Here is a 56813-nt window from a genome sequence, read left to right as displayed (position 1 = left end):
TGTGATCCGGCACGCCCGGACCGGTGTCGATGACGTTGATTTCGACCTCGCCGGGACGCAGGTGCATGTCGATGAAGACCTTTTCGGGCGTGCCGCACACGCGAATGGCGTTGGAGACCAGATTCACGAACACCTGCGTGAGCCGGCCCGGATCACCGACGATCTCCACATCCCGCGCCTCGACCCGCACGCCGAAATCCCGCCCGACCTGACGCAGCAGGTTGCCGATGTTCATGAAGTGCATCTCGACGCTCTGCACCAGTTCGCCGCGCGAGAGTTGCAGCAGGTCGTTGACCAGGCGGGTCATGTTCTCGGTAACGCGCTGGGCGTCGGCGATCACCTGCGAGCCGCCGGCTTCGCGGTCGGCGCGGCGCAGGTAGCCCAGCAGGGCGGTCAGGGGCGTGCGCAGCTCGTGGCTGGTTTCGGCCAGGAAGGTTTTCTGGAGGTTCAGGGCCTCTTCGAGTTGCTTGGCCTGCACTTCCAGGCGCTGGCTCTGGCGTTCTGCGACGCCCTTGAGGCGCTCGACTTCCAGCAGGCGGGCTTGCAATCGGGCGTTGAGCTCGCGCACCTCGCGTTCGGCACGTTCGCGCGAGTCGCGGGCGTCGGCTTCGACCAGGGCGCGGCGCACGCTGGGCGCCAGGCGTTCCAGACGCTGCTTGAGGATGTAGTCGGTGACGCCCTGACGCAGGGTGTCCACCGCGACCTCCTCGCCCATGGCCCCCGTCACGATGATGAAGGGCAGGTTGGGGTAGCGGGCATGCGCGGCCTTGAAAGCACTCAGGCCGTCGTAGCCCGGCAGCGAGAAGTCGCTTAGGATCAGGTGTGGCGGAACGTCCAGCGCAGCCAGGAAGCCCGCCTCGTCCTCCACGCGGATAATGTCCACCGGCCAGGGCAGGTCGCTGAGGTTCATCAGCACCAGTTCGTGATCCAGCTCGCTGTCTTCAAGGTGCAGGAGGGTGATGGCCTCGCCTTCGGCGGGCAGGCTGGGCAGCACGCCGGACTGTGGCACGTTGGGCTGCGGCGCGGTGGGGGGAATCGGGATAGGGGCGGAATCTGTCATTCAAGGGGCTCCGGGCTGTGCAGGGGAAGGGTCACGGAGAACACCGAGCCTTCACCCAGCACAGATTGCGCGTCCACGCTGCCGCCGTGGCGCGTGACGATGCGGCGCACGTTGGCCAGGCCGATGCCGGTGCCGTCGAATTCATCGGAACGGTGCAGGCGCTGGAACACGCCGAACAGTTTATCGGCATATTTGGGGTCAAAGCCCACCCCGTCGTCCCGTACGCGCACGGTGACGCGGCCGTCATGGACTTCTGAGGTGACGCGGACGTGCGCGGCGGGGCGGGTGCGGGTGTACTTGATGGCGTTGGAGAGCAGGTTCTGGAACACCAGATCAAGCAGGTTGGCGTCCCCGTCGATGGTGGGCATCTCGCAGAGCTCGAAGCTGATCTGGCGGCCCTGGCGGTCGGGTTCCAGGTGTTCCCAGGCGTTCTGAATCACCGCCCGGAGGTCGACCGGCGCGGCTTTCATCTGGGCGCGGCCCATGCGCGAGAACTCCAGCAGGCTGTCGATCAGGGTATTCATGCGCGCGGCGGCCTCGGTGATGACGTTCAGGTAACGGGTGCCCTTGGATCCCAGAGTGTCGGCGCTTTCCTTGCGCAGCAGGTCCCCGAAGCCCACCACGTGCCGCAGCGGCGTGCGCAGGTCGTGGCTGACCGAGTAACTGAAGGCCTCCAGTTCCCTGTTGGCTTCCTCGAGGGCCATGGTGCGCCGCTGCACGCGCTCTTCGAGGGACTGGTTCAGTTTCAGCAGTTCCGCTTCGGCCTCCAGCGCCTGGGCGCGCAGGTCGTCGTTGTCCAGCGACTCGGCCAGGCGCTTGGCGACCTCCATGACCAGTTCGTGGTCGCGGTCGTGCAGTTCATGGCGGTAGGCCAGGCCCAGCACGCCCAGCAGGGTGCCGTCCAGGCCAATCAGGGGCGTGGCCACCGCGCCGGAGGCCGCCACCACGTGCAGGAGGGGGTGGGCCTGGATATCCTGCGTCTCCTCGGTGCGCATGACCTGCTGCACAGCGGCGTGCAGGGCCGTCTGAATGTGCGGCAGGCTCCAGTTGGGATCCTGCTGCACCGAGGCCAGCAGCCTGGCGTGTGGGGCCGTCCAGATGGCTCCCGCCACCGCCATACGCTGCGTCACGAGTTCCAGCACCGCCTGGTATTTCGCGGCACGTTTGGCCAGCGGGTCGTTGACGCGGGCGGTGAGGGCGGTGGAGATGTCGGCCAGCAGGCGAGCGCTCATCTCGGCGTACACGCTGTCGTCGACATCGGTGCTGGTGCCCACCCACTCGATCACCTGGCCCTGCGCGTCGCGCACCGGCAGGCCGCGCGTCACGAAGGTGCGGTACAGGCCGTCCGCGCCCAGCAGGCGGTGCTCGGCCTCGAAGGGCTGCACGCGCCGCACCGCCTGCAACCAGCGCTGCTGGTAGTCAGCGCGGTCGTCGGGGTGCACCGTGGGCAAGAAGGTGCCGCGTTCCTCGCCCACGTACTCTTCCCAGCGGCGGTTGAAGTAGGTGAGCTCGCCTTCCGGGTCGGCCAGCCACACGATCTGCGGCATGCCTTCCAGCACGCCCCGGTAACGCGCCTCGTTACGCTGCGAGAGCCGCTCGGCGACCAGGCGGTCGTGAATGTCGGTGGCGCTGGCGACCCACTCCTGGGCCTGGCCGGCGTCGTCCAGCAGCGGCGCGACCCGCACCTCGAACCAGCGTTCACGGACGGTGGCCGGGGCGCTCAGGCCAGCCGGCCCGACCTGCAGGCGCAACTCGGCCTGAGAGCGGGTGCGCAGGGTGTAGGCGTCCTGCCACATCTGATCGTAGGCGGCCAGGTCGTGCGGGTGCACGCGCTCGCGCACGGTGGCAGTTCCCAGGCGCCGGCGGTGCGCGGCGTTGGTGTAGGTGACCTGCCCGCCGGGGTCACTGACCCACAGGATGTGCGGAATGGCGTCCAGCACCGCCCGCGAGCGGCGTTCCTCGGCCTGCAGGGCCTGCTCGGACTGCACGCGCTCGCTCACGTCGCGCACCACTTCCAGCAGCCCGAACACCTCGCCTTTCTGGTCGCGCACCTCGGAACGCTGCGCTTCGCCCTGAAACAGCGATTGGTCGCGCCGGCGATAGGGAGTGGTCAGCGACTGGAAGGTCAGGGTGCTGTCCAGGCGGCGGTCGGCGTGCAGGCTGGAAAGGGCCTGGCCCTCCAGTTCACCGCGCGGGTAACGGAATTGCCGGTTCATGGCGCGGTTGACCATCAGGATGTGACCGTCACGATCGGTGAAGGCGGCGGCGTCCTGCATGGACTGGAAGATCGCCTCGAATTCGGCGCGCGCCCGTTCCTGCTTGACCTGAAGTTCGCTGAGGTTCTGGTTGACCAGCTCGGCGCGTTCGCGGGCGTACACCTGCGACTGCATCAGGCGGTAGGCCAGCGCCGCGAGGAACATGCCAGCCAGCAGAATCAGGTAAGGCACCAGTCCGAAAATGTCGCGCCCGAAGCTGCCCGGCGCCGCGTACTGCACCACCCAGCCCTGACCCGCCAGCTCCAGCCGATCGGTCTGCCTGAATTCGGCGTGGCCGTCGGCGCGGCTGACCAGCGGCACGCCGCCCAGTCGCACGCTGGATGAGATGCCCTGCACCCGGAAGGCGGACGTCAGGCGATCGAGGAACAGGTCGGCCCGCACCGCCAGGTACAGGTAGCCGGTGAGCTGCCCGGTGGCAGCTGCGTCGCCCACGTCCTCGCGCCACACCGGCAGCACCACCAGGAAGCCCTGGTACGGGCGGCCCAGGGCGTCTTTCTGCACCAGCTCCACCGGTTTGGACACCTGATACGCCCCGCGCCGCCTGGCTTCATCGAAGGCGGCGCGGCGGCTGGGCTCCACGTACATGTCGTACCCCTGCGCCGCCCGGTTCGCGGCGTCCAGCGGAGCGATCAGGACGATAGGGGCGCGCATCCTCTGGCTGGTAGTCTCCGGGAAGACGTTGTACCCGCGCAGCCCCAGCGAGCTGACCAGGGTTTCGAGCGTGCTTTCCTGCCCGGCGGGCAACCAGGCGTTGTAGCCCAGCGCCAGCACGTCCGGGTAACGCTCGGTGAGCTTGAGTTCCTGCGTGAAGCGCGCAAAATTCTGCGGCGTAACGTCGGTGGGGTTGGCCATCCAGAAGGCGCGGCTGGCTTGCAGCAGCTTGTCGAAGTCGGACACGCGGCCCTGCAGGGCGGTGGTGTAGGCGGTCGCCTCGCGCTCGAAGCGCACGCGCTGCTGCTCATGCGTGAATTGCCCCACCACGGCGGCCAGCAGCACCGACAGCAGCAGCACCAGCGCCATCACCAGCAGCGGAATCAGGCGGCCCCAGCTGCGCAGCAGGGGCGGCAGGCGCTGCGGCAAGATGGCCGGCTTCACGGCTGCGCTCCGCCCAGAGCCCGCAAGAACACCTGAGCGGGAACGTCCACACGCGTCCAGGCCTGAAAGGCCAGCCGCGCCTGGTGCGCCAGCATGCCCAGCCCGTTGTGGGCACTGAGGCCCGCCGCGCGCGCTTCACGCAGCAGCCGCGTTTCGGCGGGGCGATACACCATGTCGTACACACCGGCCTGCGGGGAGCAGCGAAAGTCGAAGTCGGGCAGCGGCGTTCCCTGCGGGTCGTCGAGGCCGGCGCTGGTGCAGTTGATGATCAGGCTGATCTGCGACCAGGGCACCTCGGCCAGGGTAGCGGCCCGCACCTGGAAGTCCTGCACCTGGAAATCGGCCTGCGGGACGAACCAGGCGGCGGCCAGCTCCTCGGCCCTGGCCCGGCTGCGGTTCACCACGTAGACGTCCCGCTCCAGGCTGATCAGGGCGGTGTAGACCGCCGCGCGGGCCGCGCCGCCCGCGCCCAGCACGACCACCGGGCCACCCGGAGAGGCAAATCCGGCGTCGAGCAGGGCCGCCAGCAGTCCGGGCGCGTCGGTGTTCTCGCCGTGCAGTTCGCTGCCCCGGCGCACCACGGTGTTCACCGCGCCGATCTGACGTGCCGCGTCACTCAGCGAATCCAGCAGCGGCAAGGCGCTCTCCTTGTGAGGCAGGCTCAGGTTGGCCCCCAGGGCGGCCGGGTCGCGCCGCAGGGTGGCCAGCCGCGCGGGCAGCTCCGGCGCGGGAATGCGCTCGGCGACGTACTCGCCGCGCAGTCCGGCCCACCCAAAAGCGGCCCGGTGCATGACCGGAGAGAGGGAATGCGCGGCAGGATCGGCAAACAGAAAGGCACGGTGAGGGACAAGGGCGGGCGAACTCACGCTGTCAGTCTAACGGCCCCAGCCCCCTTTTTTTCTGCGTCTGCCTTTACCGACGTTAGAGCGTTCGGCAAAAGAATGGAGGGGGTTTTTTTCGAGCGAAGCGAGTAAATGGAGATCAGCAGGACGCACGGGCACAGCCTCGCAGGGGAGAATAGGTGGGGGCCCTTCTCCAGCCGTCATTCGGAGCAGTGCTCTACCTTCATGCGGGCGGCGTGTCCGGTGCGCCGAGCCTTCGCGCGCTGAGCCTTCATGTTCCCTGATGCCGCGGCTCAGAGGGCAATTTCCTCATTCCTGAGCGCCGGCAGAGGCTATGCTGGCGCGGTGAACTGGCGGCCTTTCCTCCTGAGTGTGCTGGCATCCACGGCCCTGACCTTCACGTCCGGGGCCGCTGAGGCCGCGCGACTGGCGCTGGGGTTCGGGCCGCTGCTGCCGCCGCAGGTTCTGGGTGTCCCGGCCTGCCCGCCGCCCGGGAACCCGCTGGAACGCGCAGTGTGGCAGCAGACGCAGCGCCAGCCCGACCTGTCGTGCGGCAACGCGTTCGTGGCGTACCAGCGCACCCCGCGCACGCCTGAAGTCCCGGACGCCTTCATGCAGATCGCGGCGCAGGTGCGGGAAGCGCGGCGCGAGGTGCTGCTGACCAGCATGGAGTGGCACAGCGGACCGGGCAACCCCGGATATATCTTCGCCCAGGGGGTGCGCGACCTGTACGCCAAGGTCGCGGCCACCCCGCAGAACTACCCGCAGGGCATGACCGTGCGCGTGATTCTGGGCGGCTTTCCGGATCTGAAGCGCGAGGACGGCGGCACTTACGCGCTGGAACTGGTGCGTGACCTGCGGCAGTTGCAGGTGCCGCTGGCCGATGCGCGGCTGGGCTGGCAGGTCACGGTCATGAATTACTCGGTGATTCCGCACAGCCACGTGAAACTGCACGTGATCGACGGTCAGGACGTGGGCGTGGCGGGGTTCAACTTCACCAACTGGCACCTGCCGAGCAGTGAACCGGGCGGGCGCGACCTGCACGACCTGGGAATCCGCATCCGTGGCCCGCTGGCGCAGCAGGGCGTGGCCATCTTCGACGACCTGTGGCGCTTCTCCAGGCAGGTGCGCTGCCCGGCGAACGTGGCAGCCAGCGAAGTGTCACGCGTGTGCTTCCTGAGGCCGCCCGATCCGGTCAGCCACCCGGACGCCGCGCAGCAGGCGCTCACGGCGGGGCCAGTGACGGGGTCAGTAGCAGGGGGGGCGCGGGCTTTCCTGCTGTACCGCCGGGCGGGCGGCGTGGACGAGGCCGACCGGGCACAGCTGGCCCTGATCGACGCGGCCAGGCAGGAAATAGACCTGATGCAGGCGGACTTCAGCCCCGCGCTGAACTGCTGGGCGGCCTACCTGGGGCCGGACAATTGCGGAAGCGAAACGTTCCCGCCCTACCTGGCGGCGCTGCTGCGGGCCATGGAACGCGGCGTGCGGGTGCGCGTCCTGACCGTCAATTACGGTTTCGGGGCGGGGGCTAACCGCAGCGGCATCGCCCTGATGCGCTACGAGGCCAGAAGGCGCGGTCTGGATCAGCTGTTCGAGGCCCGCTACGTCAACTTCAACATGCACACCAAGGCCCTGAGCGTGGATCACGGCATGGTGGCGGTGGGCAGCATGAATTTCCACTTCAGCTCGTGGGGGCCGGCCGGACTGAACGAGGCCTTCGTGGCGACCTCGGACGCGCAGGCTGTCCGCGAGCAGGAAGAGAGTTTCAATGCCGTGTGGGCGCGGCAGAGTCAGGCCGTGGCGCCGCCCGGCTGGCTCCGGTTCGTGCGTCCGCTGGAGCACAACCCGCCGGCCCTGCCCAAGCAGGAACAGGAACGTGGGCCGCGCCGCAGCAACGGGCAGCCGGGCCTTTAGACTGGAGCCATGGTCGAGAAACTTTACCTGGCGAAACCACGCGGATTCTGCGCGGGCGTCGTCATGGCCATTCAGGCGGTGGAGCGGGCCGCGGCGCAGGAACCCCGCCCGGTCACGGTGTACCACTCCATCGTTCATAACCACACCGTGGTCGAGCGGCTGGAGCGGGGCGGCAACGTTCACTTCGTGGAGGATCTGAACGCCATCGAGCATTTGCCGGAGGGTGGCGACACGGTGGTCTTCAGCGCGCACGGTATCAGCCCTGCCGTGCGCGAACGGGCCCGCGCCCTGGGCCTGGCCACCATCGACGCCACCTGTCCGCTGGTGACCAAAGTCCACACCGAGGCCAAGAAATACGCGCGCGAGGGCTTCACCATCCTGCTGATCGGCGACAGTGCGCGCCATCAGGAGGTGATCGGCACGCAGGGCGAGGCCCCCGACAACACCATTCTGGTCGGCGTGCTGGGCAAGTCCGGGGCGGGCCTGAACGACCCGCACACCGTGCAGGTGCCAGACCCCGAAAAACTGGTGGTGCTGACCCAGACGACCCTCAGCGTGGACGACACCCGGCGCACCATCGACATCCTGAAAGGGCGTTTCCCGGCGCTGGTGGTGCCGCCCAGCGAAGACCTGTGCTACGCCACCAAAAACCGCCAGGACGCCGTGAAAAACATTGCGCCGCAGGTGGAGGTTTTTCTGGTGCTGACCAGCACCCACTCCAGCAACGGCATGCGCCTGCTGGAACTCGCGGCGGAAACCTGCGGACGCGCCTACCGGCTGGAAACGGCCGCCGACCTGAAGGACATCGACCTCGGCGGCGTTCGCAGCATCGGGATTACCAGTGCGGCCAGCACACCTGACGATCTGGTGCAGGAAGTCGTGGGACACTTCCAGGCCCTGAACCCCGCCCTGCAGATCATTGAAGAGGGAGAGTGGGAGAACATCGAGTTCCGTGAACCGAAGAAAATCCTGCCTACCCAGGACTTGCCCCGCACCATGCAGTGAACCGCCGGAGCTGTATCCCTCTGAAAACCTGACAGCACAAAGAAAAACCCCCGACGTGACATCGGGGGTTTTGACTGGCGGCCCTGGAACATTGGCGGGGCCGGTCTGGTTTACCTCATCAGCCAGTCGAAGGCGGTCTTCATCAGGATGCTGCGGCTCTGGGGGCTGAGGCCCTCGATGCCGAAGCCCATGTTGACGGTGCGGTAGCGTCCGGCATCGTTCAGGACGATAGCTCCGGCATTGTCGCCAGCACTCTGGGCCTGCACGCGGGTGCGGTTCTGTGCCTGGGCCTGGGTGTTGCCGCCCAGAATCTGGTTCAGCAGCGAGCCGACCACGTTAGAAGCCAGGTCGACCACCTGCCCACGCTGATCCTGAACTTTCTTGGCGGCCCGCTGCTTGTTCGGGTCGACACGGATGCTCTGGGCAGTGATGGTGCCGGCGGTGGCGTTGGCCGCGCCCCAGCTGGCGACGGTCTGCCCGCCACTCAGGTCGGCGATCACGTCTGGATACATCTGATTGCCGGCGCTGCCCTGGGCATTCAGGGTGTATTTGGTGTTGCCGAAGGCCCCGCCAGTCACGAACACGGGCGTGCCGCTGCTGTCGGCAATGAAACGGGTTTTCAGGAAGTTCTGGTAGAAGCTGCTGCCCCCAATGTCGTAGCCGATGTCCTGCCCGGTCACCAGCAGTTTCCCGCCACCCTGGAGGTACTGCGCCAGGGTGTTCTGGTCAGCGGCGGTAATGGTGCCCTGGTAGTTCTCGCCGGTGGCCCACACGACCACCTGGGCACGGCGCAGCTCGCTGAGTGGCACGGCACCTTGCGTCTGCACATTCCATACCAGGGCGCTGGAGGCATTGGCCTTGATGGCGTCGCGCAGGAAGGTCGTCACGTCGGCGCCCTGGCCCATGTCGTCGTCGACCAGCAGTACGCTGGGTTTCTGGCCGCTGGGCTGCACGGGGGCGGGAGCAGGAGCAGGCGTCGGGGCAGGAGCGGGTGCAGCCGCGCCTTTCACGAAGCAGCCCTTGACAGCGCCGGGGGACGGGTCGTTGCCGCCCCATTCGGCGACGGTGCACTTGAAGGTCGGCGAGGCGTCGTTGGTGCCGAAGACATACTTGCCGGCCGTACCGAAGGCCACTTGTTTGTTGGCGACGTTGGTGCAGGTGCCGCCCTCCACGGCGCACAGGGTGTAGCCGCTGGGAGCCGTCGGGGTCGCCGCAGGCGGAGTAGGCGTCGGGGTGGGCTTGGGAGCCGGAGCTGGCGTGGGTGTCGGGGCCGGCGTCGGTTTGGGAGCTGGGGCCGGTGTGGGGGTCGGCGTCGGCGCGGGGGTCGGTTTGGGTGCCGGAGCTGGTGCAGGAGTCGGGGCCGGTGTTGGTGCTGGCGTGGGTTTAGGTGCGGGGGTGGGAGCCGGAGCCGGAGCCGGCGTGGGCGTCGGGGTAGGTTTAGGCGCGGGGGCCGAGGTCGTCAGGCCCAGTTTGCCCAGTGCGCCAGGGATGCTGATCAGGCCGTAACCCACATTGTTGTTCTTGCTGCCGGCGTTGCTGGCACTGGTGTACAGCGCGTTCTTGATGGCGTCCACGCTGGTGCCCGGTTTGGCGGAAAGCAGCACCGCCACCGCGCCCGCCGTGATCGGGCTGGCCTGGCTGCTGCCGCTCTTGGAGCCGTAGGCACCGTTGGGGAAAGTGCTGGTGATGTCCACGCCCGGCGCGGCGATATCGGGTTTCACGAATACGCCGTTGATTTTGCCCTGCCACGCGACGGGGCCACGGCTGCTGAAGCTGGCGACCTGGCCGTCTTGCCCGACCGCTCCCACGCCGATGGCGTCCGGCAGGTTGCCGGGGCTGCCGGTGGAACCCGACGCCGGGCCGAAGTTGCCGATGGCGAACACCGGAACCACGCCGGCTTTCAGCATGTTCTGCACCGGCACGATGAACTCGTCGTAGGTGCCGGGAATACCGAGGCTCATGTTCACGACGTCCGCGCCGTCGTCGGTGTCGGCGTTGTTGTCGGGGTCGAGCACCCACTGCATACCCGCGATGACCTGCGCGAACGTCCCTTCGTTGTTCGGCAGCACCAGGGCGCTGATGACCTTGGCGCTGGGCGCCACGCCAGTCTTGTTGCCGACCAGCAGGCCGGCAGTGTGCGTGCCGTGGTCGGTGGTGTCGTGCGGCTGGCTGTTCACCCGGTCACCGTCGCCGTTGAATTCCGCGTAGGCAGCCAGTTTGCCGGCCAGGTCCGGGTGGTTGATGTTAATGCCGCTGTCCAGGTGCCCGATGCGGACGTTCTGGCCTTTGAAGCCGGCGGCCCAGGCCTGCGGCGCCCCGATCTTGTCCAGGAACCACGGCGTGCCGGCGGGCGCACTCGCCGTGCTGAGGGCCACCGCGCGGGGCACCTGCACCTTGAAGTTCTCGAACACCTCCGAGACGAAGGGCAGCAGCGACACTGCGCGGGCCTGCACGGGCGTCATGGGCAGGTAGATGCTCTGATCGAGCCACAGTTCGGTGGTCTTCTTGCTGTTGATGGCCTGCTTGAGGAATCCGGCCGACGGCCCGAGTTTGGCGATCTGGCTGTTCAGCTGACCACGCAGGTTCTTGTAGAGGGCACGGCCCTTGGTCGTGTTCGAGACGTTAAAGCGAACAATCACCCCGACCGGCGTCTGGTCGCCCGCCTTGGCGCGTTGCAACAGGGTCGGAGAGAGCGTTCCGGCACTGGCCTGGCTGGCCGTACCAAGGGCAAGGGCGACGCCGAGCGTCGTCAGGAAGGCGTAACTTCGTTTCATGCTGCTTAGCCTACAGAGCGCCACTTGACGCCCCCTGAAGGAAGCATGAGGACATCTTGATGAGAGGTCAGGTGAACATCAGCCCACTCGACGCCCTCGAAGAACAGTATGAAAACGCCGGTCTGGCGCTGCCACAGCGCCCATAAGAGCTGCCCAGATGGATAACCGAGAAAACATGCGGCATGTTCTATCGCCTACGGCAGTCCTCTTCACTTTTCCTGCTCCTCAGCGCTGGTAGGAGATCATCAGGTCACCGTCGTTGGGAATACCCTTGATCATGCTCATGCGCTTGTATCCGATAACGACCTGGCCGCTGGTCAGGTGGTACAGCCAGAGCTGGCCGCTCACGCCGTTCTGGGTGCTGGCGTTATACGCCTTCATGTTCCAGATGAAGGCCTGTTTGATGTCCAGCGTGCGGTCCGGGGCCGAACTGGGAGTGATGCTGACGGGCTTGATGGTAAAGCCCTCGGGAATCCTTACCTCGCCGGTACGCAGGTCGAAACTCAGGCCGCGCAGGACACTGAGGGCCGGGGAATCCAGAAAAGTGACGCGGCTGGCGTCCCGCGTGACCGGCAGTTTCACGGTTTTGCCCGTGGGGATCAGCAGCGGCTGGAAGGCCAAATACTTGCCGAATTCCGCCTTGCTGATGCCCAGGCGTTCGTCGTAAACGGGCATGCCGCCCCGGGCGATCACCGCCAGCACCGCCTGCAAGGCTTCGCGGCTGCCGCCCACCTCCAGCACCCTGTTCTGCAAGTCCACGGCGGTCAGGCGCGACCCGAGCTGCATGATCTGCACGACCTGGCCGGTGCCCGGCAGCAGGCCGGCCAGACGCGTGGCGGTTGTGGCGGGCAGGCTGGCCGGTACGCCAGGGGTGGTGCTGGGCACCGCCGCCCCCTGCGTGAGGGCCAGGCTGCCCAGCACCACGCCGCTCAACGCCGCGATTCTGGGCAGGGTAACCCAGGGAGCGCGGCGTAGCGGCAAGCAGGGGAACAGCATAAACAGCAAGAGCATAGGCGGGAAAGGTGAGAAATTCCCGCCTGAAGACTCACGGACGCTGAGTCTACGGTCAGGCGGGAATCAGTTAAGGCGGGGGCGGTTCAAAACCGCTGTGCAGATGCGCAGGTCAGGTGGTCAGGCTTTGCCGACACTGCCCAGCACGCCCATCTTGTGCTCGACGATCTGGCTCATCACTTCGCGGGCCGGCCCGAAGATCTTGCGCGGGTCGAATTCCTTGGGTGTGTTCTTCAGCACTTCGCGGATGCCCACGGTGCTGGCCAGCCTCAGGTCAGTGTCCACGTTCACCTTGGCGATGCCGTGCTGGCAGGCTTCGCGCAGGTCGTCGTCGGCGATGCCCACAGCGTCCCCGATCTCGCCGCCCGACTCGCGGAAACGGCGGGTGATTTCGGCAGGCACGCCGCTGCTGCCGTGCGCGACCAGCGGAATGGTGGTCAGTTCACCGATACGGGCAATGCGGGCCTGGTCGATGTAGGGGCGGCCCTTGCCCTTGTACGCGCCGTGGCTGGTGCCGATGGCAATCGCCAGGTAGTCGGTGCCGGTCTGCTCGATAAACTGCACGGCTTCCTCGGGGTCGGTCAGGAAGGCGTCTTTCTCGTCCACGACGATGTGTTCCTCGATGCCGCCCAGGCGGCCGAGCTCGGCCTCCACGCTGATGCCCATGATGTGCGCGGCTTCTACGACACGCCTGGTCTCGGCGATGTTTTCCTCGAAGGGATGGTGCGAGGCGTCGATCATCACGCTGGTAAAGCCCATCTTGATGGCCTTCAGGCAGGATTCGTAGCTGCTGCCGTGATCGAGGTGCAGGGCGACGGGCACGGTCGCGCGGGTCGCCAGGTCCTTGACGATATTCGCCAGATCCTGTCCGCCGTACTTGATGGCCCCTTCGCTCATCTGCACGATGACGGGGCTGCGGAGTTTCTCGGCGGTGTGGATGATCGCCTGGGTGATCTCCATGTTGTTGGTGTTGAACGCGCCAACCCCGTACTTGCCTGCGCGGGCGGGAACGAGGATGTCCTTACCGGTTACGAGCATGTGTGCCTCCTTTAAGCCTTCCCACTTTAACGTGTGAATGGAGGGATTTGGCGAAAGCTCTGAAGGCGGCGTCCGCTTAATGGGACAGGGCCGCTTCCGTTCCCGGCGGGCCTTTGTTCGCGCTGGGCGGCCAGAACACCACGCGCCCGAGTTTCAGCGGGGATTCGGGACGGGGGTGGGCCGCCTGGGCTGATGTTTTCCTGGCGGGGCGCTTTATGCTGCGGGTATGAGGGTCGCCGTTGCGGATGTGGGCACGAGTTCCAGTCACCTGTTGATTGCACAGACAGAAGGAGAAAATGGTTACCGCGTTCTGGACGCGCTGAAGGACGCCACGCGCCTGGGCGAGTGCCTCGCGCCGGACGGCACGCTGACGGCGGAAGGTGAAGACCGGCTGGCGTCGGCACTGACACGTTTCCGGGAACTGGCGCTGGGCGCGGGCGCGGCGGAAGTGCGGGTGTACGCCACCAGCGCCCTGCGCGAAGCGCCCAATGGCGCGGCGGTGGCTGAGCGCATGCGGGAGCGCACCGGCATCTACCCCACCATCATCAGCGGTGAACGTGAAGGCGAACTGACTTACCTGGGTGTGGCCAGCAGCGTGGACATGGGGGATGACAACGTGCTGCTCGACCTGGGGGGCGGCAGCCTGGAATTTGTGCGCGGGAACGCCACCCATCCGGAAGCGGTGCAGAGCCTGCCGCTGGGCAGCATTCGCATGACGGGGGCGTTCGTGCCGGACGGCGTGGGCAAGGCCGCGCAGATCAAGGCCCTGCGCCAGGAGGTCAGGCGGCAGCTCGCCCCGCACCAGCCGACTTTTCAGGCGCGTCCTGGCACGCGTTTTATTCTGTCGAGCGGCACGGCGCAGGCGGCGGCCATAGCCATCGCCGCCTCGCGCGGTCAGGTGAGCAGCGTGAACGGAACGCAGTTCACCCTGACCGAACTGGCGAACCTGCTGGGGCGCGTGACGGGCACGAAACCAGCGGCGCGGCACAAGTTCCCCGGCCTGGAACGCCGCCTGGACACCATCGTGGCGGGCCTGACGGTGCTGCACGCGGCGCTGGACATGCTGAGTGCGGGCGTGGTGACGGTCAGCGAGGGCGCGCTGCGAGAAGGCATGCTGCTGGAGGAACTGTCGCGCTTCAGCTCCTTTAAAAGTGGCCTGAGTGCGCGGCAGCGCAGCGTGCTGGCCACCGCCGAGCGGTTCGGCGTGAACCCGGTACACGGGCAACAGGTGGCGCAACTGTCGCGCGACCTGCTGGGGGCTTTACAGGAGGCCGGTGAGGACTTCCCGGAGGACGCCCGCAGCCTGCTGACGGCGGCGGCGGCCCTGCACGAGACGGGCCTGATCGTGGCGCAGAGCAGTCACCACAAGCACAGCGCCTACCTGATTCGCCACGCGGGGCTGCGCGGCTTCAGTCCGCGTGAAATTGAGCTGATCGCGCAGATTGCCCGCTACCACCGCAAGAGTCCCCCCCGACCATCGCACCCCGAGTTCATGGCGCTGCTGCCCGCCGACCAGAGGCTGGTGTCGCGCCTGGCCGCTATTCTGCGCGTGGCCGACGGCTTGGACCGCTCTCACTCCGGCAACGCGTCGGTGGAGTCGTTGACCCGCAGCAAGAACGGCTGGGCGCTGCACGTTCAGGGAGCTTCCCCGCTGGACGTCACGGGCCTCCAGCAGAAAGCCGACCTGTGGGAGAAAGAGTTCGGGGCACTGACCCTGAAAGTGATGACCTGAAAGAAAGCCCGGGGAAAAATATCTGGGTTACGTACTCTTTCAGCATCGAGAAGTCTGGACTCGCGGTGGCGGCCCTGCGCCGGAGGCCGAGGCGTCATCGCTTATCATTTCTGGCGTGATGAGCCGTGACCTTCCCATTGGCGTGTTCGATTCTGGCGTGGGGGGGTTAAGTATTCTGGCCGACCTGCGCCGCGCCATGCCGCACGAGGCTTTCGTCTACCTGGCGGACACGGCGCACGTCCCCTACGGCGCAAGGAGTGACGCTGAAATTCGTGACCTGACGGACCGGGCGGTGACGGCGCTGCACGGGCTGGGCGTCAAAGCGGTGGTGAACGCGTGCAACACGTCGTCGGCGTTCAGCCTGGCGCACCTGCGGGCCCGGTTCAACATGCCCATCATCGGGCTGGTGCCAGCGGTCAAACCGGCGGTGCAGGCCACGCGAACGGGTGTGGTGGGGGTGCTGGCGACCCCCGGCACCATGCGCGGCACCCTGCTGAACGACGTGATCAGGGAATTCGCGGATCCGGCGGGGGTGCAGGTGCTCAAGGCCGTGAGCCCCGAGCTGGTGCCGCTGGTGGAGGCGGGCAAAGCGGACGGCCCGGAGGCGCGGGCGGTGCTGCGCGAGGTGCTGACGCCCCTGCGGGAAGCCGGAGCCGATCAACTGGTGCTGGGCTGCACGCATTATCCCTTTCTGAAGGGCAGCATCGAGGCCGAGTTCGGCGGGGCGTTTGGGCTGGTCGACAGCGGCGCGGCGGTGGCCCGGCACACCCGCAACGTGCTGGGAGGCGGTGAGCTGTTGACCTCGGGGACTGAACCGGGTGAGGTGCGGTACTTCGTCACGGGTGAAGTCGAGCGGTACGCGGGCGTGATGGCCTCGCTGCTGGGTGAAAAAGTGCAGAATGAGGCGCACCTCACCGCAGCGCACCGTGCACCGCTGAGAATCGAGCATATCGACACATGACCCCATCAACGAAAACCCCCGTCCGTCAGGACAGAGATGCCCTGACGCCGCGCGCCGTTCACGTGGTGCGTGGCGTGAACCCGCACGCGCCCGGCAGCGCCCACCTGAAGATGGGCCGCACCGAGATCCTGGCGACCGTCACGCTGGAAGACAAACCCGCTCCGCACATGCGCGGCTCGAAGGAGGGCTGGTTGACGGCCGAGTACGCCATGCTGCCGCGCGCCACCAGCGACCGTCAGGCGCGGGAACGCAACCTTCAGAACGGGCGGCGCCACGAGATTCAGCGCCTGCTGGGCCGTGCCCTGCGTGCCAGCATGGACTTGCGGCACTTCCGCAATCAGACGCTGTACGTGGACTGCGACGTGCTGGTGGCCGACGGGGGGACGCGGGTGGCGAGCGTCCTGGCAGGCCACGCGGCTCTGCATGATTTTTGTGACCGCCTGATTCACAGCGGCAAACTCAGCGAGTGGCCGGTGGTACACAATGTCGGGGCGATCAGCGTGGGTCTCGTCGGCGAGGAGTTGCGCGTCGACCTGGATTACGCCGAGGACAAGGTGGCGCGGGCCGACCTGAACGTGATTGCCACCAGCGACGGGAAGCTGATCGAGGTGCAGGGCGGCGCGGAACTGGGGCCGATCACCGTGGACGAGTACACGCGCCTGCTGAATGCCGGAGTCACGGCGGTCGGGGATGTGATGCAGGAATTGTCGCGGCAACTGGCCGTGATTCAGGGCATCTGAAGCGAGTTCACGCAGAACCCTTCAGCAAATGTGACCTGGGACATGGTTTAGACTGAGGGCATGACCCGGCGTCCGCTGCTGGCCCTGGCCCTCCTGCGTCTGGCGCTTGGCGCGGTGTTCGCCGCGCACGGCTTTCAGGCCATTTTCGTGCAGGGCCTGTCCAGTGTCACGGGCCAGTTTCAGGCGTGGAACGTGCCTTTGCCGCTGCTGACGGCTCCGCTGGTCGCCACGCTGCAACTGGCCGGCGGCCTGCTGCTGTGCCTGGGGCTGGGCACACGCCCCATTGCCGCGCTGCTGAGCGGGGTGATGGCCCTCACTCTTTACTTCACTCCCTGGAACCGGATTCTTTCCGGCGGCAACGGCACGGCAGAGGCTCTGCTGCTGGGTGTGGGGGCGCTGGCCCTGGCACTGGGCGGCCCCGGCGAACCCGCTTTCGATCAGCTCACGCGGCGGGAAGGGCAAGGGGCTGGGCCACCCGCCCCACGCCCAGCCAGGCCAGGAGCCAAAGCAGCCAGTCAGAAGATGAAGTCCTGATCAGTGCACCATCCAGTTCCTGATCGAAAGCGTCAAATGTCGTTCCTTCAGCGTGCATTCCAGATCCCTTGTTCCTGTTAGGGTGACTCGGTTGTGGGCACACCAGCAAAGTGAGCCTGGATGGAGCTGGGCAGCGTGAAGTAAATCTCTCGGCTTCGAGGAAAAGAGGTTGAAACGGGATCAGAGGCGGGTGGACGCCAGGGTGGAATCGGGGTGGCCCAGGGTCACAATGGCGACCATGCCTGGCCCCCCGGGGCATTTGATCAGGGTGACGTCGCCGCCGTGCGCACGGGCGTAGCGCCGCACCAGCGAAAGCCCCAGCCCTTGCCCCTGCACCAGGCCGCGCGGGCCGCGTTCAAAGGGCATGAAGACCCGTTCCTGAAGGGACACAGGAACGCCCTCGCCGAAATCCCGCACCCGGATGCGCGGCTGACCGTCATGCATGTCCAGGGTGACTTCCACCGGGCCGAAGGTGTACTTCAGGGCGTTCTCGACCAGGTTCTCCACCATCTGCCGGACACGGTCGATGTCCACCAGCCAGGTCAGGGGGGTATCGGGCAGGTGCACGCGCACGCGGGTGTTGCCGGAACCGGCGCCGTGCAGGGCGCTGCGCAGGTCACGGCAGGCCAGTTTCAGGGTCACGTCCAGGTACAGATCATTCAGGCGGCTCAGGTCGGCGCGGCTGGCGATCTGAGCGGCGCTCTCCTCGATCTGCGTCAGGAGTTGCTGGCGTTCCTCGGGGCATTCGACCTGGCGCAGCAGGTCACTGAGCAGCAGGAGTTTCTGAAGGGGACGGCGCAGTTCGTGGCTGGCCATGCTGAGGGCCTCGCGCTGACGGGCGTCACGGCGCAGCTGCCGTTCCCGTTCGGCCCGCCACAGCCACAGGGCGCGGCCAATCAGGGCCATGCTGAGAAAACCCGTCAGGACGGCGGTGCCCAGCAGCGCCAGGCGCATGACCCCCAGGGCCTGCACGTTGCGGCTGGCGACGGAACTCAGGTAACTGTTGGTCTGGGCGTTGAGCAAGCTGGCTTCCTGCGCCGCCTGGCCCACACTCTGAAGGGTATTGGTGCCCATGAGTTGATTGATGTGGTTCAGCCTGGCATCCCCGAAAGTCTCGATCTCCCGCAGAGCCACGAATTGCCCCGGCGTGCGCGTACTGGACAGCGCCCGCTGGTACGCTTCGCGGCGGTCTTGAGGGCTGGCCTGGTGATCCATCAGGGCGATGCGGTACGCCTGAATGTCCTGCACCAGGCCCTGATAGGAGTAAAAGCCCTGGCGACCGCGCCCGACCTGAATGGCGTGAAAGGCGGGCAGGGCACTCAGGGTCAGCAGCGAGAAACTGAGCAGCAGCGGCAGGGCAGCCAGGCCCACCTCGCGCAGCAGCACACCCCTGGGAACGGTGCGCAACAGGTGAAGCTGGTGAAGCCAGTGGGTCAGCCCGCGCGGCGCAGAAGATGGAGGGGCAGCAATTGGAGGGGTCGGGGCAGGCGGTGTTGGGGAGCGCGGCGAGGAAGGCGTCATGGTCAATGGCCGGGCACCGGCGTCATCCGGTTCACGAACCACACCCAGTAATCGCCCTTCTGTTCAAAGCGGGGCGTGTTGGAGGGCAGCACGATGGTCAGGGGGCCTTTTTCCAGGATGCTGATGGGTTTGCCATCGGCGGTGTGCGCCAGGATGATGGGGGCGGTCATGTAGTCGTGCGCGGCAATGGTGGCCACGTAACCGTTGCTGCCGTACACGCGCATGTCCTGGCCCAGCGTGTGCATGGCGGACGCCAGGGTACGCAGCAGCACGCCCTGATAAGTGAAGGTGCGGCCAAGCTGGGCATGCCGGGTGGTGAGGGTCGCGGTCGGCAGCGCCAGCAGTTGCGTGCGCGTCACGCTCATTTTCACGTGACCAAACTCCAGGGTCAGGAGACGTTTTTCACCCGGCAAGGGTGGCAGCAGGCGGTACGATCCGAGCCTCAGTCCAGCCGCCGCCGCCACAGACCCACCTGAAGTGGAGGCGGCCGGTTTAGCGGCCGCGCCCTGAGGTGGGTTCACGGCCTGTGCTCCCTTCGCCTGGTGAGCTGTCTCGTCTGAAGCCCTGGGGGAATGTTCGGGAACATGCGTCGGGGCAGCTTTCGGGCGAGGGCGTTCAGGCGACGCTACGGGCGCAGGCTCGTGACGCGCGGCCAGACTGGATCCAGCCAGGCCGGTACAGAGCCAAGTACACAGCCACAGCACACCCATCAGGGGCCCACGCCGCCATGCTGGGAGAAACACCGCCAAGGCTGGCCGCATAGGCAACAGCCAGCGCAGCGCAGGAGAACTTTGCGCGTCGTGACATCGAGGGTTGTGAGGGTCGAAGCGCAGCTTCACGTCACCTGCATACTAACGCCGGCGGCTGGGCGGGGAGCCATGCGCTTTCCGGCGTGAAGCCGTGATGAGAGGAAAGTCATGACCGTCGGGTCACTGCATCAGGCCCGCGTCAAGCAGGTCAGGCACTATGAAGGCATGCGTAAACTGATTTCCCTGGCCCTCCTGACTGCCCTGATCGGTTCTGCCAGCGCTGCCCCGCGCATCACGGCGCAGAGCATTATCGTGAACCCCCTGCCCACCAACGTGAACGTGAACGTCTGGACGGATCGTGACAACAGCGGCAACGCTGTCCCCAACTACGCCCCCGGCGAGCAGATTCACCTGTATGTCCGCGCTGACCGTGACGCTTACGTGTACCTGTTCAACGTCGATCCGCAGGGCCAGGTGGACATGATCCTGCCCAACGGCTACGCGGGCGGCAGCAACTTCGTCAAAGCCAATGTCACGAAGGTCTTCCCGCAGCCCGGCGCGGCCTTTACCTTCGACATTGCCGCCCCTTACGGCCTGAACAAGGTTCTGGCCCTGGCCAGCACGGCGCCACTGAACCTCAATGACATCGCCACCTTCAGCAACCAGCAGAACAGCTTCGCCACCGTGAACGTGCAGGGGCAGCAGCAACTGGCCCAGGCGCTGAGCATCGTGGTGAACCCGGTGCCGCAGAACACCTGGAGCTCGGACACCGCTTACTACAATGTCGTTGCGTATAACGGCGTGGCTTACGACAACAGCTACGTGCAACCCGCGCCGGTGTACTCGGCCCCGGTTCGCCCGGCCCCCGTACAACCTGCTCCTGTGCGTCCTGCGCCGGTGTACTCGGATCAGTGGACAACGGTGCCCCGCTGGAACACATACTACGGCAACCAGTACAGCCTGCAGACAGTGCATGAACAGTACGCCAGCCAGCTGCGCGCTCAGGGTTACCGCCTGGTGACCATCCGCGAGTACAGCGGTGGGCTGCGCAGCGAGTGGACGCGCGGTTACGGCAACTACAGCCGCGCCGTGCTGGACGTGCGTAACCAGAACGGTCAGGTGGCCGTGAACATCACCCAACGCTAAAGCCCGAACGCCAGAAGCTGGATGCCCCTGCAACAGGGCATCCAGCTTTTCTTTGGGTGTCTCCAGGCCTTCGGGGGAAGAGAATGTGAAATCTGCTCAGGTGTTGGCGAGGGGCGCGTAAGCCTCCGCGCCCACGGTCAGGGGACTGGGCGCTTTTTCCGCCTGCAAGGCGGCAGCTCCGGCCAGCGCAATCATCGCGCCGTTGTCGGTATTCAGGCCCTTGCCAGGAAACACGACGTTCAGTCCCGTCTGCTGGAAGGCCTCACGCAAGGCGGCGTTGGCGGCCACCCCGCCGGACACCACCACCGTGCGCCGCCCCAGTGCCCCGGCGGCCCGCCCGGTGGTCTTGACCAGGAATTTCACGGCGGCCTGCTGGAAACTAGCCGCCAGGTTTTCCGGCGTGGCTCCGCCCCGGTGCGCCAGCAGGGCAGCAGTTTTCAGGCCGCTGAAGCTGAAGTCGAAGCCCTGCTGGCCTTGCAGCGGCTCCTTGAAGGGCACGCTGCCGGGGTCGCCGCGCTGGGCCGCCTCGCTGATGGCCGGCCCGCCCGGATACCCCAGCCCGGCGAGGCGCGCGATCTTGTCGAAGGCTTCCCCGGCGGCGTCGTCGCGGGTGGCGCCGACCAGGTCGTACCTGCCGGGGGCCGGCACGTCGAACAGGTGCGTGTGCCCCCCCGACACGACCAGCGCCAGGTAAGGCGTTTGCAGCAGGGCCTCAGAAGCCGCCGCGAAGATGTGCCCTTCGAGGTGGTGCGCCGAGTAGAAAGGCACGTCCAGCGCCTGCGCCAGGCCCTTGCTGTACATCAGGCCCACCAGCAGCGCCCCCACCAGGCCCGGCCCGGATGTGGCCGCCACCGCGTGCAGGTCGGTCAGGGCCAGCCCAGCTTCCTTCAGGGCCTCCTGAAGAATGTCGTCGATGCGTTCCACGTGCTCACGGCTGGCCAGTTCCGGCATCACACCGCCGTACTGTGCGTGAACGGTCTGCGACCAGACGCGGTTGGCCAGCACCCGCACCTGCCCGTCCGGGGCCAGCTCGACGATGCCGACGCCCGTATCGTCACATGAGGTATCGATGCCCAGAATGCGGCGCGCTTCAGTCACGCCCCCGAACATAGCGCCTTTCCCGCCGCAGGTTCAGTGGCCACACGAGTGATCCCAGGGTTTTTACCGGGCAGCTTTTTTACTGGGTGGTGAATTTGACTTCCGGCAACGAGATGTTCATGCTGGCGAAATTGTTGATCAATCCTCTGGGTTGCAGCACCCGGGCGCGAACGGTGGCGAACGCCTTGAAGGTGTGTGTGCCTGCCGGATACGACACCGGCACACTCACGGACAGGCGCTCACCGACCTTCCAGGCGATCGGCCGCAGGTTCTGCTCATAACAGGTGTCCAGCTGGCGCGGTTCCAGGCCACCCCTGCCTTTGCCGGGGTATTCGGTGAAGTTCACGGCGAAGGGACGCGGGCAGGTATTTTCCAGCAGCAGGTCGTAAGGCCCAGCATTGATGAGGGTAACGTCCATGGTGTTACCCTGCAGGGTCATCTGCGGGTAGATCTGGTTGCTGGGAGGGCGCAGCGCCGGGGGCGTGCAGGCCGCCAGGGCGAGGGGCAAAGCAGGCAAAAGGGGCAGCAGCTTTCGCATGCCCCGAGCCTAGCCGAGTTGAATGTGAGCCGTCCCAGAGCGCCACTCACTTTTCCTGGTGCAGGGGAAAGGCGGCGGCGTCCTTGGGCGGCAGGCTCAGGTGCAGATAACCCCGGCTGATGCTGACTTTGGCGTCCTGATCACTGAACAGCGACCGGGTGACGGCCAGGTCGGCGGCGCTGAGGCCCATGTTCTTGAGGGGCAGGGAGAAGGTGCGGCGCGCCTTGCCGTTATGCCACGCGGCCAGCACGGTCTGCCCTGCCCCGGCGCGGGTCAGGAGCAACAGATCGTCCGCGTAGACCGCCGGCACCGCCAGCAGCTTCTGTTCGCCCTGGCTGAGGGCCGGGCTGGCCTTGCGGGCCGCAATGGCGACTTTAGTGGCCCCAAACACCATCTTCTCGCTGGCGTTCCACTGGTTCTCGAAACGCATGTCGCGGCGGTTGTCCGGGTCAGTGCTGCCGCGCATGGCGATCTCGGTGCCCTGCCAGATCACCGGAATGCCGCGCAGCGTCATCAGCGCCCGCAGGCCGTAGCGCGTGAGTGGCGGCGCTTCATCCTCAAAAAGGGTGGCCTGCGCGAAACGCGGCACGTCGTGATTGTCGAGAAACAGCGCCACCTCGCCGGGACGGGGCAACTCGCTGCTGCGGGACAGCACTTCTGCCACGCCGCGCAGGCTCTGGCCGTTCATGATGCTGCGCTTCAGGGCATTTTGCAGGCTGAACAGGAACAGGCTGTCGAACCCGGTTTTCTGCCACTGGGCGACGGTGCTGGTGTCGGCGTCATACCACTCGCCCAGCGTCCACGTCCCGGCGGCCCGGTCACGGGCGAGCAGTTCCTTTAAAAACGCCTGATCCACGTGCTTGATGGCGTCGTACCGGAAAGCGTCCACGCCGCGTGCGCGCCAGAAGTCGGCGTTGCCCAGCAACATCTGCCGCACCTCGGGAAGTTGCTGGTTCAGGTCGGGCAGGCCCGACAGCGGGCACACGGTGTCCTTGTCCGCCGCAGCGTCACACTGCGCCGGCGTATGAAACCACGCCGGGTGCTGCGTCACGGTGCTGGCCTCATAGCCGACGTGGTTGATGACCTGATCCAGAATGACCTTCATTCCGGCGTTTCTGGCGGTCTTCGTGAACGTGTCGAAGGTGGCCAGCGAACCGAAGTGCGGGTCGACATTCCGGAAGTCCTCGGGCCAGTAGCCGTGGTAGGCCGACGTGTCGAAACTGCTTTTCGCCTGCTGCCGGTAGATAGGCGTGAGCCACACCGCCGTGGCCCCCAGATCCTGAATATAGGCCAGTTTCTGCGTCAGGCCGGCCAGGTCTCCCCCATGCCAGGCCCGCAGGTTCGAGCGGTCGACGCCGGAGTTGTTGCTGGCGTCCCCGTCGAAGAAGCGGTCGGGCATGACCTGGTAGACGACCTGCCCTTCCATCGAGGGCACCGCCTGGGCCAGCGCACAGGAGGTCAGCAGAAGGGCCGTAAGACTGAAAGTGGCACGCATGCCCCATGCTAGAACTTCTCCTGCAACGGCGAAGCAAAGCGGGCCTCTACCCTTTTAACGCTTGCGTAAGGTAACGTTTAACCGATGGAACCGCCCCTCCTCCCTCTGGCTTCATCCCCGAAAATTGCCATGATCAGGTCTGGCTCCGCGGAGCCGGTGGTGACCCGTCTCCCCTGCGTTCGCCTGTCTGCCTTTCATGCGCCCTGACTGCGGGGAGTCAGCGTGACCATCGCGGGCCGCGTGATCGGTGACGGCGTGAAGCTCGTGCGGCTCCTGGGGCGCGGCTCGCACAGCGTCGTATACTTTGGCGTGACCCGCGAAGGTCAGCCCTGCGCCGTAAAAATCTTTCCGCCTCACCTGGCCCTCTTCGCCGAGCGCGAATTCCGGCACGCCCTGAATCTGAACCACCCCCGCATGGCGCATGTGCAGGCGCAGATCACCTTCGACACGGCCCCCGCCCTGATCACGACCTACGCCAGAGGCGTCACGCTGTTCGAGCGCTACACGCGCAAACCCGCGCTGGTCGAAGAACGCCAGGCCTTCTTGCTGACCCTCTCGCATCTGCTGGACGCCCTGCACTTCCTGCACGACCGGGGGCTGGTTCACCGCGACATCAAACCCGACAACATCATGGTGGAACCCGACGGCAGCGCCAAACTGGTGGACTTCGACCTGTCCGGCCCCGCCTACGAGGGCATGGCCATGCCCACCCGTATCGGCACCGCCGCCTTCCTGAGCCCCGAAGCCCGGCGCGGCGACTCCCTGGGCCCCGAGAACGACCTGTACGGCGTGGGCGTGCTCCTCGGCTGGGGCATCCACGGCCAACTGCCGGAAGTCGGCGAGGCCCTTCCCCCCACGCGTGACCCCCTTACGCCCCTGTGGCGCGCCTTGACCCGTGAAGACCCGCGCAAACGCCCGCATGACGCCACAGAGGTCAAGAAAGCCCTGCTGGAACTGGCATTGCGGACATATCTGTATTGAGGAGTGATCAGGCGTGAGGCGGAAAACAGCTCCAGGCTGAAGCCCAGGGCTTTTGTTTGCACTGGCCCCTTACCGCGTCAGCATGTCCGCGTAGTGCTTGCGCACCTTGATGACTTTCGGCGCGATGACCGCGGCGCAGTACGGCTGCATGGGGTTGCGGGCGAAGTAGTCCTGGTGGTAGTCCTCAGCAACGTAGAACTCGCTGGCGGGTTCAATGGTCGTCACGATGGGTTTCCCGAACGTTTCCTGCTGCTCAAATTCCGCCATAACCTCGCGGGTCGTCTGCTCCTGCCCGGGCGACAGGGGAAACACGGCGCTGCGGTACTGCGTGCCGACATCCGCGCCCTGCCGGTTCAGGCTCGTGGGGTCGTGGGTCACCATGAACAGGGTCAGCAGATCCCGGAAGCTCACCAATGACGGATCGAAGGTGACGCGCACCGCTTCGGCGTGGCCCGTATCGCCGCCACACACCGCCCGGTAATCCGGGTTCGGCACGTGACCGCCGATATACCCACTCTCGATTTTCTGTACGCCACGCACGTCCTTGAGCACCGCTTCGGTACACCAGAAGCACCCACCCGCAAAAATAGCCTGCTCGGTCATAAGGGCCATTGTGCCGGAGTCAGGAGGTGGGAAAGGTGGGGCGAGAAAGGTTGTGGGCGGTGGGGTGCCGGTTGTGGGCAAAAGATAAAGGGATGAAGTGAACGGGTGAATGCGGGAGAGCCACCCTTCGACTCATCTTTTCCCATGTGCACGAACCAATTAGTCTCAGCCATCTTTTTCCACGCCCTGCTCAATCCTTCCCGATGATTTCCTCACGGAGGGGCGGAATTCCTGTCACTTCCCACTAAACAACTTGAGAGCGACCAGCACGACGATAATGCCGTACATCCATTTCACGAAGGCGCTGCCGCGCAGCATGGCCATCCTGGCTCCCAGAGCGGCGCCGAGGGCGTTGGCGACGCCCATGGGCAGGCCGATCCAGAACACCATATGTCCACCGATCAGGAAGGTGACGAACGCGCCGAGGTTGGTGGCGAAGTTGATGGTGCGGGCGTTCCCGCTGGAGCGCACGAGGTTGAAGCCCGCCAGAGCGAACAGGAACATGGCGAAGGTGCCGGTGCCTGGCCCCAGGAAACCGTCGTATACGCCGATGATGAACGCGCCGGGGAGGGTCAGGGCCAGGGTGCGGGCGGTCAGGCCGGGATACCTGTCTTCCAGACCGAATTTCTTGTTCATGATGACCAGGGCGCCGACGCCCAGGATCACGAAACCCATCAGGGTCTTGAAGGCATTGGGGTCGATGAAGCGCACCAGGTACGCCCCCAGGGCACTGCCGATGACAGCGAGGGGAATGAGGCGCAACACCAGCGCCTTTTCCACGTTGCCCTTGCGCCAGAACTGCAAGGTGGCAGTGGCCGAGCCGAAAATGGCTAGAAGTTTATTGGTGGCGACAACCTGCGCCGGGTTGAGGCCCATGAAGAACAGGGTCGGCAGGGTAATGGTGCCGCCGCCACCCGCCACCGCATCGATAAAACCAGCCAGGAAAGCAAGAGGAATTCCGTACAGCAGGACTTCAGGGCCAGGCACAACGACGACTGTAGCAGGCCAGAAAGCCCAAAAACCGCCCCGGTGAGCCAGACAGGGCGGTTATAAGGTGGGCGGTCAGATCAAAGGGCGATGCGTCGGAGATAAGGGGCAGCAACCAAGGCAGGCGGCAGAAACCCGACGAACCCGGTCTTACTGGGGCAGTTTCAATTGCCACTCGGTGAACTGTGCCCACGGCTCGAAGCCCATGCTCACGTTGATGCCCAGCATAGCTTCGTTCACGTTGGCGTTGTTCGTGCGAATCCAGCGGGCGCCAGGGCAATGCTCCTGCACGTGCCGCAGCATGGCGGCCTTGAGCCACTTGCCCAACCCCAGCCCCCGCGCCGCCGGGCGCACGGCCGTGGCTCCCTGGTACACCAGCGCCGAGCGTTCGGCGTCCCAGAACACCTCGGTGTAGCCGTCCAGTTGCCCGCTGCGGCTGTCCTCCACGGCCATCAGGTAGCGCACCTCGCCCGCTTCCGCGATCATGCCTTCCCAGGCGCGAATCATCTCGGGAGTGATGACCCAGTCCTCCATGTCCAGGTCACCTTTGGGGGCGGTGTTCATGACCATCATCATGTCGGCCATGCGCTCCAGGTGCGCTTCGGGAATGCGCGTCCAGACGTGCAGGGTGTACGGGTCGTTCGCGGGGCGAACCTGCCACGCCCGCAGCAACTCCTGGGACACGCTGGGAATGTCCAGGCGGCTGACCTTCATGGGCAGGGCAGGCTGGGCGTGCAGCTGCTGGGCGAACGCCTCACCTGCCGGGGCTCTGGAACTGGTGCCGAAGGTAACGGTGCTGCGTCCCTCACGCCGCGCCACCTGCTCCAGTTCGCCGCGAAGGGCCGTTGCCAGTCCTTCACGGCGGCACCTGGGGTGAACGAAGAGGCGTGCGTGGGCGACGTGCAGGTTCTGTGTCGTGTCGAAACTGAGACTCCCCCACGCCTTTGCCATCAGACCGTCCCAGATCACGAAGTGCTCGGCCCGTTCACCGGGGGTCAGGTGGGTGAGGCTGAGGGCTTCTTTTTCCGGCAAAAGGGGTGGGTCGTCCGGATAAGCAAAAGCGTAGGCGTCGGCCAGCAATTGCCCCACCGCGAGCTTCTGGGAGTCTGGCGCCGTCATCGGGTCGAAAGGTGAAATGTTCACAGTAGTCGTGGTCATGCAGCCAGTGTGCGGAAAAGACTTCAGAAACGCATCGGCCAGATTCCCGCCACCCTTAGGCGAAATGGCCTAACGAAGCGCCGCCCGGGTCGGTTGACCGGAGCGGCGCACAGACTTGGTGGTTCAGTCGAGGAAGTCGCGGAGTTTGCGGGTGCGGCTCTCGTGGTACTTCAGCTTGCGCAGGGCCTTGTTCTCGATCTGGCGGATGCGTTCACGGGTCACGTTGAAGCGCTGGCCCACTTCCTCCAGCGTATGTTCGCGGCCGTCCACCAGACCTTTGCGGAACTTCAAGACCATGGCCTCGCGCTCCGTCAGTTTGGACAGGGCTTTCTCCAGTTCCTCGCTGAGCAGCGTCTTGGCAGCGTTGTCCACTGGGCTATCGAGGTTCTCGTCGGGAATGAAGTCGCCGTAGAAGCTGTCCTTCTCGTCACCGATAGGCGTTTCGAGGGACACTGGCTCCTGGCTGACTTTCTGGACTTCCTCGACTTTCGCGGCGTCCCAGCCCGGTCCCATCGCCTCGGCGATCTCCTCGTGCGTGGCCTCGCGGCTCAGTTCCTGCTGGAGCTGCCGGGCCGTGCGCGTAAGCTTGTTGATGGTCTCGACCATGTGCACCGGGATGCGGATGGTGCGCGCCTGATCGGCGATGGCGCGGTTGATGGCCTGACGAATCCACCACGTGGCGTAGGTGGAGAACTTGTAGCGGCGGCGGTACTCGAACTTCTCCACCGCGCGAATGAGGCCCTGGTTGCCTTCCTGAATCAGGTCCAGGAAGCCCAGGCCACGCCCGGTGTACTTCTTGGCAATGCTGACTACCAGGCGCAGGTTGGCCTCGATCAAGCCCTGGCGGGCCGCCGCGCCGTCTTCCATCTGGCGCATCAGGCGGCGGCGGCCCCGGTCGTCCAGTTCCACGTCCTCGTCCAGCACTTTGCGGGCTTCCTCGCCTTCCTCGATGCGGCGGGCCAGCGCAATTTCTTCTTCCAGAGTCAGTAGCGAGACGCGCCCGATCTCATGCAGGTACTGGCGCACCGGGTCGTTGCTGACGGCGCGGGGCATGTCGTCGAAGTATTTCTCCTCGTCGTCGTCACTGGCGGCGGCGGTGGTCTCTTCGCCCTCCAGCTCATCGCCCTCCTCCTCTTCGTCCTCGTCGAGGTCCTGCACTTCAATGTTCTGTCCAGCCAGGAACAGCTGCATGTCCTCGAAGGCCTCGCCGCTTTCCGGGTCAAGCCCGTTGGCTTCCATGGCGGTGCTGAGGGCCGCCGCGATTTCCTCGCTGGACAGCACCCCGGCGGCCTTGCCGGCTTTCAGCAGTTCCTGAATGCTGGCATGCGCGTAGTACGGCTTCTCGGCGCTGCCGCCTTTGGCAGGAGCCGCTTTGGCCACGCTGGCCTTGGCAGGGGCTTTGGCCGCCGCTTTCCCTTTTGCCGGAGCCTCAGCGCCGCTGCTCCCATCAGCGGGAACTTCGCCGGCCTTTTTGGTGGCCCTGGCCGCTTTGGGCTTGGCCGTTTTGGGCTTGGCAGCTCCAGAACTGGCAGCCGCTGCGTCATCGGCCTGGTCGGCGGCTTTCTTGGCGGCAGGTTTCCTGGCAGGCGCTTTCGTTTCCTTCGGTGCCGGGGCAGCCTTCACCGGCTTTTCTGCGGCTGGCTTCCTGGCGGGCGCAGCCTGAGCCTGGGCTTTCGCTTCGGTGACCTCATCACTCTGGCGCGCCGCCTTGGTGCGGGCGCGGGGTTTCTCCACGGTCTTGATCCTGGGTTCTTCCTGAACAGGGGCCGGGGCGGTAACTTTACTGCGGGTGCGGGGTTTACTTTCAGGTGCCATGCAGCCTCCTGCGACAGAAAAAAGTGAAGAGAACGGGAATCCTTTGGGTCACGCCGCGCGGTGAACGGCATGACCGGAGCGCGTCAGTCTAGCAAACAGGGACGGACTAGCCGAAATTGGTGGTTTGGAGAGGGGTTGGCTCACTGCGCTGAAGACGAGGAAAGAGGAGAAGGCAGTATGGACAGCACAGAATACGATAGAAACCAGGAAAAGGTGCCCTTTTATTCAGGCTTCTTGACTTTCAAGACCTTGAAGCCCGCTTCACGTACCCATTCCTCCACGTTCCCCACGTCGGCAAGAGGTTTCTCGTAGGGCAGCGGCTCATTCGCCACGACGTACAGCGTGCCGCCGGGCTTGAGGTGCTTGTTCGCGCTGGCGATAAATTCCCGCGCCACGTCCAGCACCACACCGCGCCCCACATGAAAGGGAGGGTTGGTGAGAATCACGTCGAACAGCCGCTCTCCGAGCTCGGCACCGACGTCGGAGTGAAGCACCTCGCCGGCGAGACCGTTGGCATCCAGGGTGGCCTGGGCGCTGCGGACACTTTGCAGGTCGGCGTCCACCAGCGTCACCTCCGCCCCGCGTTTTGCGGCCCAAGCGCCGATCAGGCCCGTGCCGCACCCCAGATCAAGCACCCTTTGACCGCTGAAGTCCAGGCCCTCCAGCTCGCGCAGCAGCAGGGCGGTCGCCCTGTCCGGTTTCGCGGCGCTGAACACCCCCGGTAAGCCCACGACCTTCAGACCGTCTTCCTCGTAAGTCTCGGCGGGCGGCAGAGGCGGCGTGGGGCCGGGACGGCGCACCAGTTTCGCCACGCGCATGCCGCCGTCACGCGCCACTGTTTCCCCCGTGCCGAAGGCGGCTCCGGCCGCGCGGACGTAACGGTCGAAGCCTTTATCGCGGTCGCCCGCGATGTAAAGCGTGCCGCCAGGGGGCGTGTTCGCGTGCGCCCAGGCTACCTGCGCGAGCGCGTAGGCGTTTCCCCGATCGCCCGCCAGCACCAGCGCCACCGTTTTCGCCTTTTCCGGCCAGCGTTCCGACAACGGGTCGCCCGGCACCGCCGCCTGCGGTTCCAGACCGGCGCCGCGCAACACCGTCAGCGCGGGCGCGGAACCCTCCACTGCCCGCAACGTCACGCCCGGCAGGCTGGCGAGCAGGCCGCCCATCGCCGTCAGGTCCAGCACCTCGCCCTTGACCCGATCTTTGCGCAGGGTGCCCGCCAGCAGCGCCTGCGCCGCGTCGACCTCCGGGAAGCCCCGGACGCCCGGTTTCGTCAGGGCCCGCAGTCCATCCAGGCGCGGCGGCAGCAGGGCCGGGCGGACATCCCCGTAAGCGCCCTCCCCCAGCGGGGCGGCCTTCTCCCGCCCAGCCGCGCAGGAGAACCTGACCTTCTGCTTCTTCTCGTTGACGTTCTTCGGGCGGCTCACAGATGAAAGGTAGCAGAGGGCCGGGAACCGGTGGCCCTTTACCCTTCTGCCTTTACGCTTTACCCTTCTCGTTATGTCTGTTGCGGAACGCCCCCAGAAAGTTCACCCTGATTTTGAGGTTGAAAGCGAGCATTTAACCGAGACGGTCGCGGCGATGATCCGTCAGATCGAGTTCTGGGAAGACCGGGATCGGAACACCGGGGCCGACCTGGAAACGAGCGTGACGATGGCGGACACCTCCGAGGAACACGCGGCCATGCTGAGTGTGCACGTTCATCAGCCTTACTTCGGGAGCCTGAAGGTGCGGGTGGGCGGGCGTGAGCAGACACTTTACATCGGCAAGCACGCTTTTCTGGATACCAAAGGCGCGCACAGCGTCGTCAGCTGGGAGTCCGAGGTGGGCAGCCTGTTCTACTCGGACGCGCTGGGCTGGACACCCCGGCGTGGCGGTCAGGGGGTCATCAAGCGGCGGCGGCAACTGGACGTGGCGCACAAGCACCTGCTGCGCGTGACCGACCTGTACGACGACGAGCAGGGCGGCGACACCGGCGGGCGCGAGGAAGTGCTGCTGCGCCGCCTGCAGGAGCAGAGCACGGCCGGCATGCGCGACGTGGTGGAGACGCTGCAACCCGAGCAGAACGAGGCCATGCGTTACCCCGCCGGCACGCCCGTGATTATTCAGGGCGCGGCGGGAAGCGGGAAAACCACCATCGGCTTTCACCGCCTGGCCTGGATGACGAACCGTGACCGGGGCATTCACCAGGCGCGGCCCGAAGCGTGCATGGTCTTGATGCCCAACCGGGTACTGGCGGCTTACGCGGCGCGAATCCTGCCGGAACTGGAGTTGCAGGGCGTGGTGGTCACTACCCCGGAAACGTGGATCACCGGCCTGCTGGGCCTGGAAAAACTGGAGGTCACGGACCGCACCCTGACCCTGCTGCTGACCGACTCCGACAATGCCCGGCGGGCGCTGGCGTGGCGCAAAGCCAAATTACTTGGAGATGCGCGAATGCTGGACGTGGTGCGCACCCACCTGTGGAACAAGTTCAACGCCGCCATCCAGGGCCAGAGTTTCAGCGAACGAGTGGAAGTGCGCGGGCGCGACCCGCAGACCGTCACGTTTACCGAGGCGCAACTGTTCGGCCTGCTGCACGACGTGTTCGCCGCCGACCCGCTCGACGGGTACCGCGCCGGTTACCGCCGCTTGCTGGAAGAACAGGCCCTCGCGCAACTGAACGTCCCTGAAAACGAGGAAATCAGCGCCCAGCGGCAACTCTCCACGCCGTTCACCACGCTGCTGGGCCGCATTTTCGCCAGCACCACGCCCGTCACCGAGGCCCGGCGCCTCCTCACCGATCAGGCGGCGCTGGGCGCCAGCGGCCTGCTGACCGAGAAGGAAATCCGCCTGCTGCTGGCCGACCCACTTTCGGGCATTCCTGCGCCGCGCCGCGCCCACGCGGACGTGACTGAACTCCCGCTGATGCTGGCCGTGCAAGCCTTCACCGGGGGCATCGGGCGGGTCGTGGGGCGCACCCTGGAACCCTTCGATCACGTGGTGCTGGACGAAGCGCAGGACTACTCGCCCCTGCTGTACGCGCTCCTGCAACGTGCCGCCCGCACCGGGCACATCACCGCGCTGGGCGACTTGAACCAGGGCATGCACGGGTACAAGGGGCCGAGTAGCTGGGAAGCCGTGCAGGAGCAACTGTCCGGAGCGCAAGTGCTGACCCTGAGTCGCACCTTCCGCTCTACCCGGCAGATTACGGGGCTGGGCGCACGCATTGCCAGCACGTACAACCGCGCCGCCGACGTCAGAGGCGTAGACCGCGACGGCCCGGAAGTGCAACGCTACAGCGGGCAGGCCGATGAACGCCCCCTGATTGCCCAGGCCGTGAAGGACGCCCGCGCCGCCGGACACACCAACATTGCCATCGTCACGCGCCGCGCCGCCGACGCCGACCGCCTCAGCGAGGAACTGCGCGAGTTCGACACCGACGCCCAGCCCATCACCACCCAGGAGCACCGCTACAAGGGCGGGCTGGTGATCCTGCCCGTGAACCTGGCCAAGGGACTGGAATTCAGCGCCGCCATCGTCGCCGGGGCCAACGAACAGACCTACGACAATGCCGTGGAGTACGAACGCCGCCTGCTGTACGTCGCCGCCAGCCGCGCCCTGCACTGGCTCGCCCTGACCAGCGCCGGGGAAATGCACGAACTGGTGCGGTAAAAGTGAGGATGACCCGATGAACTGGCCCCAGGCTCAACCCATAGAAACGCCCAATCTAGAGTTGGAACCCCTGACGCAAGAACACGCCGCCGAGATGGTTGGCGTTCTCTCCTCACCGAACCTGTACACGTTCACGGGCGGAGAACCGCCTTCGCTGGAGGAATTAACTTCACGTTATGCCCGTCAAAGCCGGGGGCACTCAGCGGACGAAACTCAGGGTTGGCTGAAGTGGATTATTCGAGAAAAAAGTTCCGGGCAGGCTATCGGGTACGTGCAGGCCACTCTAGAAGTCAACGAAGGCGAATTCATTGCGGACGTGGCGTGGGTCATTGGTGAGCCTTTTCAGGGCCACGGATGGGCAGCAGAGGCAGCGCTAGGCATGGTCGGGTGGTTGCTCAAGCAACAAATCCGTACTGTGCGGGCCAATATCAACCCCGAGAATGTGGCTTCCATCAGGATTGCGAAGCGTCTGGAAATGCACAGGACAGGCGAGAGGGTCGATGGAGAGGAACAATGGGCCATTTGATTGATTGTAAGCGGCCCTAAGCCTCGTTAAGCCGCTGCTTTTGCTGAAGCTCTCACTCACCCCTGGCCACGCCGCACTGCCTAACCTGGGGCATGACTGACCCCAAGAAAACAGGGTTGCCCGAAGATGCAGGCAATGAAATGAGTGACCGCAGCGGCCATTACGACGAATCCGAAAGCGGACGCGTTAATACGCCCACGGGGGGCAGCACCGCAGACAGCGGCCCAGTGCCCGAGGACACCCTAGACCCAGACGGCAGCGGCACGACTTTTGATGCCGGGGACGCCATTCCTAAACGCTGAACTTGCCTGTTTTGCCGCGTTGACTTTCGTGAGTTGACGCGGTTTCTCTCTGGTTTGTTTCCTTGTAAACTGCTTCGTTATGATTCGCGCCCTGCCCCCCTACACCCTGTCCGTCGCGCCGATGATGGATTGGACGGACAGGCACTGCCGCGTGTTCCACCGCACGTTGACGAAACAGACGCTTCTTTACACGGAGATGGTGACGACGGGCGCCATCCTGCACGGTGACCGCGAGCGGCACCTGGGCTTCAGCGACGTGGAGCACCCGCTGGCCCTGCAACTGGGCGGCAGTGACGCGGCGGCCCTGGCGGAATGCACCCGTATGGCCACAGACTACGGGTACGACGAGGTCAACCTGAACTGCGGCTGCCCCAGTGACCGCGTGAGCAGCGGCCATTTCGGCGCGTGCCTGATGGGAACGCCGGACGTGGTGGCGCGGGCGGTGGAAGCCATGAAGGCCGCCACATCTCTGCCCGTGACGGTGAAGCACCGCATCGGCATCGACGACCTCGACAGTTACGAGCACCTGACGCACTTCATCCGCACAGTGGAAGCGGCGGGCTGCGAGACGTTCATCGTGCACGCCCGCAAAGCGTGGCTGAGCGGCCTGTCCCCGAAGGAAAACCGCGAGATTCCGCCCCTGCGGTACGACGTGGTCGAGCGCGTGAAAGCGGACTTCCCGCACCTGACCATCGTGCTGAACGGCGGCATCCAAACGGTTGAGCAGGCGCAGGAGGCCCTGACTTGGGCGGACGGCGTGATGATCGGCCGGGCAGCTTATCAGGAGCCTTTTGTTCTCTCGGCGGCCGACCGCGACATCTTCGGTGAGAATGTGCCGCCCGTGTCGCGGCTGGAGGCCATTGAGGCGTTCCTGCCCTACGTGGCGGAGCAACTGGCCGCCGGACAGCCCTTAAATCGCATGATGAAGCACACGCTGGGGCTGTTCGCGGGTCAACCCGGCGCACGCCATTTCAAGCGCACCCTGAGCGAGCAGGGGCACAAACCCGGCGCGGGGCTGGAAGTGGTGCAAGAAGCCCTGGAGCCTTTCCGGGGCGTGCAGGAACCCGTTTTAGCCGAGGGTTGAGCGCAGGCGTTGCACGTCCGAGAGCCAGGCCCCGCTATCCGCGGTGTCTTCCCACTGTTCCGGCAGTTCACTTTCCGGTGCCAGAACCCGGTTCAGCGCTTCCGCCGCGAGGCCCCGCAGGTCACTGGGGCTGGTCTTATCGGCATTCTGAACCCAGGACCTTAGCCCCGCATCGGTGAGGCGTTGCGTGTCGCCCGTCAGCACAGCGGCAAGAATTTCAGCCGCCGCCAGCGCCCGCGCACCTTCCTCGACCTCGACATAATCCATGTCCGGGTCAAGCACCACCTCGAAGGCCTCACGCAAGGCGACCTCCCCGTCCTGAACGACTTCCGCCGTGAAGTCCCTGGCGCTGTCGTTGTCGAAACTGCCATACCCCCAAATGGCCATCAGCCCGTCACCGTCTGGCCGTACCTTTCCTGCACGTATTTTTCCAGCAATTCCTGGAAGTCCTCGGCGATGCGGGGGCCTTTCAGGGTGGTCAGCAGCTTGCCGTCCTGGTACACCGGGGCGCGGGGGTCTTCGCCGGTTCCGGGCAACGAAATGCCGATGTTGGCGTGTTTGCTTTCGCCGGGGCCGTTCACGATGCAGCCCATGACGGCCACCTGCATGTCCTCCACGCCGGGGTATTTGGTTTTCCACTCGGGCATCTGGTCGCGGATGTAATCCTGAATTTTCTGCGCGAGCTCCTGAAAAAACTGCGACGTGGTGCGTCCGCAACCGGGGCAACTGGTGACCTGTGGCAGGAATTGACGCAGGTTCAGGCTCTGGAGGATCTGCTGGGCGACCTCGACTTCCAGTTTGCGGCTGGCCCCCGGCTCCGGCGTGAGGCTCACGCGAATGGTGTCGCCGATGCCCTCGGTGAGCAGGGGCGCCAGGGCCACGCTGCTGGCGACGATGCCCTTCATGCCCATGCCCGCCTCGGTCAGGCCCAGGTGCAGCGGGTAATCGCACTGCGCGGCCAGCTGGCGGTACACCTGCCACAGTTCCGGGGCGCTGCTGACCTTCACACTGATCAGGATTCTGTCGTGCGGCAGCCCCAGCCCCTCGGCATACTGCGCGGATTCCAGCGCGGAGACCACCATCGCGTCGATCATCACATCCGTGCCGCTTTTCGGACTTCCCTGGGCGGTGTTCTCGTCCATCAGGCGGGCCAGCACCTGCTGATCCAGGCTGCCCCAGTTCACGCCGATCCGCACGGGTTTCCCGAAGTCCTTGGCAACCTCGATCATGGTGGCGAAGTTCGCGTCGTGGTGCTGGCCCGCGCCCACGTTGCCAGGGTTGATGCGGTACTTGGCGAGCAGCCGCGCCGTTTCCGGGAATTCCCGCAGCAGGATGTGGCCGTTGTAGTGGAAATCGCCCACGATGGGGACATTCAGGCCGACCTCTTCCAGGCGCTGAACGATCTCCGGAATGGCGGCGGCGGCTTCGCGGGTGTTCACAGTCACGCGCACCAGTTCGGATCCGGCGCGGGCCAGCTGCGCCACCTGAATGGCGGTGGCTTCGGCGTTGGCGGTGTCGGTGTTGGTCATGCTCTGCACGACGATGGGGTGGGCGGAACCGATGTTCACGCCCCCCACGTTCACGGTCACGGTTTGACGGCGCATCATGCCTCCCAGTGTAGTGCGGCGACGCTAGAGTCTTGTGCATGGTGAATTTCAGCGAAATCGTGGCCGTCTCCCGTGACGCGCACCTGCGGCAATTGGAGCGCGAACAGACCGACCAGACTTTCGTGGAGGACGTCATGAAGACCGTGCAGGAGCAGGTGGAAGCCGAGGATGGCCGCATCACCGTGCAGGGCGAGTGGACACGCCTCAGCGAGAATGCCACGAACACCTTCCTGATCACCTTTCCCGAGAACTGCAACGTGCAGGAAGTCGGCATTACCGTGGCGGGCCACACCAGCTCCAGCCGTTCCGTGTTCATGGTCGGCCCCGCCGGACGCAGCCCCGAAGCGGCCCAGGTCGGCGACCGCGCCGAAGCCGTGCAGCTGGTGCTTCAGTACCTCATGGATGTCGTGAAGGAAGTGAGGCGTTTACGCGAGCGCTGACCGGGTGACTGGTTCTGCCTGACCGGGCGAACTCGCCTTGTTCACCGTCTGGCCCTGCGTGGCATACTGCGTGCTTGTGAAGAAGAGGATTTTGCTGCTGGCAGGCGGTCAGTCGGGCGAGCATGAGGTCAGTCTGATGAGCGCCCGGAGCGTGCTGGGGGCGTTGCCGCGCGAGCGCTTCGATGTGACGCCGGTGGTGATCAGCAAGCAGGGGCGCTGGCTGCCACCGACGGAAACGACACGGGCGCTGGAAACGGGGAAATCCGCACCGGGCGGTGATCTGGTGCTGCACCGTGCGGCGAGCGCCGAGGGGTATGACGCCGTGTTTCCGCTGCTCCACGGCCCAATGGGTGAGGACGGCACCATTCAGGGGTTGTTGACGCTGGCCGGGATTCCTTTCGTGGGCAGCGGCGTGCTGGGGTCGTCGGTCAGCATGGACAAGGTCATGACCAAGCAGGTGCTGGCAGCGGTGGGCATTCCGCAGGTGGCGTGGCAACTGGCGCTGCGCCGCGACTGGCAGCAGAATCCGCAGGGCGTGAAGGACGAAGCGGTGAAGCTGGGCTTCCCCTTCTTCGTGAAGCCCGCCAACCTGGGTTCCAGCGTGGGCATCAGCAAGGTGCATAACGAAGGCGAGATGGACAGGGCCTTCGAGCTGGCCTTCAGCCTGGATCGCCGCGTGATCGTGGAGGCCATGACCAGCCACAAGCCCCGCGAGGTGGAGGTGGGCATCCTGGGGAATGACGCACCCATCGCCAGCCCGGTGGGCGAACTGAGTTTCGACGCCGACTTCTACGATTACGAGACGAAATACACCGAGGGCGTCGCCCAGATGCACATTCCCGCCCGCATTCCGGGTGAAGTGGCCGAAAACATCCGCGAACTGGCCCTGAAAGCCTTCAAAGCCCTGGACTGCGCCGGGCTGGCCCGCGTGGACTTCTTCTACGTCGCCGAAACGGGCGAGGTGCTGCTGAACGAGGTCAACACCATGCCCGGCTTCACCACCACCAGCATGTACCCCAAACTGTTCGAGGCTGCCGGCCTCAGTTACGGTGAACTGGTGGCGAGACTGGTGGAACTGGCGCTGGAGAAGCGGTGAGCACTTGACGGGCGTACCAACCGCCGCATTCAGCCTCGGCCTGTTTTTCTCTCGCTCCTGGCCCCTGCCCGCTTACCGTTCGGTATTGACCTTGTACGTGCCGTCCGCCTTGCCGGTAAAGGTAACGGTACCGAGTTCGTCGGTGCGGTAGATGTTCACGCCGTTGGCGGCGTACAGGTCGAGGGCGGTCTGGGTGGGGTGGCCGTAGGTGTTCGAGCCGACGCTGATCACCACATTCTGCGGGCGGACGCGGGTCAGCCAGGCCTGGTGGTCGCCATTGGCCGCGCCGTGGTGGATGCTCTTGTACACCTGAATGGGGCCTTCGATTTCGGGCCGGTTCTGGCTTAACCAGGCGGTCGTTTCGGGTTTCTCGGAGTCGCCGGTCATCAGGGCGTGGAATTTCCCGAAGTCGACGCGCACGCCGACGCTGTTCTCGTTCTGGTCGTCGCCCATGCCGGCGGGCGGGGCGATGATGCTGACCCTGGCGCTGCCCAGGTTGAACACCTGATTGTTCGCTTTCTGAAAAGTGGTGCCGGCGCTTTGCAGGGCGCTGACCAGCCGCTCCCACGTCTGGGTGGTGCCGGCCAGACCGTTGTTGATGAAATAAGTGGGCTTCGCCCCCGCCGCCTCGACCAGTCCGGCGATGTGGTCGGCGTCGGCGTGAGTGGCGACCATCAGGTCGATCTTGTCGATCTGGTACTTGCGCATGTGCTCGGCCATGCGCGTGGTGCTGCGCCCACCGTCGACCAGCAGCGTTTTGCCCTCGGGACTGCGGATCAGCACGGCGTCTCCCTGCCCGACATCCAGAAAACGCACGGTGAGGCTGCCGGCCAGATCCGGCTCAGGTGGTGTGCGCCGGTCGTTGCGGTTGCAGGCAGCCAGGGCGATCGTGATGCCCACCACCAGCAGGGCCAGCAGGTCAGCGCCCGTCGTCCGGCGTTCTGCACGGCGTTCAGCGGGGCGTTTTGTGCTGCTCGGCCTGCTTTTCTTCGCTGTTTTGCGGGGCTTTTCGGGTGGGCGGCTCACAGGTCGATGTCTCCCGTTGGGGTAGGCCCATTCAGGGCGCTCAGGCGTTCCTGCGCGGCCTCACGGTGTCGGGCGGTTTCCTCGGGAGCGGGCCGCAAGACGTCTCCGTCCGGGCCGGCCACGACTTGCAACACGTCCCCCTCGCGGATGTGGTCGGGCAGCACGGATGCGGGGAGGACGATCATTTTCCCGTCGGCCCGCTCCAGCCGGGCCCAGCAGCCCTGCGGGGTGTCTTCCAGGCCGTCCAGCACCCAGTATTCAGGAGCGGCTCGTTCTTTCATGGAATCAGCGTAGCGCAAAAGGGCGCCAGAGCATTTGACCGAAAAAGGCCAGGTTTTTTTGATCTTGTTCTGTCCGAACAGAGTGAGTGAATTCAGCAATCTGCTCTGGGGCGTTTATTTCCGGCTCAGATCCAGTATCCGCTGCCGGCCCAGCAGGTAAGCCATGAGCGCCACGGCCCAGCACCCCAGCCAGGTGAGGCCGTCGTGGAAGGAACTGCACCCCACCAGAAAGGGGACGCCGGGAGCGGAACCCAGTTGCAGGGCGGCGGTCAAGCGCTCCGGAACGGGCAAGGCGGCCGGGCTGGCCTGCACGGTACGCCGCACCTTCTCCAGCACCCCAGCAGCCAGCAGCGCCGCAACGCCGACCAGCACCAAAGCAATGACCCATGTGTGCGGCGCTGGCCTGGTGAACCAGTACAGCAGGCCCAGCGGCACCCCGGGAATCGCCAGCACCAGCAGGGCGAGGTGATAAGCGCGCATCAGCGCCTCCTTGTGGTCACCGGCCTTGTGGGCTTGAAGCAGCCCGTCAAACATTCGCGTTCAGAAGTTGAACCGTGGCCGTCCCCGCGCTGCACTGCACCTGCTGCCCATCCGCGACTTCCTTGCGGAGTTTCGCCAGGCCCAGGCCACCCGCCACGGCGCCCAGTTGACCCACGACTTTGCCGTCAAGCACCACTTCGCTGAAGGGGATCAATTCCCCGGCCAGGCGGGCCAGGTGGTGACGCGCGTTGCCGCGTGCTTCCAGGCGGGCCATGATCTCCTGCCCGACGTAGCAGCCCTTCTTATAACTGATGGCCGGCAGCTGCCCCCCGATATCCAGCCCGATCTCCTGCGGCAACACGCCCTGAAAATGATCGGCGCTCACGTCGGGAATCCCTGCCGCGATGCGGGCCGCTTCCAGTTCGGCCAGCGGGCGCGGCGGCCCCGTCAGCGCGGCTTCGACCTCGCCGGCGTGGCTCGCCAGGTAGTGCAGATCCACTCCGGGCTGTCCGGTGCGGTTCACGCGCCCACCCAGCACTGTCTGGCCCGCCAGTTCAAACTGCTGCGCGTCCGCGCCGGCGGCGTCCCAGCCGGGCAAATCCGCAGCGTTCCAGACGTGGATGGTACTCAGGGTACCGGTCAGGTTCTCCAGCTGCACCTGATCGAAGATGATGTAGCGCTTCAAGCGGGCCTGCAGCTGCTCGGCCTCATCAGCGGCCAGATGCACGTAAAGGTCGTCGGCGCGGCGGTACACCCGGGCGAAGAATTCGATCTGGCCCTTCACGTTCAGGAAGGCGCAGGGCACCATTCCGGGCGTGGGGGCGCGGCGCAGGTCGTTCGTCATCTGCCCGTGAATGAAGTCCACGCGGTCCGCGCCCGTAACGCGCAGACTGCTGGAAGGAAGGAGAGTCCACATGCCACCAGCTTAGAGCATTGGACAAAGAACGAAGTGCCTTCTGCCCGAGCACGGCGAGTGAATTTACACGAGCAGCACGAAGAATGGAGTGGTGTGCTATGCCTGACGGAATTCGCAGCCCTACTCCAGAGCACCGTCCGGTCGTCTGCCTGACCGTGCCTCAGTCGCCAGTCAGGCAGAAGCCACGAGCGGCCCGCTCTGGCGGGCGTGCTGGGCTTCACGGGTCAGGTGCCAGCGCAGCAGGTCGGCGCCGCTTTCGCGGATGATCGCTTCAGCGTGGGGAATGGCCGCGTGGCGGCTCTGGAGGTTGCGCGCAACGATGCCGGTCAGATCGTCGAGGTTGTACAGATACGCGCCGGGCACCTCGGCAATGTCCGGGTCGAGGTTGCGGGGCATACTGATGTCGATCAGCACCATCGGCCGCAGGGGGCGGGCCGCCAGCGCCCCCTGCACGCCCGCGCCGTTGAGGACGTAATGCGGCGCGGCACTGGAGGCGATCAGCACGTCCGCGCGGGGCAGCACCTCTTGCAGGTACTCCTGGGCGCAGGCCTGCCCACCCAGTTTGTCGGCGAGTTGCTGGGCGCGTTCCACCGTGCGGTTGACCACGATCACGTCCTGAATGCCGGCGGCCCGCAGGTGCGTCATGGTCAGTTCGGCGGTTTCACCCGCGCCGATGATCAGGGCGGTGCGGCCCGCCAGGCCGCCCAAGGCAGTGGTGGCCAGTTCCACGGCGGCGCTGCTGACGCTGACGACCTTATCGCTCATGCCCGTCTCAAACCGCACGCGTTTGCCGGCGGCCAGGGCCCCCTGCGCGACCTTGTTCAGCAGGGTACCGGTGCGCTGAAAGTGCGCGGCCTGCTGCCAGGCCCGTTTCACCTGCCCCTGAATCTGCGTTTCGCCGATCACCAGGCTGTCCAGGCCGGACGCGACGCGGTACAGGTGCCGGACGGCACACAGGCCCCGGTGAATGTACAGGTGCTCGCTGAGATCGGCGCCCCAGGCCTGCTCGAACAGCCGGGCGGGGTGGGTGTGCAGGCCCGCCAGGTAGACTTCGGTGCGGTTGCAGGTGGCCAGCACCATGACTTCCTGGGCGTGCTGCGAGAGCCTCGCCAGCACCGCTTCCTCGTGCCCGCCCCGCACGGCGGCCTGTTCACGGATTTCCACCGGAGCGGTCTGGTGGTTGAGGCCCACCACCGTGAAATCCAGCTGGGCGGGTTCCGCCTGGGCGTGCTGAAGCAGGTGCTGGGCGGTGGGACAGGCCAGGATCACGCGTGAGGCCCGCTGGCAGGATGCCGGGAGAAAGTGAAAAAAGGAAGGCGGGCCAGGATCACCGGCGCAGCATATCGCCTGACTCCAGGGCGGGCGTCCCGTACCGAACGGTCAGAAAGCTGTCCTGCACACATCTTTCACATGCGGGGCCGGGTCAGGAACTGAAAAACTACGTCTTCCAGGGCTTCCAGCGTGGGCCGCCGGGCGACCAGGACAGTCTGAAAACCGAGTTCCCGTGCCGTTCCAGCGGTCTGCTGGCCCATCACGACCACGGGCACCTGCTGTCCGCCCAGCGTGGCGAAGTGCTGCGCGGCAGAGCTGGAAGCCAGCGTCACCAGGTGCGAGGCGAGAAGCTGCGCGGTTTCGGCGTGGCTGGGTGTATGTGGCAGCGTGCGGTACAGCACCAGCCGTTCGTAGCTGGCCCCACGAGCGTGCAGGGCTGCCGACAGGTCATCTTTGGAGAGGTTGGAGGTGACGTGCAGCACTTTGCCTCCTGCGCTCAGCGGGAGTTCCTGGCCCAGCGACGTTCCAGTGGCCTGCGAGGGCGTGAAATGAACGGGCCATCCAGCCTCGCGCAGGGCACGGGCGGTGGATTCCCCGACCGCCGCCCACTGAATGCCTGCCGGCACGTCATGGCCGTTCAGGGCGCTGCTGAGTGCCTTGACACCCTGCGGACTGGTCAGCACCAGCCACTGCACGTCCTGCAAGTCCTGCAATCGCGGCGCTTCTTTCAGCCACTCGAATTCGATCAGGGGAATGTGGTGAACGGTGGCCCCTAATGTCGAGAAGGTCTGAATAAGCTGGTCTGCCCCACCACCGGAGTGCGTGACGCTGAGGCGGCAGCCCGTCAGATCAGGAAGTGACGTTCTCTCGTTCACGGTCTGAGAGGCACCCTAGCAGATGCGCCCCGGCGGCTAGGGCGTTCAGCAGAAAGAGGGGCGCCCACCGACGCACGACGCCTGCCCTCGTCAACTTCTTCGTGGCTCTTCGGGACGAATGAAGAAACCTGCCACGCGGGCAGGTCGCTGAAGGTCAGAAAAACGGCCGGCCCCGACGGATCAGGGGGTTTTCAGGGCGTACCCGATTCCGCGCACTGTACGAATGATGCCGTACCCGTCGAGGTCGCGCAGTTTGGCCCGCATGTTGGCCATGTGCACGTCCACCACGTTGCTGTTGCTGGGTAACTCGCCGTTCCAGACTTCGCGTTCGATTTCCTGGCGGCTGTACACGCGCCCCGGCTGGCGGGCCAGGAACGTCAGCAGGTCGAATTCCTTGGGACTCAGCCGCACTTCCTGGCCGTTGTAACTGCACAGGCGTTTCTGCGGGTGAATTTCCAGCGCCCCGATCGAGATCACCTCGCCGTGCTGCTGGTGCCGGAGTTGCACCTTGACACGGGCCACCAGTTCCTCGGGGTGAAAGGGCTTGGTCATGTAATCGTCCGCGCCCGCCTCCAGCAAGTTGACTTTGCGGTCGACCGCGTCCATGGCCGTCAGGATGATGATCGGCACGCTGCTGGTTTTGCGCAGCCGACGCGCAATTTCGGCCCCGTCGAAATCCGGCAGGCCCAGATCCAGAATCACCAGATCCGGGTTGTTCTCGCGGGCGCTGGTCAGGCCGGTGATGCCGTCCGGGGCGGTAATCACGCGGTAAGCCGCCTGTTCCAGTTCGTACTGCACGACCCGCGTGATGTCGGGATTGTCTTCAATAAGCAGAATGCGCTGTTCCATGCTGGCCTTGGGACTCCTGGGTTCAATGACACGCGTCAAGGGGAAGAAAACATCGACGCCCTGAGGAGGTTGAGGTGGGGTCGATTCGATTAACCCCATCCTATGGCCCGCTTTGCCCGGCTAGAGAATGTCCCGGTTTAGGAAGCCTTAACAGGCCCGCGCCCGCCTGAGCGCGGGCGTCCCGACTTTCAGGCGGGCGCCGCAGCCACCTGCCCGCCCCCCAGCAGGGTGCTGAACTCCTCGCCCGTCAGCGTCTCGCGCTGCATCAGCACGGTCACGATGCGGTGCATGTCGTCCAGGTGTTGCCGCATGAGTTGCACGGCCCGCTCGTAGGCACTGTCCACGATTTCCCGCACCTGTTCGTCGATGACGCGGGCGGTGGCTTCACTGGTCGGCGCCTGCTGTGGCCCGCCCCCCAGGTAGCCCTCGTCACCCGAGGCCAGCGCCACCTTACCGATGGCGGGCGACATGCCCCACTCAGTCACCATGCGCCGGGCAATGCCGGTGGCCTGCTGGAAATCGTTCTGCGCGCCAGTGGTCACCTCGCCGTACACGACCTCCTCGGCGGCCCGCCCGGCCAGCGCCACCGCGATCATGTCGTCCAGCGCCGGGCGGGTGACGTGCAGGCGGTCTTCGGCGTCCGGCAGCATGTAACCGGCGGCGCGGCCACGCGGCACCACCGTCAGTTTGGCCACACGGTTGGCGTGTGGCAAAAGCTGAGCGGCCAGGGCGTGACCGACCTCGTGGTAGGCGGTGACCTTGCGGTCGGCCTCCTTGACCACCAGGCTGCGGCGCTCCGGCCCCATCAATACCCGGTCTCTGGCCTCGTCCACATCCCGCCCGGTAATGCGATTGCGCCCCTCTCTGGCCGCCAGCAGCGCCGCTTCATTCAGCAGGTTCTCCAGATCCGCCCCCACCATCCCCGCTGTCCTCCGGGCCACCGTCTCCAGATTCACCGACACGTCCAGCGGTTTTTTGCGGGCGTGAATACGCAGGATCTGTTCACGCCCCCGCACGTCGGGGGCGTCCACCACCACCTGACGGTCGAAGCGGCCTGGACGCAGCAAGGCGGCGTCCAGCACATCGGGGCGGTTGGTGGCGGCCAGGATGATGACCTCCTGCCCACTGGAAAAGCCGTCCATCTCGACCAAGAGCTGGTTGAGGGTCTGTTCGCGTTCGTCGTTGCCGCCTTGCAGGTTCATGCCGCGTTTTCTGCCCACGGCGTCGATCTCGTCGATGAAGACGATGCAGGGCGCGGACTTGCGGGCCTGCTCGAAGAGGTCACGCACGCGGGCGGCGCCGACGCCCACGAACATCTCCACGAAGTCACTGCCGGAGATGCTGAAGTAGGGGACTTTGGCTTCGCCGGCGACGGCCTTGGCCAGCAGGGTCTTGCCGCTGCCGGGGGGGCCGACCAGCAGCACACCGTGGGGAATGCGGGCGCCCAGCAGGTGGTACTTCTCGGGCTGGCGCAGGAAGTCCACGACTTCCTGCAAGTCCTGCTTGGCCTCGTCGCACCCCGCCACATCCGCGAAGGTCAACTTGATCTGTCCCTCGCTGATCACCGCCGCCTTCGACTTCCCAAACGTGTTGGCCCCTCCTGCCGCGCCGGCGCCGCGCATGCTGCGCCACAGCAGCAGCAGGATCAGGGCGGTGACCAGCAGCGGCAAAATTTGCCCCACCCAGCCGAACGGACTGGCCCCGCCGGTAATGGAGAGGTTGACGCCGCGCTGGCGCAGGCGCTCCAGGGTCGCGCCGGTCGGTGGGATGACCAGCACGCGGTGCTCGCCGCCCAGCAGGGTGACCTGCGCGTTACCGGCCGCGTCCAGCAGGACGTTCTTGACCTGTCCGCTGTCCACGTCCTGAAAGAAGCGGTTGGTGGTGTAGGCGGACCAGCCCCGCGACACCCCTCCTGCGTTCTGCGCCAGGCCCGACCCGGCGACCAGCAGGCCGACCCCCAGCAGAAGCGAGCAGAGCGGCTGAACTGTGCGGCTGGTGCGGCGTGGGCGGCGGGACGGGCGCGGCATACCCCATGTTAAGCCAGTGGACGGGCCCGGAAACCACCCGGCGTTCCTTTTGTGCCTTTACGTCAGTTCTTTTAGGCCAGTGCTTTTGGTGCAGTGCCCGCCCACCGGCAAGTCCTCTTTACACGTTCCATGAATGTGGTCTGTACCCTCCTCAGGAAGTGGTCAGGCCCAGCTTATACACTCGACGTATGCAAACCTTGAAAAAGATCGCGCTGGTCGGCCCGCTGGTGCTGGGCCTGAGTGCCTGCACCGTCACCACCCGCGCCAACGTGGGCCTGCTGGGCAGCAGCAGCAACCTGATCGCGCGGGTCACTCCGGACAAGGGTGAGGGAGCCACCTACCTCGTCGGTGAGCCGGTGCGCGTCAGTGTTACCACCCGCACCGCCGGGTACGTGACCATCCTGGCGCTGAACCAGGACCGCTCCGCCAACGTCCTGGTTCGCAACGCCTACGTGGCGGCGGGCACCACCACCTTCCCCCGTGCCGGCGACGGCGTGACCTTCAATGCCGCGCCGCCGGCCGGCACGCAGAGCATCCGCGTGATCTTCACCCGCCCGCGCCCCACCACCGACCTGGTGCTGTCCGGCGTGTACGACAGCAACCGCTGGAATACCACGACCACCGCCTACCTGACGCCCTATGCGGCGGCCGACCGGGACGTGCAGGAAACGTACATCTACATTCGCTGAGCACCGACCGTTCGTGTCGACTGGGGAACCCTGCGCGGTTCCCTTTTTTTGGTGCGTGAACTGTGGACGTGGAGAAAAAGTTTCTTTTCACCTTGACCGGAATGCCGGGACGGGAGGCGAGGCGTGGCCGATGCTCGGGGTGTGGGCTGGGCGGGAGGATCTGCGTAATCTGTTACGCTGTACCCATTGCTTTCCAGCTTCCGGAGTGTAGTGAACATGACCGTGCCTGCCCGCTGCCGAACCTCACGCCTGCTGAATCAGCGCCGTGCGCCCTGAACGGGCTCTTTTGATGGCCTGAGCCGGTCATGGCCTGGGCTGGTCTCCGTTCACACCCGGTTTCATTCTTTCGCCCCATTACTTTCGTGCCAGTACACACGATGGAGGTTTCATGGCCCGTAAATCCAGTACGGTTACATCCACCAAGGACGCGGTGCAAGGCCGCGAGTCCACCGAAACGCCCGCCGCCTTTCAGGCCGCCGAGGCCGCTTACAACCAGGCGGAAGCCAGCGGCGAGCTGTTCCAGATTCTGGCGCCGGACGGCACAGTGGTGCGCCCGGACCTGCTGCCGCCCGCCGAGACCCGGCTGCACCTGTACCGCCAGATGCGCCGCGCCCGGCAGTTCGACGAACGCGGCTGGGTGCTGTACCGCCAGGGTCGCCTGGGTGTCTTCCCGCCCTTCGGGGGCATGGAGGCCAGCCAGTGCGGTACGGCGGCGGCCCTCACGAAAAACGACTGGCTGTTTCCCACCTACCGCGACACCGGCGCGGCCCTGACGCTGGGCCTGCCGATTGCGCGCACGCTGGCCTACTGGCGCACCTCCCCCCACGGCTGGGCCATGCCCGCCGACCTGAAGGTGCTGCCCTTCTACATTCCCATTGCCACCCAGTACCCGCAGGCGGTGGGCGCAGCGCTGGCCGAGAAGCGCCAGGGCACGCAGAACGTCGCCATGGCCTTTATCGGGGACGGCGGCAGCAGCGAGGGGGATTTCCACGAGGCGCTGAACTTCGCGGGCGCGCTGAATGCGCCGTGCATTTTCATCCTGCAGAACAACGGCTGGGCCATCAGCGTGCCCACGACCACGCAGACGAAAGCCACCAACCTCAGCAAACGCGCCGACGGCTACGGCATTCCCGGCGTACGTGTCGACGGCAACGACGTGCTGGCGACCTGGCATGTAACTGACCAGGCCGTGAAGCGGGCCCGCAACAATGAAGGCCCGACCCTGATCGAGACCGTGACCTACCGTGTCAAGGCCCACACTGTGGCCGACGACCCCAGCCGCTACCGCACCGAGGACGAGGCGAAGAAATGGCTGGAGAAAGACCCGGTGACGCGCCTGGAGCAGCACCTGCTCAAGGAAGGCATCCTGACCGAGGAAAGCCACGCCGCCCTGCTGAAAGAAGTCGCCGAGGAATTCGAGGCCGCGCTGACCGAGGCCGACGCCTACCCGGACCCCACCCCCGCCGAGATTCTGGATCACGTGTTCGCCGAACCCACCCCGCAACTGCTGAAGCAGCGCGCCGAACTGCTGGAGGAACAGGCATGACTGCCACCGCACAGAAAATGAAGACCATGACCATGGTGGCCGCCATCAACAACGCCCTCGACCTGGCGCTTGAGCGTGACCCGGACGTGTGCATTTTCGGGGAGGACGTGGGCGTGATGGGCGGGGTGTTCCGCGCCACCGACGGCCTGCAACAGAAGCACGGCGTGGAGCGGGTGTTCGACACCCCGCTGGCCGAGGCCGCCATCGTGGGCATGGGCATCGGCATGGGGCTGGCCGGCCTGAAACCGGTCGCGGAAATTCAGTTTGCCGGCTTCCTGTACCCGGCGCTCGATCAGATCCTGTCTCACCTGGGGCGTTACCGTCACCGCACGCGCAGCCGCTACCACCTGCCCATGGTCGTTCGCGCACCTTATGGCGGCGGGGTGCACACGCCCGAGCAACACGCCGACAGCCCCGAGGCGATTCTGGCCCACACGCCCGGCGTGAAGGTCGTGATTCCCAGCACGCCGGGCGACGCCAAGGGGCTGCTGCTGGCCGCCATCGCCGACCCGGATCCGGTGTTCTTCTTCGAGAGCATCAAGCTCTACCGCTCCACGAAAGAGGAAGTGCCGGAGGACTACTACACCCTGCCCATCGGGAAAGCCCGCGTGGTGACGCAGGGCGACGACGTGACGGTGATCTGCTACGGCGGCATGGTGGAAGTCGCGCAGAAGGCTGCCGAGGCCGCCCGCAATGCCGGCATCGGCGTGGAGATCATCGACCTGCGCACGCTGGTGCCCCTCGACCTGGACACCGTGCTGGCCAGCGTCGAGAAGACGGGCCGCGCAGTCATCGTCACCGAGGCGCCCCGCACCGCCGGATTCCACAGTGAAATCGCCGCGAACATTGCCGAGGAAGCCATCGACTTCCTGCAGGCGCCCATCGTGCGCGTCACCGGTTTCGACGCCCCGTACCCGCCCTTTACCGCCATCGAGGACGTGTACCGCCCCAACCCCCTGCGCGTGGCCAAAGCCATCAAGAAAGTCATGAGCCACTGAGCAGAAACCAGTCGAAAGAGAGTGAGGTGGCCTGCGATATCGGGGCCACCTCAACTTCTTTTGTCGTTAATGAGAAAGCAACTTCCGGCTCCTCAGGCCCCGCGTGGGCGGCTGAGCACCTGCACGTCGCCCAGAATGGCTGCGGCTGCTTTCTCGCCGCTTTCCAGGGCACCCTGAATGCCACTCAGCGATGTGACCTCGGACGCGAGGTACAGCCGGGGATGGCCGCCAGACTGGCCGGGGAGCGTGTGGGCGTACCCGGCGGGCTGCGGGTACTGGGTGTGGCGGATACGCTCGACGTGCAGCAGGTTCAGCTGGTTGACGCGGTCGCCCAGCCAGACGCGCAGCTCGGCGCGGGTCCGGGTGTCCAGGTCAGTGTCTGTACCGTCGGGAATGCCCCACAGCGAGGCGATCAGCAGGTCATGCCCGGCGGGCACGCGGCCAGGGAACACCTGCCCGGTCCAGAACACCTGATTGAGGTGACCGTCCGGCAGGGCGTTCAGTTGCAGGCGCGGCTGACGCTCCAGCTGCCGGTCTACCCCGTAGTGCAGGTAGGTGCTGCCCAGGCTGCCCCGGTCGATGGGCCGGGCGGGCGCGTGACCCTCGCCCAGCAGCCGGGCGGCGGTGGGCGGATCGGTGGCGACGATGACGGTGCCGGCTTGCAGGCTTCCCTGATCGGTGTGAATGGTGACGCCCTCCTCGCAGGCGTCGATCCTGCTGACCACCGTCTCGAGTTGCACTTCCAGTTCCCGTGCCAGCTGACGCGGAATCTCGCTCATGCCGCCCGCCGGAATGGCCACGTCACCGCGCACCAGGAGGCTGAAGTAATACTTGAACAGCCCCGAACAGGTCATCAGTGCGCGGTCAAGCACCAGCCCCCCGAAAAATGGGGTGAAGAAGCGCTCCAGCGAACGCGGCGAGAAGCCGTACTCCAGCAAGAATTCCCGCGTGGGCTGCGAGGGGCCGTTGAGCCACACGTGCGGGGCCTGCGTGAGCAGTTCGGCCACCAGTTTGCCGGCCAGCAGCCGGTCACGCAGGGTCAGCGCCTGGGCCGTCAGGTCACCCGGTAAGGCGCCCAGATCCCGCCGGGGGTCGCCCACGATCTCGGCCCTCCCACCCTCCTGGCGCAGCACTGCCGAGGGAAGCAGCGGCACCAGCTTCAGCGCCCCGTAATCCAGCTGGCGCTGCGCCGCCGGGTAGGCCGTGAACATGCCCAGAAACCCGGCGTCCATGGTGTACCCGTGGTGCTGGCGTGTCCAGACGCGCCCACCCAGGTGCCCGGTCTTCTCCAGCACGCGCACCCGCCGGCCGGCCCGCTGCAACGTGCGGGCCGCGCACAGTCCCGCCAGGCCGGCCCCCACCACGATGATGTCTGACATGCGGGCAGCTTATCCCGGTTCCAGACGCCTGCTGAACCTCGGATGGTTTCCGGAACGTTCATTCAGTGCTCGACAGCCCATGCTTACCTGATTTTCAGTTCCTCGTTCGTCTGCGCTGCGCCAAATTTCTCGCGCAGGAAATTGCCCTGACCCAGCAGGCGGTCGGCGGCGGCGTGGTCGCGTTTCATGGCCTGCTCGACACCGCTGGTCATCACGCTCAGCTGCTCGCTCAGAAGCTGCTGGGCGGGCTGCCCCGCCTTCTCGAGTTGCTGGGCCGCGCCGGGAGTCAGGTCGAGGTAGGCGCGGAGCGTGTCGGGCAGGTACGTGTCGAGCGTCTGCTGCAAGAGGTACTGGGTGCGCTGGTCGTGGGCATAACGCCCGGAAGTGAGGGCGTCTTGCACTAGACACAGCAGCCCAAACGCCTGCTGCCGCTGCGGATCCGGCAGTTCCAGTGTCAGGGCCGCCAGCTGAACGGCTGGACTGAGCGGCTTCACGGCGACGTTTGCGGCCACGTTGTCCAGCACGCTGCTGCGTCGGCGGGCACTCGCCATTTCCGTCAGGGCAGAGTATAAGGCGACCACCAGCACGATAAAAACAACGCCAATAATCAGGCCCATAACGTCATGCTAATGCCTAACAGTCCTCAGTTACTGGAACCCGACTCATTTTTCTTCTGGGGGGTGCTGGCGGCGGCGGCCTGCCCCAGCGTTTGCAGGTTCAGCAGGAAATTTCCGTCGCTGGGCACCATGACCGTCTGAATGTTCGGGGACAGTTTCTCCGCGACCGTCAATTGAATGAGTTGCGGGTTCTCGCGCAGCGCCTTGCCACGCAGGGACAGGGCCTGGGCCTCACCCCTGGCGCGGGCCACCACTGCCTGCGATTCGCCTTCCGCCTTCGCCACCGCACCCTGCGCGGCAATTTTGGCCTGTTGCAGCCGGTTTTGCTCTACCGCCACCTGCTGCTCCGCGGTCTGTTTCTCCTCGATGGCCTTCGCCACGCTGTCCGGAATCTTCAGTTCGCGCAGCAGCACACTGTCCAGTACCAGATTGTTGCGCGAGAACTCGCTTTTCAGGGCGTTAGTGACGTTCGCCTCGACCTCCTGCCGCTGCGTGCTGATCAGCTCGGCGGCGTTGAATTGCCCGATGGCGTCGCGCACCTTGCTGCGCACCTGCGGGCGAATAACCGTCTGAAGATAATTGCGCCCCAGTTCCTTGTGCAGAATGTCCGCCTTGGCCCGGTCGATCCGGAACTGCACCGTCACGTCCGCCGTGATGTCCAGCCCCTCCTTGCTGCGGGCACGAATGGCCCCCTCCGAATCGTCCTGCACGGTGTGCGCCAGCGTCACCTCCTGAAGCCGGGCGTCGTACATGTTGAGTTGCTGAATGCCCGGCACGACCACATGCACGCCCGGATCGAGGGTCGCCAGACTGCCACTCAACTTATTGAACGACACGCCCACAAACCCCGCCGGAACGGAGCGGACACTTTCGAACAGCAGCAGCGCGGCAATCGCCAATCCGCCCAGCAGCAGCGCCCGTCGCCCGCCCAGCCGGGGAAGCTGCGGCGCAGAACGGGGAACATTCACGGTCTTCTTCTGGTTGGTCGGCTCGGTCATGCCAGTCATACGCGTGACCGGGCACAAAAGTTCCGGCACAGGAGGGCTTCCTCCTCGTTGTGAGCGCCACCTGACTCTCAGCCATTTTCCTCTGCCAACACACCACCCCTTCCCCGACAAGGTGAACAGTTTCTCCTTCCCCTGTTCCACAGCGAAAAACCGCCCCCCGGAAGAGGCGGTTCTCTTTTCCCTACGACCTACAGCCTTACTTCACGAACAGCATCTGGCGGTAGGTGGGCAGTGTCCAGTGCTTGGCACTGACGATTTTTTCCAGTTTGTCGGCGGCGGCGCGCACGTCCTGCATGGCGGGCAGCACGTGGTCACGCATGTGGTGGGCTTTTTCGTGGACTTCCTCGCCGCCGAGGGCCTCGTTCTGCTCCCGCAACGTCTGAAGGTGGGCGTACAGTTCGTCGCTGAGGCCCACGAGTTCCCTGGTAACGCCGTCGACCGCTTTGCTGCCGGCTTTGACTTCGCCCAGTTCGGCGAGGTAACTGAGGGCGGCGGGCAGAATCTGGGTCTGGGCCAGGTACTCGGTGGTTTCGCCTTCGATGTTGACGGTTTTGAAGTAGATGTCGTACATGATTTCCTGGCGGGCGGCGAGTTCGCGTTCGTTCAGGATGCCCAGCTGGCCGAACAGCTCGATGTTCTTCTGGCTGTGCAGGGCCTCGATGGCTTCGATGCTGGTGCGGAGGTTCAGGAGTTTGCGGCCATGCTCGGCTTCTTCATGCCAGGCCGTGGAGTACCCGTCACCGTTGAAGATGATGCGCTGGTAAGTCCTGTAGGTGTCCTTGACGACCTCGGTGACGGCCTGCTCCAGGGTGGTGCCTGCGGCGAGGTGGCGTTCGAGTTCGGCGGTCAGCTTCAGAACGGCGTCGGCGGCGATGGTGTTGAGAACCGTGGTGGGGAAGGAAATGCTCTGGCTGCTGCCCACCGCGCGGAACTCGAATTTGTTGCCGGTGAAGGCGAAGGGGCTGGTGCGGTTGCGGTCGCCGGCGTGCACCGGGATTTCGGGGAGCACCTGGCTGCCCAGACCCATCAGCCCCGCCGAGTGGCGGCTGCCGCCCTCACCGCTGACGATGCGCTCGAAAATGTCGGTGAGTTCGGCGCCCAGGAAGATCGAAATGATGGCCGGGGGGGCTTCGTTGGCCCCGAGGCGGTGGTCGTTGCTGGCGCTGGCGACGCAGGCCCGCAGAAGATCCTGGTGGTCGTCGACGGCCTTAATCACGGCGGAGCAGAAGAACAGGAACTGCATGTTCTCGCTGGGGGTATCGCCGGGGTCGAGCAGGTTCTCGCCGGCGTCGGTGCCCATGCTCCAGTTGCAGTGTTTGCCGGACCCGTTGACGCCCGCGAAGGGTTTTTCGTGCATCAGGCACACCAGGCCGTACTTGCGGGCGGTGGTGCGCAGCACCTGCATGATGAGCTGCTGGTGGTCGGCGGCAATGTTGCTGTTCTCGAAGATGGGCGCGATCTCGAACTGGCCGGGCGCTACCTCGTTGTGGCGGGTCTTGACCGGGATGCCCAGGGCGTACAGTTGCGTTTCAGCGTCGGTCATGAAGCTCAGGACGCGGTCCGGAATCGCCCCGAAGTAATGGTCTTCCAGTTCCTGGCCGCGTGGGGGTTTGGCACCGAACAGCGTGCGGCCGGTCATCACCAGGTCCGGGCGGCGGTAGTAGTACTCCTCGGTGATCAGGAAATACTCCTGCTCGGCGCCCAGTGTGCTGGAGACGCGGGTGCCTTCGCTGGCCCCGAAAAGTTTCATGGCGGGCGTCACGGCCTGATTCAGCGCCTCGATACTCCGCAGCAGGGGAATCTTGAGGTCAAGGGCCTCCCCGGTCCACGAGGCGAACACGCTGGGAATGCACAGGGTCGCGCCATTGGCGTGCCGCACGATGAAGGCGGGGGACGAGGGATCCCAGGCCGTGTAGCCACGGGCCTCGAAGGTGGCGCGCAGGCCGCCCGAGGGGAAGGAGCTGGCGTCCGGTTCGGCCTGAATCAGTTCCTTGCCGGAAAAGGACATGATGGCGCTGCCGACATGATCGCCGGTGGGGTTCAGGAAGCTGTCGTGCTTCTCGGCGGTCGAGCCGGTCAGCGGCTGGAACCAGTGGGTGTAGTGCGTGGCGCCTTTTTCCATGGCCCAGGTCTTCATGGCCAGCGCCACGGTGTCGGCGATGCTGGCGTCGAGTTGTTCGCCGCGCTGCACGGTGGCCCGCAGGCTCTTGAAGGCGGGTTTGCTCAGTCGGGTGCTGAGCTGTTCCAGGGTCAGCACGTCGCTGGCGAACAGGTCGTTCACGAGTTCGCTGGGACTGGCCACCTGCTTGGCGTCCACGCGCCATTTGCGGGCCACGGCGTTCACGTCGAAGTTCAGTTGAGTCATGTCGCTCCCTTGGGGGCCAGGCGGTGAGGTGGGGTGTGGTTCACCGCTGGCGTTGCGCCCCGTTTAACGACGGCAGTATAAGAGGATAGTGTTCATAATGGCAATATTCTTCTGAACAAGCGGAGGCAAAATTTGACCTGAATGGCCGAACACCTTTGCCTTTTTGCATTTTGTTCCATAAATTTTTTACAATGGGTATTACAAGGCAATAAACCCTTCTCACTCCGCTTATCCGACGTTCAGCACCGCTTTTTCCCCATCTCCTGCCGAGGTCACGCATGACAGCCCAACCCGCCGAACCCAGCCCCGAAAGCATCCTGTCGCAGTTGCAGGAGGCGGACGTGAAGTTCCTGCGTCTTCAATTCACGGACATTCTGGGCAACACCAAGAACGTGGAGGTTCCGAAATCGCAGTTTCAGAAGGCACTGAATGGCGACGTGACCTTCGACGGCAGCGCCGTGGAGGGCTTCACGCGCGTCGAGGAAAGCGACATGCTGCTCTCCCCCGACCTCTCGACCTTCCTGATCTACCCGCTGTTCTCGCGTGACGCGCCGCAGGACGGTCATGAGCGTGGCCGCGTGGCCCGCCTGATCTGCAACGTGACCCTGCCGGACGGCTCCCCGTTCGGGGGCGATCCCCGGTATGTGCTGCAACGCCAGATCGACCGGGCGCGCGAACTGGGCTTCGAGATGTTCGTGGGCACCGAGCCGGAATTCTTCCTGTTCGAGCGCACCGAGAATGGGGGCGGCACGACCATTACGCACGACAAGGCCGGGTATTTCGATCTGGCGCCCATCGACAAGGGCGAACGCATCCGGCGCGAGATTGCCAACAAACTGGTGGACATGGGCTTCGAGATCGAGGCCAGCCACCATGAAGTCGCCCCCGGCCAGCACGAGATCGACTTCCGGTACGCGCCCGCGCTGGAAACCGCTGACCGAATTGCCACCTTCAAGTTCGTGGTGAAGCGCGTGGCGATGGAATACGGCCTGCTGGCGTCCTTTCTGCCCAAACCCATCGCGGACGTGCATGGCAGCGGGATGCACTGCCACCTGAGCCTTTTCAAAAACGGCCAGAACGCCTTCGACGATCCCGCAGGCGAACATGGCCTGAGCGCCACCGCGCACCATTTCATCGCCGGGCTGCTCGACCATGCCGAGGGCCTGACCGCCATCACCAACCCCCTGGTGAACAGTTACAAGCGGCTGGTGCCGGGGTATGAAGCGCCCGTCAATATCGCGTGGAGCACCAGCAACCGCTCGGCCCTGATTCGCATTCCGGCCAAACGCGGCCACAGCACCCGCGCCGAACTGCGCTCGCCGGACCCCAGTTGCAACCCGTACCTGGCTCTGGCCGCCATGCTGGCCGCTGGCCTGGATGGCCTGAGTCAGAAGCTGGAGCCCGCCCCGGCCATTCAGCGCAACATCTTCAAAATGACCGTGCGTGAAAAACGCCATCACCGCGTCAAGGAATTGCCCGGCGACCTGCGCGAGGCCGTGAACGAGTTGCAGAAGGACGAGGTGCTGGCCGCCGCGCTCGGCGAACACGTGCTCGATCATTACGTCGAGGCGAAAACCGCCGAGTGGCGCGAGTACAACCAGACCATTCACGCCTGGGAACTGGACAAGTACCTGGACCTGATCTGATCCCACTCGGAAGAAGAGGCCGGATGACCCTTCTCTTTTCCACACAACGTGAGGAAGAAAATACCGTTCTGAACGGCGTGGAGCAAATTCGAGCGCTGTTCCCAGGTGTTCGCAAGAGTGTTCAGAACGGGATGAACGCCGCCGGAAATCTGGACGTTCTCCTGCGCCGGGCTTCAGGAGGGTGCTAGCCTGCCGGGCGTGTCTCTGCTGCATGCGGCCCCGCTGGCCTTTATCACCCGTCTGGGGGCTCCGGCACGTTTTCTTCACCTGATCCTGTCACTGGCGCTGTGCAGTTTCGCTATTCGCCTGATGATCGACGCGAACTTCGGCGCTTCCCCGTGGGACGTGCTGCACGTCGGCCTGAGCCACCATACGCCGCTGTCCATCGGGCAGGCCAGTATCCTGGCGGGCGTGGTGATCGTGGGCTTCACCTGGTTCGGCCTGCGCGAGAAGTCCGGCCTCGGCACCATCCTGAACGTCCTGGTGATCGGCGTGCTGATCGACCTGCTGGCCCCCGTCATGCCCCACCCCACACACCCCGCCGCCGGGTGGGGTCAATTCCTGCTGGGCGTCGTTCTGGCGGGCTTCGGCACCGCGGCCTACGTCAGCGCCGGCTTCGGCGCCGGCCCCCGCGACGGCCTGATGATGGCCCTTCACCGCCGCTACGGCTGGCCCATCACCCGCGTCCGCACCGCCATCGAAGTCGTCGTGCTGGTGGCGGGTGGCTTGCTGGGCGGCCCGCTTGGCCCGGGCACCCTCATCTTCGCCCTGCTGATGGGGCCAAGCGTCGGCGCGGGCCTGAAGCTGTTCGGGTTCAGGAAACAGGAAGGCGCGGGGAAAGGGCTGGAGGGCTAGAGCAGTTCTCCGAATTCCGTCAGGCGTGGAAGGCTACCCCGCATGCCTCCATTCTTCGTCCTGCTCATTTAAATTCACTCGCTTGTATGTTGCGGGCGTCAGGGATTAGCCTGACGCCCGCAGCGACGGTTGCTGGGAACGGAGTGGGGTGAACGCCCGTTACTCGCCAGATCAACGAATCTGAAGCGGAGATTGCGTCCCCCACT

General features: G+C 65.5%; 51 protein-coding genes (1 of these 51 running past the window's edge). 20 read left to right on the top strand and 31 right to left on the bottom strand.

Annotated elements, in window-relative coordinates; all coding sequences use genetic code 11:
• The 3 genes in view from E5Z01_RS12525 to E5Z01_RS12515 are tightly spaced (each overlapping or abutting the next) and all read right to left on the bottom strand, a layout consistent with a single transcriptional unit that may run on beyond the window.
• Positions 1 to 1060, bottom strand: partial view of a hybrid sensor histidine kinase/response regulator gene (locus E5Z01_RS12525; RefSeq protein WP_167757905.1) — the 5' portion only. 200 nt of this gene lie to the left of the window's left edge; the window shows 1060 of its 1260 coding nt (coding positions 1-1060); the start codon lies at positions 1058 to 1060; its stop codon lies off the left edge, out of view.
• The gene (locus tag E5Z01_RS12520; RefSeq protein ID WP_240738375.1) at positions 1057 to 4431 is read right to left on the bottom strand and encodes a CHASE domain-containing protein; all 3375 of its coding nucleotides are present in this window, start codon (positions 4429 to 4431) and stop codon (positions 1057 to 1059) included. The genes E5Z01_RS12525 and E5Z01_RS12520 overlap by 4 nt, the downstream gene beginning before the upstream one ends.
• The gene (locus E5Z01_RS12515) at positions 4428 to 5297 is read right to left on the bottom strand and encodes a shikimate dehydrogenase family protein (RefSeq protein ID WP_240738374.1); all 870 of its coding nucleotides are present in this window, start codon (positions 5295 to 5297) and stop codon (positions 4428 to 4430) included. The genes E5Z01_RS12520 and E5Z01_RS12515 overlap by 4 nt, the downstream gene beginning before the upstream one ends.
• Before the next feature lie 321 nt (positions 5298 to 5618).
• Here E5Z01_RS12515 and E5Z01_RS12510 point away from each other — a divergent pair, with 321 nt between their 5' ends.
• Together E5Z01_RS12510 and ispH are read left to right on the top strand one after the other, a co-directional pair.
• On the top strand, positions 5619 to 7187 hold the full coding sequence (locus E5Z01_RS12510; RefSeq protein WP_240738373.1) for a phospholipase D-like domain-containing protein: 1569 nt from the start codon (positions 5619 to 5621) through the stop codon (positions 7185 to 7187).
• Positions 7188 to 7196: 9 nt separating this feature from the next.
• Entirely contained in the window at positions 7197 to 8192 is a 996-nt protein-coding gene (gene ispH, locus E5Z01_RS12505) for a 4-hydroxy-3-methylbut-2-enyl diphosphate reductase (protein ID WP_135229666.1), read from the top strand.
• 110 nt (positions 8193 to 8302) lie between these two features.
• Here the strand turns inward: ispH and E5Z01_RS12500 are convergent, their stop codons facing one another.
• The 4 genes from E5Z01_RS12500 to E5Z01_RS19540 all read right to left on the bottom strand — a co-directional run bounded on the left by E5Z01_RS12500 (position 8303) and on the right by E5Z01_RS19540 (position 13283).
• On the bottom strand, positions 8303 to 10966 hold the full coding sequence (locus E5Z01_RS12500) for a S8 family peptidase (RefSeq protein ID WP_135229665.1): 2664 nt from the start codon (positions 10964 to 10966) through the stop codon (positions 8303 to 8305).
• A gap of 225 nt (positions 10967 to 11191) precedes the next feature.
• The gene (locus E5Z01_RS12495) at positions 11192 to 11962 is read right to left on the bottom strand and encodes a hypothetical protein (RefSeq protein ID WP_240738372.1); all 771 of its coding nucleotides are present in this window, start codon (positions 11960 to 11962) and stop codon (positions 11192 to 11194) included.
• 135 nt (positions 11963 to 12097) lie between these two features.
• Positions 12098 to 13015: a class II fructose-1,6-bisphosphate aldolase gene (fba, locus tag E5Z01_RS12490; protein ID WP_135229664.1), complete on the bottom strand. Its 918-nt coding sequence runs from the start codon at positions 13013 to 13015 to the stop codon at positions 12098 to 12100.
• A gap of 76 nt (positions 13016 to 13091) precedes the next feature.
• Positions 13092 to 13283 carry a hypothetical protein gene (locus tag E5Z01_RS19540; protein WP_167757902.1) on the bottom strand — a complete coding sequence of 64 codons (192 nt, stop codon included), beginning with the start codon at positions 13281 to 13283 and terminating at the stop codon, positions 13092 to 13094.
• Between the two features lie 3 nt (positions 13284 to 13286).
• On the opposite strand from E5Z01_RS19540, the gene E5Z01_RS12485 reads away from it, so the two are divergent.
• The 4 genes from E5Z01_RS12485 to E5Z01_RS12470 all read left to right on the top strand — a co-directional run bounded on the left by E5Z01_RS12485 (position 13287) and on the right by E5Z01_RS12470 (position 16982).
• Positions 13287 to 14747 carry a Ppx/GppA phosphatase family protein gene (locus E5Z01_RS12485; protein ID WP_338069151.1) on the top strand — a complete coding sequence of 487 codons (1461 nt, stop codon included), beginning with the start codon at positions 13287 to 13289 and terminating at the stop codon, positions 14745 to 14747.
• Between the two features lie 118 nt (positions 14748 to 14865).
• Positions 14866 to 15708, top strand: coding sequence for a glutamate racemase (gene murI, locus E5Z01_RS12480; protein ID WP_135229662.1), 843 nt, complete (start codon positions 14866 to 14868; stop codon positions 15706 to 15708).
• A complete protein-coding gene (gene rph, locus E5Z01_RS12475) occupies positions 15705 to 16448 on the top strand; it encodes a ribonuclease PH (protein ID WP_135229661.1) in 744 nt (247 codons plus the stop codon). Before murI ends, rph begins: the two co-directional genes overlap by 4 nt.
• 60 nt (positions 16449 to 16508) lie before the next feature.
• Positions 16509 to 16982 (top strand): DoxX family membrane protein, encoded by a 474-nt coding sequence (locus tag E5Z01_RS12470; protein WP_135229660.1) that lies wholly within the window; start codon positions 16509 to 16511, stop codon positions 16980 to 16982.
• A gap of 180 nt (positions 16983 to 17162) precedes the next feature.
• On the opposite strand, the gene E5Z01_RS12465 is transcribed toward E5Z01_RS12470, so the two are convergent.
• The gene (locus E5Z01_RS12465) at positions 17163 to 18389 is read right to left on the bottom strand and encodes a sensor histidine kinase (protein WP_240738371.1); all 1227 of its coding nucleotides are present in this window, start codon (positions 18387 to 18389) and stop codon (positions 17163 to 17165) included.
• A 116-nt stretch (positions 18390 to 18505) separates the two neighbouring features.
• Entirely contained in the window at positions 18506 to 19024 is a 519-nt protein-coding gene (locus E5Z01_RS12460; protein WP_135229658.1) for a hypothetical protein, read from the bottom strand.
• A gap of 396 nt (positions 19025 to 19420) precedes the next feature.
• Between E5Z01_RS12460 and E5Z01_RS12455 the strand changes: the two genes are divergently transcribed.
• Entirely contained in the window at positions 19421 to 20398 is a 978-nt protein-coding gene (locus E5Z01_RS12455; protein WP_240738370.1) for a DUF4384 domain-containing protein, read from the top strand.
• 96 nt (positions 20399 to 20494) lie between these two features.
• Here the strand turns inward: E5Z01_RS12455 and tsaD are convergent, their stop codons facing one another.
• The 3 genes from tsaD to E5Z01_RS12440 form a co-directional block, all read right to left on the bottom strand.
• Positions 20495 to 21496, bottom strand: a complete 1002-nt coding sequence (gene tsaD / locus E5Z01_RS12450) for a tRNA (adenosine(37)-N6)-threonylcarbamoyltransferase complex transferase subunit TsaD (protein ID WP_420810846.1) — start codon at positions 21494 to 21496, stop codon at positions 20495 to 20497.
• 79 nt (positions 21497 to 21575) lie between these two features.
• Complete coding sequence (locus E5Z01_RS12445) at positions 21576 to 22034, bottom strand: hypothetical protein (RefSeq protein WP_135229656.1); 459 nt, start codon at positions 22032 to 22034, stop codon at positions 21576 to 21578.
• Positions 22035 to 22080: 46 nt separating this feature from the next.
• On the bottom strand, positions 22081 to 23529 hold the full coding sequence (locus tag E5Z01_RS12440) for an alpha-amylase family glycosyl hydrolase (protein WP_135229655.1): 1449 nt from the start codon (positions 23527 to 23529) through the stop codon (positions 22081 to 22083).
• Between the two features lie 222 nt (positions 23530 to 23751).
• Here E5Z01_RS12440 and E5Z01_RS12435 point away from each other — a divergent pair, with 222 nt between their 5' ends.
• A complete protein-coding gene (locus E5Z01_RS12435) occupies positions 23752 to 24510 on the top strand; it encodes a serine/threonine-protein kinase (protein WP_135229654.1) in 759 nt (252 codons plus the stop codon).
• Positions 24511 to 24579: 69 nt separating this feature from the next.
• Here the strand turns inward: E5Z01_RS12435 and msrA are convergent, their stop codons facing one another.
• The 5 genes from msrA to E5Z01_RS12410 all read right to left on the bottom strand — a co-directional run bounded on the left by msrA (position 24580) and on the right by E5Z01_RS12410 (position 30497).
• The gene (msrA, locus tag E5Z01_RS12430) at positions 24580 to 25113 is read right to left on the bottom strand and encodes a peptide-methionine (S)-S-oxide reductase MsrA (RefSeq protein WP_240738368.1); all 534 of its coding nucleotides are present in this window, start codon (positions 25111 to 25113) and stop codon (positions 24580 to 24582) included.
• A 234-nt stretch (positions 25114 to 25347) separates the two neighbouring features.
• Positions 25348 to 26100 carry a TSUP family transporter gene (locus E5Z01_RS12425; protein WP_135229652.1) on the bottom strand — a complete coding sequence of 251 codons (753 nt, stop codon included), beginning with the start codon at positions 26098 to 26100 and terminating at the stop codon, positions 25348 to 25350.
• Positions 26101 to 26250: 150 nt separating this feature from the next.
• The gene (locus tag E5Z01_RS12420) at positions 26251 to 27258 is read right to left on the bottom strand and encodes a GNAT family N-acetyltransferase (protein ID WP_119762157.1); all 1008 of its coding nucleotides are present in this window, start codon (positions 27256 to 27258) and stop codon (positions 26251 to 26253) included.
• Positions 27259 to 27381: 123 nt separating this feature from the next.
• Positions 27382 to 29073 (bottom strand): RNA polymerase sigma factor RpoD, encoded by a 1692-nt coding sequence (gene rpoD / locus E5Z01_RS12415; protein ID WP_135229651.1) that lies wholly within the window; start codon positions 29071 to 29073, stop codon positions 27382 to 27384.
• 221 nt (positions 29074 to 29294) lie between these two features.
• Complete coding sequence (locus E5Z01_RS12410; RefSeq protein WP_167757904.1) at positions 29295 to 30497, bottom strand: methyltransferase; 1203 nt, start codon at positions 30495 to 30497, stop codon at positions 29295 to 29297.
• Between the two features lie 73 nt (positions 30498 to 30570).
• Here E5Z01_RS12410 and E5Z01_RS12405 point away from each other — a divergent pair, with 73 nt between their 5' ends.
• The 4 genes from E5Z01_RS12405 to dusA all read left to right on the top strand — a co-directional run bounded on the left by E5Z01_RS12405 (position 30571) and on the right by dusA (position 34636).
• Positions 30571 to 32724 carry a HelD family protein gene (locus tag E5Z01_RS12405; protein WP_338069150.1) on the top strand — a complete coding sequence of 718 codons (2154 nt, stop codon included), beginning with the start codon at positions 30571 to 30573 and terminating at the stop codon, positions 32722 to 32724.
• A gap of 16 nt (positions 32725 to 32740) precedes the next feature.
• Positions 32741 to 33250 carry a GNAT family N-acetyltransferase gene (locus tag E5Z01_RS12400; RefSeq protein ID WP_135229650.1) on the top strand — a complete coding sequence of 170 codons (510 nt, stop codon included), beginning with the start codon at positions 32741 to 32743 and terminating at the stop codon, positions 33248 to 33250.
• A gap of 92 nt (positions 33251 to 33342) precedes the next feature.
• Positions 33343 to 33552, top strand: a complete 210-nt coding sequence (locus tag E5Z01_RS12395; protein WP_135229649.1) for a hypothetical protein — start codon at positions 33343 to 33345, stop codon at positions 33550 to 33552.
• A 79-nt stretch (positions 33553 to 33631) separates the two neighbouring features.
• Positions 33632 to 34636 carry a tRNA dihydrouridine(20/20a) synthase DusA gene (gene dusA / locus E5Z01_RS12390; RefSeq protein ID WP_135229648.1) on the top strand — a complete coding sequence of 335 codons (1005 nt, stop codon included), beginning with the start codon at positions 33632 to 33634 and terminating at the stop codon, positions 34634 to 34636.
• Here the strand turns inward: dusA and E5Z01_RS12385 are convergent.
• Together E5Z01_RS12385 and ispG are read right to left on the bottom strand one after the other, a co-directional pair.
• Positions 34622 to 35023 (bottom strand): DUF4259 domain-containing protein, encoded by a 402-nt coding sequence (locus E5Z01_RS12385; protein WP_135229647.1) that lies wholly within the window; start codon positions 35021 to 35023, stop codon positions 34622 to 34624. The genes dusA and E5Z01_RS12385 overlap by 15 nt on opposite strands.
• On the bottom strand, positions 35023 to 36243 hold the full coding sequence (gene ispG, locus E5Z01_RS12380; protein WP_135229646.1) for a flavodoxin-dependent (E)-4-hydroxy-3-methylbut-2-enyl-diphosphate synthase: 1221 nt from the start codon (positions 36241 to 36243) through the stop codon (positions 35023 to 35025). Before ispG ends, E5Z01_RS12385 begins: the two co-directional genes overlap by 1 nt.
• A 38-nt stretch (positions 36244 to 36281) precedes the next feature.
• On the opposite strand from ispG, the gene E5Z01_RS12375 reads away from it, so the two are divergent.
• Entirely contained in the window at positions 36282 to 36683 is a 402-nt protein-coding gene (locus E5Z01_RS12375; RefSeq protein WP_135229645.1) for a hypothetical protein, read from the top strand.
• A gap of 76 nt (positions 36684 to 36759) precedes the next feature.
• Positions 36760 to 37779 (top strand): D-alanine--D-alanine ligase family protein, encoded by a 1020-nt coding sequence (locus tag E5Z01_RS12370; RefSeq protein WP_135229644.1) that lies wholly within the window; start codon positions 36760 to 36762, stop codon positions 37777 to 37779.
• Positions 37780 to 37851: 72 nt separating this feature from the next.
• Here the strand turns inward: E5Z01_RS12370 and E5Z01_RS12365 are convergent, their stop codons facing one another.
• The 8 genes from E5Z01_RS12365 to ftsH all read right to left on the bottom strand — a co-directional run bounded on the left by E5Z01_RS12365 (position 37852) and on the right by ftsH (position 45505).
• The gene (locus tag E5Z01_RS12365; protein WP_240738366.1) at positions 37852 to 38805 is read right to left on the bottom strand and encodes a ComEC/Rec2 family competence protein; all 954 of its coding nucleotides are present in this window, start codon (positions 38803 to 38805) and stop codon (positions 37852 to 37854) included.
• A complete protein-coding gene (locus E5Z01_RS12360) occupies positions 38802 to 39086 on the bottom strand; it encodes a DUF3006 domain-containing protein (RefSeq protein WP_135229643.1) in 285 nt (94 codons plus the stop codon). Before E5Z01_RS12360 ends, E5Z01_RS12365 begins: the two co-directional genes overlap by 4 nt.
• Before the next feature lie 114 nt (positions 39087 to 39200).
• Positions 39201 to 39566, bottom strand: coding sequence for a hypothetical protein (locus tag E5Z01_RS12355; protein WP_135229642.1), 366 nt, complete (start codon positions 39564 to 39566; stop codon positions 39201 to 39203).
• A 46-nt stretch (positions 39567 to 39612) separates the two neighbouring features.
• Positions 39613 to 40482 (bottom strand): CAF17-like 4Fe-4S cluster assembly/insertion protein YgfZ, encoded by an 870-nt coding sequence (gene ygfZ / locus E5Z01_RS12350; protein ID WP_135229641.1) that lies wholly within the window; start codon positions 40480 to 40482, stop codon positions 39613 to 39615.
• 171 nt (positions 40483 to 40653) lie between these two features.
• Complete coding sequence (gene hemA / locus E5Z01_RS12345; protein ID WP_135229640.1) at positions 40654 to 41751, bottom strand: glutamyl-tRNA reductase; 1098 nt, start codon at positions 41749 to 41751, stop codon at positions 40654 to 40656.
• Between the two features lie 137 nt (positions 41752 to 41888).
• Positions 41889 to 42629 carry a uroporphyrinogen-III synthase gene (locus E5Z01_RS12340; protein WP_135229639.1) on the bottom strand — a complete coding sequence of 247 codons (741 nt, stop codon included), beginning with the start codon at positions 42627 to 42629 and terminating at the stop codon, positions 41889 to 41891.
• A gap of 180 nt (positions 42630 to 42809) precedes the next feature.
• Entirely contained in the window at positions 42810 to 43478 is a 669-nt protein-coding gene (locus E5Z01_RS12335; protein WP_135229638.1) for a response regulator transcription factor, read from the bottom strand.
• A gap of 188 nt (positions 43479 to 43666) precedes the next feature.
• Positions 43667 to 45505 (bottom strand): ATP-dependent zinc metalloprotease FtsH, encoded by a 1839-nt coding sequence (gene ftsH, locus E5Z01_RS12330; RefSeq protein ID WP_135229637.1) that lies wholly within the window; start codon positions 45503 to 45505, stop codon positions 43667 to 43669.
• Between the two features lie 188 nt (positions 45506 to 45693).
• Between ftsH and E5Z01_RS12325 the strand changes: the two genes are divergently transcribed.
• From E5Z01_RS12325 to E5Z01_RS12315, 3 genes are all read left to right on the top strand, one after another.
• On the top strand, positions 45694 to 46194 hold the full coding sequence (locus E5Z01_RS12325; RefSeq protein WP_119762193.1) for a DUF4384 domain-containing protein: 501 nt from the start codon (positions 45694 to 45696) through the stop codon (positions 46192 to 46194).
• 388 nt (positions 46195 to 46582) lie between these two features.
• Complete coding sequence (pdhA, locus tag E5Z01_RS12320; RefSeq protein WP_135229636.1) at positions 46583 to 47740, top strand: pyruvate dehydrogenase (acetyl-transferring) E1 component subunit alpha; 1158 nt, start codon at positions 46583 to 46585, stop codon at positions 47738 to 47740.
• Complete coding sequence (locus E5Z01_RS12315; protein ID WP_135229635.1) at positions 47737 to 48738, top strand: alpha-ketoacid dehydrogenase subunit beta; 1002 nt, start codon at positions 47737 to 47739, stop codon at positions 48736 to 48738. The genes pdhA and E5Z01_RS12315 overlap by 4 nt, the downstream gene beginning before the upstream one ends.
• 92 nt (positions 48739 to 48830) lie before the next feature.
• Here the strand turns inward: E5Z01_RS12315 and E5Z01_RS12310 are convergent, their stop codons facing one another.
• The 4 genes from E5Z01_RS12310 to E5Z01_RS12295 form a co-directional block, all read right to left on the bottom strand.
• Positions 48831 to 50117 carry an NAD(P)/FAD-dependent oxidoreductase gene (locus E5Z01_RS12310; RefSeq protein ID WP_135229634.1) on the bottom strand — a complete coding sequence of 429 codons (1287 nt, stop codon included), beginning with the start codon at positions 50115 to 50117 and terminating at the stop codon, positions 48831 to 48833.
• A gap of 83 nt (positions 50118 to 50200) precedes the next feature.
• Positions 50201 to 50734, bottom strand: coding sequence for a hypothetical protein (locus E5Z01_RS12305; protein WP_135229633.1), 534 nt, complete (start codon positions 50732 to 50734; stop codon positions 50201 to 50203).
• A 26-nt stretch (positions 50735 to 50760) separates the two neighbouring features.
• A complete protein-coding gene (locus tag E5Z01_RS12300) occupies positions 50761 to 51771 on the bottom strand; it encodes a prohibitin family protein (RefSeq protein ID WP_240738361.1) in 1011 nt (336 codons plus the stop codon).
• 166 nt (positions 51772 to 51937) lie between these two features.
• Complete coding sequence (locus tag E5Z01_RS12295) at positions 51938 to 54106, bottom strand: glutamine synthetase III family protein (RefSeq protein WP_135229632.1); 2169 nt, start codon at positions 54104 to 54106, stop codon at positions 51938 to 51940.
• Positions 54107 to 54384: 278 nt separating this feature from the next.
• Between E5Z01_RS12295 and glnA the strand changes: the two genes are divergently transcribed.
• Genes glnA through E5Z01_RS12285 form a run of 3 tightly spaced genes read left to right on the top strand, consistent with a single transcriptional unit; the run spans position 54385 to position 56607 of the window.
• A complete protein-coding gene (glnA, locus tag E5Z01_RS12290; protein ID WP_135229631.1) occupies positions 54385 to 55752 on the top strand; it encodes a type I glutamate--ammonia ligase in 1368 nt (455 codons plus the stop codon).
• Positions 55753 to 55775: 23 nt separating this feature from the next.
• Positions 55776 to 55940: a hypothetical protein gene (locus E5Z01_RS19535; protein WP_167757903.1), complete on the top strand. Its 165-nt coding sequence runs from the start codon at positions 55776 to 55778 to the stop codon at positions 55938 to 55940.
• Between the two features lie 10 nt (positions 55941 to 55950).
• Positions 55951 to 56607 carry a YczE/YyaS/YitT family protein gene (locus E5Z01_RS12285; RefSeq protein ID WP_240738359.1) on the top strand — a complete coding sequence of 219 codons (657 nt, stop codon included), beginning with the start codon at positions 55951 to 55953 and terminating at the stop codon, positions 56605 to 56607.
• The last annotated feature ends 206 nt before the right edge of the window (positions 56608 to 56813 follow it).

Origin of the sequence: Deinococcus fonticola, assembly GCF_004634215.1 — a bacterium.
In the GTDB taxonomy this organism is placed as follows: domain Bacteria; phylum Deinococcota; class Deinococci; order Deinococcales; family Deinococcaceae; genus Deinococcus; species Deinococcus fonticola.
This window is presented reverse-complemented; position numbering and strand designations above follow the sequence as displayed.

Excerpts from the sequence above, each read along its gene's own strand:
- ftsH (WP_135229637.1), bottom strand. The coding sequence starts at position 45,505 with ATGCCGCGCCCGTCCCGCCGCCCACGCCGCACCAGCCGCACAGTTCAG.
- E5Z01_RS12295 (WP_135229632.1), bottom strand. The coding sequence starts at position 54,106 with ATGACTCAACTGAACTTCGACGTGAACGCCGTGGCCCGCAAATGGCGC.
- E5Z01_RS12355 (WP_135229642.1), bottom strand. The coding sequence starts at position 39,566 with ATGCGCGCTTATCACCTCGCCCTGCTGGTGCTGGCGATTCCCGGGGTG.
- E5Z01_RS12360 (WP_135229643.1), bottom strand. The coding sequence starts at position 39,086 with ATGAAAGAACGAGCCGCTCCTGAATACTGGGTGCTGGACGGCCTGGAA.
- ispH (WP_135229666.1), top strand. The coding sequence starts at position 7,197 with ATGGTCGAGAAACTTTACCTGGCGAAACCACGCGGATTCTGCGCGGGC.
- dusA (WP_135229648.1), top strand. The coding sequence starts at position 33,632 with ATGATTCGCGCCCTGCCCCCCTACACCCTGTCCGTCGCGCCGATGATG.
- fba (WP_135229664.1), bottom strand. The coding sequence starts at position 13,015 with ATGCTCGTAACCGGTAAGGACATCCTCGTTCCCGCCCGCGCAGGCAAG.
- pdhA (WP_135229636.1), top strand. The coding sequence starts at position 46,583 with ATGGCCCGTAAATCCAGTACGGTTACATCCACCAAGGACGCGGTGCAA.
- E5Z01_RS12500 (WP_135229665.1), bottom strand. The coding sequence starts at position 10,966 with ATGAAACGAAGTTACGCCTTCCTGACGACGCTCGGCGTCGCCCTTGCC.
- E5Z01_RS12470 (WP_135229660.1), top strand. The coding sequence starts at position 16,509 with ATGACCCGGCGTCCGCTGCTGGCCCTGGCCCTCCTGCGTCTGGCGCTT.
- E5Z01_RS12325 (WP_119762193.1), top strand. The coding sequence starts at position 45,694 with ATGCAAACCTTGAAAAAGATCGCGCTGGTCGGCCCGCTGGTGCTGGGC.
- E5Z01_RS12495 (WP_240738372.1), bottom strand. The coding sequence starts at position 11,962 with ATGCTGTTCCCCTGCTTGCCGCTACGCCGCGCTCCCTGGGTTACCCTG.
- rph (WP_135229661.1), top strand. The coding sequence starts at position 15,705 with ATGACCCCATCAACGAAAACCCCCGTCCGTCAGGACAGAGATGCCCTG.
- murI (WP_135229662.1), top strand. The coding sequence starts at position 14,866 with ATGAGCCGTGACCTTCCCATTGGCGTGTTCGATTCTGGCGTGGGGGGG.
- ispG (WP_135229646.1), bottom strand. The coding sequence starts at position 36,243 with ATGATGCGCCGTCAAACCGTGACCGTGAACGTGGGGGGCGTGAACATC.
- rpoD (WP_135229651.1), bottom strand. The coding sequence starts at position 29,073 with ATGGCACCTGAAAGTAAACCCCGCACCCGCAGTAAAGTTACCGCCCCG.
- glnA (WP_135229631.1), top strand. The coding sequence starts at position 54,385 with ATGACAGCCCAACCCGCCGAACCCAGCCCCGAAAGCATCCTGTCGCAG.
- ygfZ (WP_135229641.1), bottom strand. The coding sequence starts at position 40,482 with ATGTGGACTCTCCTTCCTTCCAGCAGTCTGCGCGTTACGGGCGCGGAC.
- E5Z01_RS12455 (WP_240738370.1), top strand. The coding sequence starts at position 19,421 with ATGACCGTCGGGTCACTGCATCAGGCCCGCGTCAAGCAGGTCAGGCAC.
- E5Z01_RS12405 (WP_338069150.1), top strand. The coding sequence starts at position 30,571 with ATGTCTGTTGCGGAACGCCCCCAGAAAGTTCACCCTGATTTTGAGGTT.
- E5Z01_RS12445 (WP_135229656.1), bottom strand. The coding sequence starts at position 22,034 with ATGCGAAAGCTGCTGCCCCTTTTGCCTGCTTTGCCCCTCGCCCTGGCG.
- E5Z01_RS12440 (WP_135229655.1), bottom strand. The coding sequence starts at position 23,529 with ATGCGTGCCACTTTCAGTCTTACGGCCCTTCTGCTGACCTCCTGTGCG.
- E5Z01_RS12385 (WP_135229647.1), bottom strand. The coding sequence starts at position 35,023 with ATGGCCATTTGGGGGTATGGCAGTTTCGACAACGACAGCGCCAGGGAC.
- E5Z01_RS12335 (WP_135229638.1), bottom strand. The coding sequence starts at position 43,478 with ATGGAACAGCGCATTCTGCTTATTGAAGACAATCCCGACATCACGCGG.
- E5Z01_RS12310 (WP_135229634.1), bottom strand. The coding sequence starts at position 50,117 with ATGTCAGACATCATCGTGGTGGGGGCCGGCCTGGCGGGACTGTGCGCG.
- E5Z01_RS12305 (WP_135229633.1), bottom strand. The coding sequence starts at position 50,734 with ATGGGCCTGATTATTGGCGTTGTTTTTATCGTGCTGGTGGTCGCCTTA.
- E5Z01_RS12395 (WP_135229649.1), top strand. The coding sequence starts at position 33,343 with ATGACTGACCCCAAGAAAACAGGGTTGCCCGAAGATGCAGGCAATGAA.
- E5Z01_RS12315 (WP_135229635.1), top strand. The coding sequence starts at position 47,737 with ATGACTGCCACCGCACAGAAAATGAAGACCATGACCATGGTGGCCGCC.
- E5Z01_RS12375 (WP_135229645.1), top strand. The coding sequence starts at position 36,282 with ATGGTGAATTTCAGCGAAATCGTGGCCGTCTCCCGTGACGCGCACCTG.
- E5Z01_RS12400 (WP_135229650.1), top strand. The coding sequence starts at position 32,741 with ATGAACTGGCCCCAGGCTCAACCCATAGAAACGCCCAATCTAGAGTTG.
- E5Z01_RS19535 (WP_167757903.1), top strand. The coding sequence starts at position 55,776 with ATGACCCTTCTCTTTTCCACACAACGTGAGGAAGAAAATACCGTTCTG.
- msrA (WP_240738368.1), bottom strand. The coding sequence starts at position 25,113 with ATGACCGAGCAGGCTATTTTTGCGGGTGGGTGCTTCTGGTGTACCGAA.
- E5Z01_RS12420 (WP_119762157.1), bottom strand. The coding sequence starts at position 27,258 with ATGACCACGACTACTGTGAACATTTCACCTTTCGACCCGATGACGGCG.